The following is a 57,671-nucleotide window of genomic DNA, read 5'->3' on the forward strand; positions in this document are numbered from 1 at the left end:
CCAAACCCCCCCCCTCCCCCCCCCCCCCACCCCACCCCCCCCCCCCCCCCCCCCTCCCCCCCCCCCCCCCCCCCCCCCCCCCCCCCCCCCCCCCCCCACGGCCGTCCCCGTCCCGTCTCAGTGCCTGGCGGCCGCGGAGTGGACCGCGAGGCGGGCGCCGGCCACCGCGAGGAAGGCGGCGCAGCCCAGGACGGTCCAGGCCCAGCCGCCCGCGTTGTACAGCCGGACGCCGGCCAGTGAGCCGGCTGCTCCGCCGCTGAAGGCGAAGAGCATGTAGAGCGTGTTGAGCCGGGCCCGCACCGTCTCGTCGAGCCGGAAGATCCTCGCCTGGTTGGCGATCTGGGCACAACTCGTGCCGTAGACAAGGAGGTTGGTGCCCAGCACGAGCGCGACGAGGGAGGTCGTGCCCAGGGTCGCGAACATGGCGAGGGCGAGACCCAGACAGGCCACGGCCAGGGCGTTGACGCGCGTCGTGCCGAAGGCGTCGCTGAACTTGCCGGCCGAGTAGGACAGGATCGCCGCGGGCAGGCTCAGCAGGCCGAACAGGCCGGCCCAGCCAGCCCCCTTGTCGAACGGCGGGTGCGCGAGGTGGAAGGGGAGGGTGGCCCAGAAGGCCGCGAAGACCGCGTAGGTCGCGGCGCCGAGGAAGGCCGACAGCCGTAGCTCGCGGTGGGTCCGCAGCAGCCCGGGCATCGAGGCGATGAGCTCGCGGTAGCCGATCGTGGCCCGGCCGTCCGCCGTGGGCATGTGCCTTGGCAGTACGAGGATCAGCGCCGCGGTCAGCGCCGCGGCGAGGGCGTAGGCGCCGCGCCAGCTGCCGCTGAGGTCCGCGACGGCACCGGACAGCGTCCGGGACAAGGTGGAGCCGAGGGTCAGGCCGATGCCGACGGAGGCGACCACGCGGGCCCGCCCGGCCGGGCCCGCCATGGAGGCGGCGGCGGGCAGGATGATCTGGGGCAGCACGGTGGTCGTGGAGGCCGCCGCGGTGGCGATGGTCAGCACCACGAGGCTGGGCGCCAGGGCCCCGGCCAGCAGCGCGCCGGCGGTCAGCGCCAGGAGCACCGTGGTGAGCCGGCGCAGGTTGCGGCCGTCGGCCAGCGGCACCAGCAGGGAGATGCCCAGGGCGTAACCGACCTGCCCCGCCGTGGCGATGAGACCGGCGGTCGGCTCGGAGACGCTCATCCCGCGCGCCACGGCTTCCAGCAGGGGCTGCGGGAAGTAGATGTTGGAGACGGTGATGCTCCCGGCGACCGCCAGGACCATCACGACGCCGCGCCGGACGCCGAGGCCGGGGGCGGCGGGTATGGCCACGCTGGTCAAAGTCTCTTCTCCTTCGCGCGTCGTCCCCCGGCCGTCGGCCGGGGTTTCCGCAGCCGGTGGCTGGGGGTCCGCACCGTCCACGCGGTCCACGCGATCCATGCGGTCAAACGATGTTGCCACCGATGGCATCTTTGAGGCAAGGTATTTGCCAAGCCAGGAACACCCTCCGCAGAAGGGACTGCCCGTGCAGATGGAATCAGGCGAGGCCCCAGCGCGTCCGTCGCGCCGGCCGGCCTCGGGCATCCATGAGGTGGTGGCCGGCATCGCACGGCTGCGCCCCACGGCCGTCGCCCTCGTCCAGGGCGACCGCACCAGGACCTACCAGCAGCTGGACGCGGCGGCCGACGCGTGGGCCGCCCGGCTGGCCGGGGCCGGGGTCGCGCGGGGCCACCTGGTGCCGATCCTGATGCCGCGCGGCATCGAACTCGTCACCTCGATCCTGGCCGTGCTGAAGCTCGGCGCGGCGTACGCGCTCTGCGACCCCGCCTGGCCGGACCGGCGGCTGGAGGAGGTGGCCGGCCAGCTCGGCGCGCACGTACTGGTGACGGACCCGGACGGGGCCGGGCGGACCTCTCTCGCCACCTGGCTCACCCCGCAAGGGGACGCGAGGACCCCGGTCGGCTTCCGGGCAGCGACCGTCACCGGCACCGACCCGGCCTGCGTGTTCTTCACCTCCGGCACCACCGGCCGGCCCAAGGGCGTGCTGTCGCCGCACCGCGCCACCACGCGGCTCTTCCGCCCGGAAGGCTCTCTCCCGTTTGGCCCCGACACGGTGATGCCGCTGGCCGCCGCGCTGCCCTGGGATGCCTTCTCCCTGGAGCTGTGGGCGGCGCTGCTCAACGGCGGCACATCCGTGATCGTCGACGAGCCGTACCTGTCGGCCCAGTCCCTGCGGGACGGCATCCGCCTGCACGGGGTGCAGACGGTGTGGCTCACCAGCAGTCTCTTCAACATGATCGTCGACGAGGACCCGGGGGCCTTCGGCGGTCTGCGGACCGTGATCACCGGTGGGGAACGGCTGTCCGCCTCCCATGTGCGCGCCTTCCTGCGGCGGCACCCGGGCGTACGCCTGGTCAACGGGTACGGCCCCGTGGAGAGCACCGTCTTCGTCGCCACCCATGACCTCGCACCGGCCGACTGCGAACTGCCCGACGGCGTACCGGTCGGCCGGCCGGTGCCCGGGACCGGCATCCACGTCCTCCAGGGGGAGCGGCCCTGTGCCGTGGGCGAGACCGGCGAGATCTGCGTCACCGGCGAGGGACTGGCCCTTGGGTACCTGGAGCACGGCGAGCCGAGCGGGACCGCCTTTCCGTCCCTGACCCTCGGCGGACGGACCGAACGGGTCTACCGCACCGGCGACCTGGGGTACTGGGACGAGCGGGGCGTGCTGCACTACCGCGGCCGGGCCGACCGTCAGCTGAAGGTCAGGGGGCACCGCGTCGAGCCCGCCGAGATCGAGCGGCAGATAGAGGAGTTGCTGCCCTCCGTCCGGGCCTGCCGGGTGGTGGCACGCCGTGACGCCACGGGTGCGGCTCAGGGGCTGCTGGCGTTCTGCGTGCCGACCACCCCGGGTGATTCCCTGACGGGGGCGTCGGCCGCGCTGCGCTCCGCCCTCGTGCCCTACCAGCGGCCGGAGCTGGTGATCAGCGTCGACGCGTTTCCGCTCACGCCGACGGGCAAGCTCGACGAGCGCCGCCTGCTGGCCGGTGCTCCCCGCCCCGGTGACGCCCGGCCTGCGGCCCCGCCCCGAAGCAGGCCGGGGGAAGACGGCGGGGACGAGACGGTCCGGCTGGTCCGCGAGGCGTTCGCCGCGGTCCTGGACACCGACGACGTACCGCCGGACGTGCCGTTCGCCGAACTCGGCGGGACCTCTCTCGCCGCCGGACGGGTGTGCGCCCGGCTCGCGGCCCGTCTGGGATTCCCGCTGCCGCTGTCGCGCTTCTTCCGGGACCCGACCGTGACCGCAGTGGCCGCATGGCTCGCCGGGGAACGCCGGGCGACGGACGCCGCTCCCGCCCAGCCCGGCAAGTCGCTGTCCGGCAAGTCGCTGTCCGATACGGCGATCTCCGGTACGCCCCCGCAGGCCGCGTCCGTGGACAGCTTCCCGCAGGTGCCCCTGACGCCCATGCAGACGGTTCATCTCACCCGTCACCTGCTCGATCCCACCGACCGGACCGCGTACTGCATGGTGTTCTGGACGGTCACCGGACCGCTGGACCGTGCCGCGCTGGCCGCGGCCGTCGCGCGGGTGCACCGCCGTCATGAGCCACTGCGCAGCGCCTACGTCATCGACGCCCGGCCCACTGCCCTGGTCACGGACATCGAGGCGCCGGAGCTGGAGACGCTGCCCGCGCGGCCCTCGGTCGAGGAGGCGGTCGAGACGCTGCGGACCGAGCTGTCCGACCTGCTGGAGATCACCGAGGGGGAGATATGGCGTGCCGCTGTCGTGCCCGTCGACGCGGCGGACACGGCGGACACGGCGGTCTTCGGGTGCGTGGTGCACCACATCGCATTCGACGGCTGGTCGGAGTCGGTCCTCGCGCGGGAACTGGCGGCTGGCTACAACGCGGTGCCGGGAAGCGGTGAGCACACCGCCCCGCCTCCCCCGTCCCTCGCCGAGGCCTGGCACCGCCGGACCGCGCGGCGCGAGCGGGCCGATCTGACGGCCCAACGCGACTTTGTGGCCGAGGAGTTGGAGCACGTCCCCGAGCTGCGCTGGCCCGCCCCCGGGGAAGCCGACGGGCCCCGTACGCCGCGCAGCGCCGAAGTCCTGCTCAGCCCCGCCGAGTTGGCCGCGATCGACGCCCGGGCCGCCGACGCCGGCGTCACCCGTTTCGTGGTGCTGCTCGCCGCCTACGTGCAGACGCTCGCCGGCATCACCGGGCAGCGGGACTTCGCGGTGGGCGTCCCGGTGGCCCAGCGCGCGGACGACGGTCTCGACCGGGCCATCGGCTGCCACGTGGAGACCGTGTGCGTGAGACTGCGTGGCTCCGTTTTCACCGGCGACGACTCCCTCCCGGCTGTCCGCCGGTCCGTCGAACGGGCCTTTTGCGCCCAGGACCTGTCGCTGCCTGAGGTTCTGGAGATCGTCCGGCCGCGCAGGAGCGCCCGGCCGCCCCTCTTCCAGACGCTCTTCGTCCTCCAGGACAACGCCTCGGCCGACCTCCGGCTCGATGGCCTGCGCACCCGTTTCGTGCGGCCGCCCTACCTGGACCTGCCGCTGGAGGCGCACACGGAGGTCTGGCCCCTTCCCGACGGCGGAGCCCGTCTCGTGCTCTCGTCCCGGCCGGACGCGCTCGGCGACCGGACCGCGCACGAACTGCTCAAGCGCTTCGCCGACCGTCTGCGCACCGCGAACCGAGGAGACCACGATGACCTTGGCAGTCCCCGCTCCTGAAGTGCTGATCGACCCCGAACTGCACGCCACCGGAGACCCGCACGCCCTGTGGCGCTGGATGCGGGCCCATCAGCCGGTGTACTGGCACGACCCCGGCGCCCTGCCCGGCTTCTGGTCGCTCACCCGTTACGAGGACGTACGGGCCGTCTGCCGGGACCCCGGGACGTTCAGTTCCGAGCAGGGCATCGTGCTGCGGCCCGAGAGCCATGGAAAGGATCCCGGCGGCGGCCGGACGCTCGCGCTGACGGACCCGCCGCGCCACCGGCAACTGCGCGCCGTGGTCGCTGACTGGTTCACCACCCGGTCGGTCCGCTCCCTGGAGGACTCGATGCGCGGGGTGGTCCGTTCGGTGATCGCGAGAGCCGTCGAGGCGGGCGGCTGCGACTTCGTCACCGACGTCGCCGCCCGGCTGCCCCTCTACGTGATCTGCCACCTCATGGGAGTCCCCGAGGAGGACCGCGAGAAGCTGTTCCAGTTGGCGAGCGTGGCGTTCGGGACCGCCGACCCCGTCGCGCAGAGCGCGGCCCACCAGGAGATCATGCAGTACTTCGTCGAGCTCATGTACCAACGGATGGAGGAGCCCGCCGGCGACCTGGTGAGCGCTCTGGTGAACAGTCCGGTCGACGGTGAGCTTCTGCCCGAGGACGACATCCTCCTCAACTGCGACAACCTGCTGGTCGGCGGCACCGAGAACGTCCGGCTCGCGACCTCGGGCGGCATGCTCGCGCTGCTGGAGCGTCCCGAGCAGTGGCAGCGCCTGGCGGCCGACCCGGGGCTCCTGCCGACGGCGGTCGAGGAGATCCTGCGCTGGACGTCCAGCGCGAACGTCGTCATGCGGGTGGCCACCTCGCCCGCGGTGATCGAGGGGCAGCGGATCGAGGCGGGAGACCGGCTCATGCTGTGGATCCCCTCGGCCAACCGCGACGAGCGGGTCTTCACGGACCCCGACCGCTTCGACCCGGCCCGCCGGCCCAACCGCCACCTCGCGCTCGGCGCGGGCGAGCACTTCTGCCTCGGCTCGCTGCTGGCCCGTACCGAGATGCGGGTGGTGTTCCGCGAACTGCTCGACATGGCCGTACGGGTGGAACAGACGGGGCCCGCGGTGCCCGTGCGCTCGATCGTGGTCAACGGGCTGGAGAGCCTGCCGGTGCGGATCGTGCCGCGCTGAGTGCCGGGCGCGCACTTCTGGGCCCTGGGCCGTGTCCGCAAAGTCCCGTCGCCGCCCCGGAGGGCGGGCCCCGCGGCGTCTGGTGCGTGCTCTCGGTGCGCCGGGCGGAGTCCCTCGTACTGGATGTACTTGGGGCTTCGTCCGGTGCGGCGAGTGGGGGCACCTCCCACGCCCTTGAGGCAGTGAGGGAGGCGTGCCAGGCGTCGCGGGGCAGGCGGGACTTTGCGGACACGGCCTAGTACGACCGTCCGCGAGGCCCGGCGTACCGCCCGCCCAGCGGGGCGCCGGGCCATTCGTCGTGCCCGAGCGCCGTCGCGGCGGACCGGGAGGGCGGGAGAGGACCGGAGAGGACCGGAGAAGACCGTCGTGAGCCGACGCGCCGCCTACGGCCACCGGGGCCGGGCGGGCGGTCAGCCGGTGGCGAACTCCGGCCGGCCGGTGTTCTCCAGGGTCTCGGCCAGCACCCGCCAGATCTCGGCGGCCAGATCCAGGTATGACGTGCGACGGGCCTCCTCGCCCAACTGCTTGAGCTGGGCGAGGCCTTGGGCCTGATGCCCCTCGACGATCATGAGCAGGCTGTCGAGGGTCTGCAGCCGGATGCGGTCCCGGTAGGTCAGGACGAGTTTGTCGAGGTCCAGCCCGTCGTGGGCCGCCCTGGCGTCCTCGTACCGGCCCTCCTCGAACGCGAGGTGCGCCTGGAGCACCAGCAACTCCTGCTGCTGGACGGGCGTACCGACGAGGGAGAGCGCTGTTTCCGCCTCCGTCAGGCACGTCCGGGCCGGCTCGGTGAGGGCGGGCCTGGACTGCAGGTACAGGGAGGCCGCGGCGAGGCGCAGCCGCGCCCACAGGACGGGATCGACGCTGCTGTCCAGCGCCTGCATCGCCTGCTTCAGGTACTCGTGGGCCGACTCGTCGTCCCCATAGCGCGAGCTGACCGTGGCCGCCGACCACAGGGCCTCGACCCGCAGCGTGTCGGTCCTTCCCGCCACGAGTTCGACCAGCTCCTGCGCGTGCGCCCGGGCGTCCGGCAGCCGGCCGGCCTCCGCCTCGACCGAGACGAGCGCCAGCAGGGCGGTCCCGGTGTCGGACGTGGACAGCTCGGCCTGCCGTGCCTCACGGTAGGCCCGCACGGCGAGTTCGAGTGCCCGGGAGACCTGGCCCGTAGACCGCAGGCACCGGGCGAGCTGAGTCCTGGCCCTGCACTGCAGTGCAGGGAGTTCGAGCTCGTCCGCCACCTTGGCCAGCTCCTCGAGGCAGGCCTGTTCCTCGGTGCGCTCACCGCGCCGCTGCCAGTACCGGGCGATCAGCCACAGGGCCTGCCAGCGCAGCAGCGGATCCTCGTCCTGGGCCGTGGCGAGCACGTCGATCAGGTCCTCGACGGCCTCGTCGGTGTCCGAGGAGGCGGCGATGCTCAGTCCCTGCGCGAGGGAGCTGCTGCGAGGCAGGGTGTCGAAGGCCGAGCGGTCCACTTTCAGTCGCTTGGCAAGGTAGGTGATCACTCGGTCAGTGGGTTGCCGGGCGCCCGACTCCAGGCGTGACAAGTACCCCGTCGAGATTTCCTCGCCGGCCAGTGCGGCCTGGGAAAGTCCGCGCTGCAGCCGCAAGGCCTTGAGGCGTGCTCCGAAGGACGACTCTTCTGTCATGTGGGTCCCGCAATCAACTCTCGCGTACGGCCATGGGCGACCCCCCCAAATGCACTGTCCGCATCCTAGCCGGGCCGGGCACAAGCTGACAAACCAGTTGCCCATGTGATGACAGTCAGTGCGGAATTGTTCACTGCGCTGTTGCCTGGATCCGCGAAGAAGATTGGCAATATTAGGCAAGGAAGTCTTGCCAAGCGACCGCGGCGCGCCCTAGGTTGATCCACGTCCAGCCGCACCAAGCGCCTGCACAGCGAGTTTCATCCCGTATCCCTTGCCAGGGATCTTCTGTCTGGAGACGTTCATGCGCGTACGCATCCTCGCCACCTCTGCGGCGCTTCTGTTCTCCCTTGCCGCGGCCCTGGTCGGCGGCGGGTCCGGCATCGACTGGCCGGCGGGCGGCGACTCCACCGTCGCCCACGCCCGGGCCGAGGCCGGCGACATCGACTGGCCGTGACGTCGGCGCGGGGTTGCCAAAATTGACAAGGCGCTTTGTCAAGCGAGTCCAAGGCGGTTGGCAAATAGTGTCATGATCGCTTCAGGCCGAGTCGCTCGATCGAGCCCGACCCATCCGGGCCTTCGCCCAACCCATCCGGGCCTTCGCCCAACCCACTCCTGGCCCTCGACGCCCAGCCCATCCGGGCCCTCGCCACCTCATCGACGAAGAATGGAGCCCTTACCCGTGTCCGTGCAGACGATCTACGCCCCCACGCAAGCGCCCGAACTGGCCGAGGAACAGATCGCGCAGTTCGAGCGGTCCGGTTTCCTCGTGTTGCCGGGGTTCCTCCCCGACGACCTGGTGGCCCGGGTCAAGCCGGAAGTCGACCGCTGGGTCGACCAGGGCCTGCGCGCCCAGGCCATCGCGGCCGTGGTGGACCCCGAGAACAACGGCACCCCGGCGGTCATGGAACTCGACATGCCCGCCCACGGCGAACTCCTCACCCACGAGCCGCTGCTGCGGGTGATCGGACAGTTGCTGGGTCCGCGGTTCGTGTTCCACCACATGCACAGCGACCGCCACGCCCCCGACCTGCCCGGGAAGGCCTGGCACCACGACTACGAGCAGCGCGTCCAGTCGCACCGCACCCACACCATGGTGCACGCGCTGCACTACCTCGACGGCATAGACCCGCAGATGGCCGGCCTCGCCGTCCTGCCCGGCTCGCACCGCGAGGTGGCCGAGAAGACCGCCCGCGTCCACCTGGGCACGGAGGTGCTGCCGGGCGAGCTGTTCATCGAGGACCTGCGGCCCGGATCGACCGTGCTGCTGCACTCCGCCCTGTTCCACGCCCGCCGGGCGAAGCCGGAGTACCCGGGCCGGCCGCGCTACTTCGTCGACGCCTCCTACTGCCAGGCCGGGGCGCTGTGGCCGCCGGTGAAGCCGTACTGGCGGGAGATGCTGAGCCGGGCGCGCGAGCTCGGGCTCGCGGGCGCCGACTGGCCGGACCTGTTCGCCGAGCGCCACTTCAGCGACTACGCGAAGCCCGAGTAGGGGGCGGCCACATGCTGTACGCGGGAGTCTCATGGCACGCGGGCGGCTACCAGCTCGCGATGATCGGCCCGGACGGCCGGCCCGTCCCCGTGCCCGACGCATACCCGTCGCACCGCGCGGGTGAACTGATAACGGAACTGGGGAAGCTGGGCGACGCGCTCACCGTAGTGGTGGAGAGCACCAACGGCACCCTGGACGGCCGCATGATGGCGGCGGGTCTGCGCGTCCACCGCGCCGACCCCTGGCTGCTGCCCGACCGGCCGCTGCTCGGCTCCGTGCCGGCGGAGGAACTGGCCCGCGCGGGCCTGCGCCGGGCCGACGGCCTGGTGCCGCTGGAGGCCCACCGGGGCACCCAGACCGGCCGCGAGGGTGAACTGGCCGCCTGGATCGAATCGTCGGCGGCGGCCGAGCGCGAACTCACCGCCGCGGGCCGCTTCTTCAGCCACGGCAGCCGCGACCGCCGCCAGGTCGCGCTCACCTTCGACGACGGGCCGTTGCCGCCGTTCACTGGCCGGGTCCTCGACACCCTGGAGCGCTACGGGGTCCCGGCGACGTTCTTCTGCGTCGGGATCAACGCCGGCGGCTTCGCCGAGGACCTGACGCGCATGCGCGAGCAGGGGCATGCCATCGGCAACCACACGTGGTCGCATCCGTTCCTCCCCGAGCTGTCGCGGCCCCAGCTGGCCGAGCAGATCAACCGCACCGCCGAGGCGATCGCCGAGGCGAGCGGTGGCGCGGCACCCCGGCTGTTCCGGCCGCCGTACGGGTCGCGGACGCCTCAGGTGATGGGCTGGCTCTCGGAGTTCGACGCCACCACGGTGCTGTGGGACGTGGCGCCGGACGACTGGGCGCTGCGGCGGGCCGGGGCCATCGCGCGCGACGTGCTGGCCGACGTCAGGCCCGGCTCCGTCATCCTGCTGCACGACGGCGGCGGCGACCGCACGCCCACCGTGGAGTCCCTCCCACTGATCATCGAGGGACTGCTCGAGCGCGGGTACGAGTTCGTCCGCGTCGACGACATGCTCGCGCACACCGGGTCCGGCCTTGCGGGTGCCGCATGAGGAACTGGGCGGGCAACATCACCTTCGAAGCGGCGCGGGTGTCGCGGCCCGAGTCGGTCGACGAACTGCGCCGGATCGTCGCGGACAGCGAACGGGTCCGGGCGCTCGGCGCCGGGCACTCCTTCAGCGAAATCCTGGGGACGGCGGGCAGCTTCGTACGGCTCGACGGGCTGCCGCCGGTCGTCGACATCGACGCGGAGGCCGGTACCGCCACGGTGACCGCGGGCATGCGGTATGCCGACGTGGCCGCCGCACTGCACCGGGCGGGCTACGCGCTGGCGAACCTGGCGTCGCTGCCGGACATCACGGTGGCCGGGGCGTGCGCCACCGGCACCCACGGGTCCGGTGACACCCAGCGCGCTCTCGCGGCCGCGGTGATCGGGCTGGAGATGGTCGGCCCGGAGGGCGATCTGGTCGAGCTGCGCCGCGACGTCGACCACGACACCTTCGCCGGATCCGTGGTCTCGCTCGGGGCTCTGGGCGTCGCCACCCGGATGACCTTGGAGATCGAGCCGTCCTTCGAGGTGGCCCAGTCGGTGCGCGTGGCGGTGCCCCTCGAAGAGGTCCAGGGCCGCTTCGGCGACGTGTTCGGCGCCGCTTACAGCGTCAGCGTGTTCACCAAGTGGGCCGACGACGCGACCGTGTGGCTCAAGCGGCGCACCGACCGGCCCGTGGCGGACCTGGACCTCGGAAGGCCGGCGACGGGCCCGCTGAACCCGGTGCCCCGGGCCGACCCGGCGCCGTGCACGGCCCAGCTGGGCGTGCCCGGCCCGTGGCACGAGCGGCTGCCGCACATCCGCACCGGCACCGCCCCGCGGCTCGGCGACGAACTGCAGTCGGAGTACTTCCTGCCGCGCTCCGCCGCCCCGGCCGCGTTCGCCGCGCTGCGCGAACTCGGCGCTGTGCTGGGCCCGGTCCTGCACGTCGCCGAGGTACGGACCGTGCGCGGCGACGACCTGTGGCTGAGCCCGGCGTACGAACGGGACTCGGTGACGTTCCACTTCACCTGGATCAAGGACATCGCCCGTGTGCCGCCGGTGATCGCCGCCGTGGAGAAGCGACTGGTGCCGCTGGGGGCGCGTACGCACTGGGCGAAGCTGACGGCGATGACCGGGTCCGAGATCCGGTCCGGCTACCGCCGCGCGCCCGACTTCCGGGAGCTGACGCGGAAGTTCGACCCGGACGGCAAGTTCGGCAACGACTTCGTCGACGAGCTGTTCTCCGCCCCCATCGAAACCCCTTGCCCCCAGCCGACCCGGGAGACGCGCGCATGGAAAAGCGACCTTTGAGCAGGACCGAGCGGAAGGTCTCCGTCGTCGGTCTCGGTACCTGGCAGTTCGGCGACGGATGGAACGAGGTGGCCGAGCGTGACGTCCGCGCCATCCTCGACACGGCCGTCACCTCCGGCGTCGACTTCATCGACACCGCCGACGTCTACGGCGACGGCCGCAGCGAGCGGCTGATCGGGCGGTTCCTGAGGGAGTTCCGTACGTCGCCGGGCGAGCGGCCCACCGTGGCGACCAAGATCGGGCGCCGCGGCCCGCAGGAACTCGGGGCGTTCACCCTCGGCAACTTCCGCGAGTGGACCGACCGTTCCAGGGCCAACCTCGGTGTCGACACGCTCGATTTGGTGCAGCTGCACACCCCGCCGGACGCCGTTTTCTCCTCCGACGCGGTGTACGACGCGCTCGACGTGCTGGTCGACGAGGGCCGGATCGCGGCGTACGGCGTCAGCGTGGAGACCTGCGACCAGGCCATGTCCGCCCTCGCCCGTCCCAACGTCGCGTCGGTGCAGATCATCCTGAACGTGTTCCGGCGCAAGCCGCTGGAGCGGGTTCTGCCCGCCGCCCGGGCCGCCGGCGTGGGCGTCATCGCCCGGGTCCCGCTGGCGTCCGGCCTGCTGTCCGCGAAGTTCCGGCGGGACACGGTCTTCGCCGCGACCGACCACCGTGCCTACAACCGGCACGGTGAGCAGTTCGACGTGGGCGAGACCTTCTCCGGCGTCGACTACGAGACCGGCCTGGAAGCCGCGGCCGAGTTCGCCGGCCTGGTGCCCGACGGCCTCACGGCCGCGCAGCTCGCCCTGCGCTGGGTCACCCAGCAGGACGGCGTCACCACGGTGATCCCGGGCGCAACCTCAGTTGCCCAGGCACGGGCCAACGCGGCGGTCGGCTCCATGACGCCGCTGCCCGAGCACACCCTGGACCGGCTGCGCGAGCTGTACGACCGCCGGATCCGGGCCCAGGTGCACCACCTCTGGTAACCGCAAGCCGCGGCCGGCCACACCGTGACCGCGGGCCGACCCTCCCCACCCAGGAGCCACAGGATGAACATCGCCGGACAGACCGTTCTCCTCACCGGTGCGACCGGCGGCATCGGCCGGGTGCTCGCCGAGCGCCTGACCGAGGCAGGCGCCGACCTGATCGTGACCGGCCGTGACGCCGACGCGCTGCGCGAGCTCGCCACCGCGGTCGGTGCCCGGTGGGTGCCCGCCGACCTCGCCGACCCGCGCGAGGTGAGCGACCTCGCCGAACGCTGCGCCGGCACCAGCATCCTGGTGGCGAACGCGGCGCTGCCCGCCAGCGGTGACCTGCTCGAGTACACGCCCGAGCAGGTCGACCGGGCGCTGGCGGTGAACCTGGGCTCCGTGGCCGTACTGGCCCGGCTCCTCGCCCCGGCGATGGTCGGCGCGGGCCGGGGGCACCTCGCCTTCGTCGGGTCGATGTCGGGGAAGGCCGCCACCCCGTACTCCTCGCTGTACACCGCGTCGAAGTTCGGCCTGCGCGGCTTCGCCCACGCCCTGCGGCAGGACCTGCGCGAGGCGGGCGTCGGGGTCTCGCTGATCCAGCCGGGCTTCGTCGGTGAGGCCGGCATGTTCGCCAGGACCGGGGCGCCCCTGCCGCGCGGCGCGCGCACCGTCACCCCGGACCAGGTCGCGGCGGCGGTGATCCGGGCCGTCGAACGCGACAGAGGCGAGATCAACATCGCGCCGGTCAAGCTCCGGCTGCTGTGCGCCCTCGCGGTGCAGTTCCCCGCCGCCGCGGCCTGGATCCAGCGCCAGGGCGCCCCGGACGACACCGCCCGGCGGATCGTCGACGCGCAACGGGCCTACCGGTGAGCGCCGGTGTCCGACGGCCGAACCCCACCCCCACAAGGAGCAGGCACATGAAGGACAGCGTTCTCGTCATCGGCACGGGGTTCCAGCACTTCAGGGAGTACGCGCTGCGCGGACTGGCGCAGCGGTACCGCGTCGTCCTCGTCGCGCGATCCCCGTTGGAGTGGGAGCTGCCGTACGTGGCCGAATACCGCGAGGCGGACCTCCAGGACGAGGCCGCGGTCCTCGCCGCCGCCGAGGACCTGGCGGCGCGTAACCGGATCGTGGGCGTCGTCACCTGGGACGAGTGGCTCGTGGCGCAGGCTGCCGAGATCGGCGCGCGGCTGGGCGTGCGGTCCATGCCCACCGGGGCGGCGCGGTCGTGCCGCGACAAGGCGATGCAGCGCGCGCGGTTCCAGGAGGACGGCGTCCCGTCGGCGCGGTTCCACCTCGCGGCCTCCGTGGCCGAAGCGGTCGCCGCCGCCGACGAGATCGGCTATCCCGTGGTGGTGAAACCCCGTGGCCAGGCCGCGAGCATCGCGGTCACGATCGTCCACAGCGAGGCCGAGCTGCGCGAGACCTTCGAGGTCGTCCGCGGCGCGGAGAGCCCGTCCATCGGCGACGGACTCGTCCTCGTCGAGGAGTTCCTGTCCGGCCCGGAGATCGCGGTGGACAGCTGGGTGCTCGACGGCCGGGTCGAGCCCTTCTCGATCTCGGCGAAACGCACCGACTACCCGCCGTTCTTCGAAGAGGTGGCGCACGTCGTCGGCAAGGTCCTCGACAGCGGGACCGAGGCCGCGGTCCGCGACGTGGTGATCGCCGCGAACCGGGCCCTAGGCGTCGACCGCACGGTCACCCACACCGAACTGATGCTCACCGCCGACGGGCCCAGGGTGGTCGAGGTCAACGGCAGGCTCGGCGGCGACCTCATCCCGCGCCTGGCCGAGATCGCGATACCCGGGCTGTCCATCGGCGGTGTCCTCGGCGCGGTCGCCACGGGCCGCGAACCGGACCCGATCCCGGAGCCGGACCGCCTGGTCGGCATCCGCTTCCTGTACCCGGGCGCCGACCTGACGTTCGACGGCATCGAGATGCCGGCCGCGCTCGCCGATGAGCCCTGGGTGCACGAGGTGCGGCGGGTCAGCGAGCCGGGGACCGAACTCCGGCTGCCGCCCCGGCAGTTCCTCGGCCGGGCCGGCTACGTCATCGCCACCGGCGCCGACATCGCCGAGATCGACGCGCGGCTGCTGGCGCTGGCCGACAGCACCACCGTGGTCGGCGAACCCCTGGGCGTCTGAGCCCCGACCACCACCCTCCACCACCCCCTTGCACCACGAATGGAGAGAAAAGTGAAGAAAGCTCTTATCTTCGGCGAGTACAAGATCGCCCGCTTCCTGCCCGTCCTGCGCGACCGGGGCTACACGGACTTCGTCGTCTACTCGGCCATCGAGTTCGACCCGGCCCTCGAGTTCGACGACGAGGGCGTGCAGGTCAAGCTGCTGAGCCTGGACTGGACCGCGCATGACGTGGTCCGCGTGCTGGAGGCCGAGCGGCCCGACGTCGCCATCGCCAACCCGTACGCCCACGGCCAGGAGCAGCTCCCCATCGTCTACGGACAGGCCGCCGCCCGCTGGGACGGCCGGTTCGTCGCACACTCCGCCGCGTTCGCCGAGGTGGCGTGCGACAAGGTCAAGCTGCACGAAACCGGCGTGGAGCGCGGCTGGCCCGTCCCGGCGGGCGCGGTCTGCGCCGACGCCGGCGCGGTCACCGACGCCGCCCGGGAGCTGGGCTTCCCGCTCGTGATCAAGGAGGCCCAGGCACAGGCGGGCGACGGCCGCTTCTACGCGGCGTCGGCCGAGGAACTCGAAGCGGTGCTCGCGGCGGGCCTGGCGTTCCCCGCGATCGTGCAGACCTTCAAGCAGGGCGTCGAGACCGGCATCGAGCTGATCAGCGCGGGCGGTGAGCTCATGCGCTGGCCGGTGGTGTCCATGGGCCCCCTCGACGCGGGCCTCGACCCGTCACTGCGGGCGCGCGTCGCTCCGTACACCCTCCCGAAGGGCGCCGCCGCGCGGCTGGAGGCGTTCCTGACCGACATCCAGGAGAACTTCGCCCCTTACGGACCGTGGCAGATCGACTTCGCCGTCGTCGGGGACGACATCGTCGTCCTGGAGATCAACCCGCGTCTGGGCGGCCTGTCCGACCTGGGGCTCACCGGCACCGGCACCGACCCGCACGCGGTGTTCACCGGGACCGCGCTCGGCGACCCGCTTCCCGAGGTCCGCACGCGCGCGGTGGCGATAGAACTGCCGTCGACCGAGATCCCCGGCGTCGAGGTGCCCGCGCACCCCGAGGGCGCCGACGTCATGCGGGTGACCGCGCGCAAGCCGACCAACCGGTGCTTCATCAACACCGACCGCATGCAGCTGGTCACCACGATCGGCGACCTGGAGGCGGGCCGGCACTGGGTCAAGGAACTCGACGCCGCGGACCTGTTGCGCTGCTCGCCGGAATCGGCCTACCGGCAGCTGGAGCAGGGTTTCGAGATCTTCGGCGGAAAGGCGGGGTCGTGATGAGGGTGCTGATCGCCGGTCTGGGCGAGAACAAGGAGTTCGGACTCAAGTCGCTGCGGGACGCCGGGCACTTCGTCGGTGTCATCGACCTGCCGCACCGCATCCCGATCAACCAGTGCGACTGGTGGCGCGCGGGCGACCGGTTCTCGGTCGACTCGATGCTCGAGGCGGCGAGCTCGGCCGACTTCGAGTGGGACGCGATCCTGTGCTGGGAGGAGCTGTCCACCGACATCGCCCGGGAGGTCGCCCGCAAACTCGGCGTCGCGGCGCCCCGGATGCCGGCGGGTGTCTTCCGCGACAAGGGCCTCATGCACGGCCGCCTGCGTGAGCAGGGCGTGCCCTCGCCCCAGCTCGGTGTGGCCCGCGCCGTCGAGGAGGGCGAGCGGCTGGCCGAGGGCCGGTTCCCGGTCGTGGTCAAGCCGACGGACTACGGCGGCAGTGGCGGCGTCACGGTGGTCGACGATCCGCAGGACTTCGCCGGCGCCTTCCTGGCCGCCGCCGCGCTGTCGGCGAGCGGGCGGGTGGCGGTGGACCGCTACGTCGTCGGCACGGAGTACAGCGTCGAGGCCGTGACCTGGGCGCCCGGGGACACGCAGATCATCGCGATCACCGAGAAGCACCTGACCAGGCCGCCGTACTGCGTCGAGGTCGGCCATGTGTCGCCGGCGACGGTGGCGGAGGCGGACCGTGAGCTGCTGTCGGCCGCGACGGTCCGCGCGCTGGAGGCCCTCGGCATGGAGGCGGGCGTGTGCCATGCCGAGTTCCGCATGAGCGACACGGGCCCGATCCTCATGGAGGTCGCCGGACGCCCCGCCGGCGACCAGATCCCCCGGTTGGTGGAGCTGGCCACGGGGTGGAACCTGAACACCGCGGAACTCGCGGCGGTGGTGGGCGAGCGCACAGCGCCAGGGACGCCGGCCGCGGAGTGCTCGGCCATCCGGTTCTTCGTCGGCGACGGCGAGACACCGTTCCACCACCGGGTGACGCTGGACGGCGCGAGCAGGCCGCCGCTGCTGGGAACCCTGCGCGAACTGCGCTACTTCGCGGCTGAGGGCACGGTGCCGCGGGTGCCGCGCGGCCCGGAGGACCGGGTGGGCTACGCGCTGTTCGCGGGCACCCGCGCCGAGGTCCTCGCGGCCCTGGCCGAGCTCGACCAGGGCGCGGAGGTCTACCGCGGTGACTAGCACCCACGTCGAGCCGCGCGGTACGAGCGGACCCGAAAACCGGACGCAGCCGTCGAGCGAGCCCCCCACACCGGGCCGGAGCCTGTGGCACAACCGCGACTTCCTCAAGCTGTGGTCGGGGGAGACGGTCGCCGCGTTCGGCGCCCAGGTGACCCAGCTGGCACTCCCGCTGCTGGTGCTGGGCCTGGGCGCGAGCGCGACGCAGGTCGGTGTCGTCTCGGCGATGCAGTACCTGCCCGCGCTGTGCGTGACGCCGTTCGCCGGCCTGCTGATCGACATGTTCGACCGCCGGCTCATCCTGCTGGTGGCGAACCTCGTGCGCGCCACGGCGCTCGCCATGGTGCCGGTGCTCCACCTCGTCGAGGCCCTGTCCGTCCCGGCGCTGTGCGTGATCGCGTTCCTGGTCGGTTCGGGCACCGCGGTGTTCGACGTCGCCTACCTGGCCTATCTCCCGGCACTCGTGCCGCAGCGGCACCTCGTGGACGCCAACAGCAAGCTCCAGGGCTCCTACTCCGTGGCCCAGATCGGCGGCCCCGGCGTCGGCGGCCTGCTGATCAGGGCGCTCGGCGCGTGGTTCGCGATCCTGGCGAACGTCGTGGCCTATCTGGCGGCGTTCGTGACCATGTTCCTGATCCGCCACCGGGAGCCGCCGCGCAACCCGGCGGACGAGACCACCAGACCCCGTCTGGCCGACATCCTCACCAGCTTCGGACTGCTGTGGCGCCATCGGATCCTGCGGGTGCTGACCTTCCAGGCGGGCTGGTTCAACCTGTGCGAGCAGGCGATCCTGACGTTGTTCCTGGTCTACTCGGTCAAGGAACTGGGGATGGACGCGGGCGGGGTCGGCTTCGTCCTCGCCCTCGGCAGCGTCGCCTCGCTCGCCGGGGCGGTGGTGGCCAAGCGGGCCGGAAACCGCTTCGGGTTCCCCAGGGTCCTGATCCTGGCCATGGGCTTCGCGTCGGTGGCGCCGGCGCTGCTGCTGCCGACCGGCGGGAGCACGCCCTGGAACTTCGTGCCGACGACGCTGACCTTCGCGGTCTACGGGTTCGGTCTGACCATCTACAACGTCCACGTCGTCGCGTTCCGGCAGTCGGTGATCCCCTCCGAGGTCCTGGGCCGGGCGACCGCGGCGTACCGGATGCTCACCTACGGGCCGTTCCCGCTGGGCGCGTTCCTCGGGGGCCTGATGGGCGAGCGGTTCGGCCTGTGGAACTCCATCCTCGTCTTCGCGTTCGCCTCGGTCGCGGGCTGGTCGCTGTTCGCTTCGGCCTGCTGGAGGCTGCCCGCTGCGGCGGCCGAGAAGACACCGACGGCATAGTCCGGGAAGGAACGGAAAATGACCTGGCTGGTCACAGGCGGTGCGGGGTACATAGGGGCGCACGTGGTCGCGGCGCTGCGGGAAGCCGGTATGGGCGCGGTGGTGCTCGACGACCTGTCGTCGGGCTTCGCGGACCGGCTTCCGGCGGGCGTGCCCTGCGTGGTCGGGTCGGTGCTCGACGGCCATCTCGTGGAGGGGGTGCTGCGCGACCACCGGGTCGCCGGAGTCATCCACCTCGCCGCGAAGAAGCAGGTCGCCGAGTCGGTCGGTGATCCACTGTTCTACTACCGGCAGAACGTGGAAGGTCTGCGCGTACTCCTCGACGCCGCCAGCAGAGCGGACGTGAAGCGGTTCGTCTTCTCGTCCAGCGCCGCGGTGTACGGCAGCCCGCCCACCGAGTACATCACCGAGGAGACGCGCTGCCACCCGGTGAACCCGTACGGCGAGACGAAACTGGCGGGAGAGTGGCTGGTTCGGGCGGTCGCGCACGCGACCGGGACGGGCTACGTCAACCTGCGCTACTTCAACGTGGCCGGGGCGGGCACCCCCGAACTCGCCGACCGGCAGGCAGCCAACCTCATCCCGATGGTGTTCCAACAGCTCGCGCTCGGCAGGCGGCCGACCGTGTTCGGGGCGGACTACCCGACTCCGGACGGGACCTGCGTACGGGACTTCATCCACGTGTCCGACCTCGCTGCCGCACACGTGGCGGCAGCCAGACGGCTGACCGCGCACACCGCGCGGCTGACCCTCAACGTCGGGCGCGGCCACGGGGTGTCGGTGCGGGAGATCATCACGCTGATCGGTGAGGTGACCGGGCACGCAGTCGAGCCGACAATCCTGGCACGCCGCACCGGCGACCCGGCGCGGGTGGTGGCCTCGGTCGACTCCGTCCTGCGCGAACTGGGCTGGAACGCGCAGTTCGGAGTGCGGGAGATGATCTCGTCGGCCTGGGCGGGTTGGCAACTCCGGTACCGCAAAGAGCCGGCGCCCGCCGGACCCGAGATGCGGGTGAGCCACGCGACCAGATAGAAAAAGCCGGCGATGAGCCCGGTGGACCCGGGGGATCCTCGCCCATGCCGACGCGGGCAGGACCAACCTGACCGAGCGGTCACTCCACGCCGTCGGCACCATCGACAAGACAGCAGCCGCGGACGAAGACAGCACACAGACCGACACGCTCGCGCTGGAACCGAGGCGCGGTATCACCATCAAGGCCGCCGTCGTCTCGCTCGAGGCGGCTGGGGTGGCGGTCAACCTGATCAACATCCCGAGCCACCCGGACCTCGCCACGGAGGTCAAGCACGTGCCGAGCACGCTCGACAGCGTCGTACTGGCGGCCCCGGCCCTCGACGAGGTCCAAGCGCAAACCAGGGAGTGCGGACACACGCCCACACCCAGCCGGACGACTTCGCCGAGCGGTTCGGTGGCCACACCGACCAGCTGCGGCGCGCCGCCTTCGTCCCCATTGCACGACTTTTTCTGGATGGACCTGAAGACACACGGCATCCACGGCACCGCGGCCTTCTTCTCGACGGTACCGGGTTGGCGCCAGCAAGCGCCACTGATGCCGAGGCAGCGCCCGCGCCGCAGCCATCCGCTTGCCTCAGGCCCTCGACGGCGGCGACCACGCCCGCAGCGTGGCAGCCGCCAACTGCCGTGCCCGCAAGGACAGCCTCGCAGCCGAGCGGATTGAGGAGCTGTCAGCCATAGGCATGAGACGGATGTGGAAAAAGTCCCCGGGTTCACCTGAGAATGAAAGGTAACCGGGCCAGTATCTGTGCCGCGGTGGCTTGTTCTGGGACTCCGCCTTATGCGGTGGAGTTTTGTTGGATGAGGATGGAGTAGAGGTGTTCTCCGTGAGCCCAGCGCTTGAGCTCGTGGCGGCCGATGAGGGTGAGGTTGTGGCGCTGGGCGAAGTCGATGGCTGGCTGCGTGAAGCCGTTGAGGCCAATGATCAGAGCCAGATCGGCTCCGTGTTCTGGGCGTGCGGTCCCGTTGAACGTCTGGACCTCCTTTGACCCAACTGGGCGCGCATACTTCTTGCACTGCAGGACGAGTTTGCGATTCTCATCGTCGTAGGCCACGACATCAGCGCCGAGGTCTCCGGCGCCACCGACGCGGAGCGGGCGGTCGAACCCGTCGCGAGCCAGCATTTCGACGCATGCTTGTTCGAACTCGGTCGGAGTCATGGCCGACAGTTGCTTCATCCGGTATGTCAGCACTGCCGGCTCGGGATCTTCTGCCGGCTCATACGGTTCGGCGTAGACGACGGCGCCGTCTGCGGTGGCCCGCCGGATCAGCCTCGCCAGGGCAATCAGCACCCCCAGGCTGAGTCCCGACCACCACGGGTGTTCGGTGATCCAGTGCCATAGGTCGAAGCTGAACCACCGCGCCACGTCGTCGGTGAGCCATGCCCACAGTGTCTTGGCCACCCCCAGGAGTACGACCGTGTACAGCAGGAACTTCAAGAACGGGTCGAGCGAGCCGTCTTCGTCGAACACCAAACCCCCCTCATCCGATGTGCGTTCACGCGGCCATGCGCCGGAGTGGCATACGCCTGGCCCTGGTCGGCAGGCGCAGAAGTTCCTGTAGTGCGGTGCCGTGCTCGGCCCAGCGCAGGAGCTGGTCCCGGCCGATCCAGCGGACGTTGTGGCGGTCGCCCCATTGCTTGGCGTTGTGGGTGAAGGCTCCGTTGGTGACGACGACCGCGTGATCGGCGCCGTGGACGGGCCCGGCAGTGCCGTTGACCTCGTACATCACCGATGAGCCGATCTTGCCACCCACACGGGTGTGCTTGGCCTGCACGACGATCCGCCCGTGGTGGGGATGCTGGCCGATGACATCCGCAGCCTGGTCACCGCCCTGCCCCACTTGGCGGGCAGACCAGCCGTCACGGATCAGCAGATCCCGCAGCGCATACTCGAACTCCTCGTCGTCCATGGCGTCGAACTGCGCCAGCGTGATCCTCAGTGCGGCCACCCGCTCGGCCGCACGGCGGCGCTGGGCCGCCGTACGCAGCGCGCGCCACATCACGAGGCCGGCGGCCACTGCGGCCACGACCACCACGACCGGCCAGCCACGCAGCAGCATCTCCCCCACCGTTGTAACTATCCGGACGGCCAGGACCACCGCCGCGATGGCGACGAGGGCTGCAGCCAGCCACTCGGCCTGGCCGCGGGGGCGTCGAAACAGTGACCGCCGCTGGGCCATCAGCGGCTGGCCGATGCGGAGACGGAGGGCTGCGGGGTGGCCGGCGGCGCTGAAGCGGCCTCGTCGAACCCGAACACCTGCCCCCACAGCCAGACTCCGGCGATCAGCCCTGCAATCATCCAGGCACTCAAGCGCTTCGCGCCCTTACGCGTCGGATTACGGCGGATGTGCCCTCGTACACGGTGGTAGCCCTCCGGCACCTGTCCCATAGCGTCCCCTCACGCTCATGTGGGCCGCGGCACGACCCGTCACTGAAATGGGTGTATCAGCGGGCACTGACAGAACCTGAGGGATCATCATGTGCGGTCGCCTTGAACCGGCCACGAGAGTGCACGGCTATCGGCGAAGGCAAGCGCAGCGCTGTGACCTGCGGCGGCAGCGGGGCTGAGAGAGCCTGGGAGAGGATTCCACCAAGTTGTGCTGTCAACTTCTCAGTTATGGCACGGAGTTGCTGACCTGCAGGGCGTATACCAGGAAGGGGACTTAGAGGTGTGTCGACAATTGACTCGATCACGTCGGCTCGCTGGTTCCGTGTCCCTCTGGAGACGGGTTGCAGCGCAGCGGGTCCATGGGGAGCGTCGAAGACGGAGCGGTCAAGGCGGCCGGGAAAACATTCAGGCCGATGTTGGCCGCGCCGGGCCGATCCCGCTCGCGCAGCACGATGCGGCGCAGGTTGTCATGGCCGACCAGGGCCAGGCCGCGGCCGAACTTCTCGCGGATGCGAGCCGCGGTGGACGACTTGCCCGAGGCGCTGTTGCCGCGCAGCATGACCAGCCTGGTTTCTTCGGTGCCCACCATCCCGGCGGGCACGCTACCGGCCTGCTTGCACGGCGAGGGAGGTCCTGACCTGCCATGGACGGGGCGCGCGGCAGCGTGGTCGGGGTCATAGCCAGGGCCTGTGCGGCCATGGCCGGTGTCCTATGACACGGAAATTTGAGCGTGTGCATCGAACCCTGCGCGACCATGGGAGCCATGGGTTCACTGCGATGCGACAGGTGCGAACTGGTCATTGGGCAAGGCTGCGCCTGCCCTGCAGACGGAAGCAGTCCTCGATGGGCAGACGGGGCGACTGCCGCCCCGCGCGCCCCAAGGGGCTTCGTCCTCGACAAAATCCTGGTCTCGCCTCGGGGTTACGCACATATCCCGGGTGCGTGCGTCCACTATGTGGAGTCGCCCGAAGACGCGGCATGGGGATGGATCCCCAACCCAGCCCCAGGACGGTGGGCAAGAATCAGTGAAGGTGAGCCTGCACAGGCCACGGCAGGTAACACCGCACTGAGCGCCAGGAGGCGCTGTCCGGACTGCGAACACTTCGTTGGCCTACCCTGAGCTTGTCTTTTAGTCTCTGTGCGCTTGTGTCTGCGGGTGCCGCTCCGTAGAGCTCGGTTTCTGATCACGCAGAAGGGAAGAGCTGTTCGCGCACCCATTCGGGATCGGGGTTGGTGTGTGGCTGGCCCGCCACGACGACGGTCGGCACGGTCTCGTTGCCGTCGTTGGCTGCTCTCACCGCTACCGCTGCTGCCGGGTCGCGCCAGATGTTGACCCAATGCAACTGGCGGGCGCTGCGGCCCAGCCGGATGCGCAGTCGTATGCAGTACTTGCAGCCCGGCCGCCAGAAGACGACCGGTCGGCCGTCGACCGCGCTGCGGCGTTGTGCCTCCTGCGCACGGATCGACCTCGGGAAGATCAGGGGTGAGTTCACGCCGGCGAGCGCCAGGAATGCCAGCAGGAGTGCTGTGGCTGTGCCGGGGCTCCCCTTTGAGATCTGCCCAGTCGCGACGGCGGAGCCGCTGAGCACAAGCAGCATTGGCAGGATCCAAGCGCGCGTCATGGTGATGCAGGCTATCGATGAGTCGAAATGCTCCTCGAACTAGGCCGCTCACCTGGGTGTTCGCCGGACGTTGATGCGGCCTTCGTCTGATCATGTGCTCGGACCAAGGATGCACGTGACCACGACGAAGGCTGTGAAGGTGAGTCTCCTGCCTGATCACGTTCCGGGGGAAGCGTTCGCGAAAGGCGTCACGCTTCAGGGAGGACTTATTCGACTGTCTGACCGCTCGAGGGGACGAACTGTTCGACCTCACGGATGTGCTGCTGTGTGCGGACGGGCCGGTGAAGGCGCCGGTGGACCTGACGTCGGTGGCTGAGCACCGGCGCGGGTACGGCGCCATGTACGACGCCCTGAACAGCGGGAACATCGACGTGCCCCGGCTGCGGCAGGTGCTGGCCAGCCTGCCCATGCCGCAGGCCGGCGACGGCTGCCTGCTCCTCGCGGTCGACGTCAGCAACTGGCTCCGTCCCGACGCTCCCACCAGCGCCGATCGCCTGTTCTGCTACGTCTACGGCCGCAGCGGACGGTCCTCGGACCAGTTCGTGCCCGGCTGGCGGTACTCGTTCGTCGCCGCACTGGAATCGGGCCGCACCTCCTGGTGCCAACTGCTGGACGCCCTGCGTCTCGGCCCGGCCGACGACGTCGCCGAGGTCACCGCCGCAGGTCCGCCGGGTGGTCGTCGATCTGATCGAGGTGGGCCGCTGGCACCTCGGCGACAGCGACATCCTGATCGTGTTCGACGCCGGCTACAACGCCCCGCGCATGGCCCACCTTCTGGCCGGGCTGCCGGTGGAGGTCCTGGGCCGGGGTCAGCTGTCGGACGGCTGGGGTTTCTTGGTCCAGCGTGGTGCCGGACGCTTGCGGGTCAGGCGCCGGGTCATCATCGTGATGAGTGCCCAGTTCAGGTGGGCCTCGGAGTGCTGTGGGAGGCGTTCGTAGGCGCGTTCTTGCGGCGGGCGTTCATGCACCAGCCGATCGTCCGCTCGACTTTCCAGCGGCGGGGCAGGACGACGAAGCCCTTGGTGCCCTTGGGCCGGGAGACGATTCGCAGGGTGAGCCAGAGGCGTTCGCGGGCCCAGTCCACGAGGCCGCCGGCGTAACCACGGTCGGCCAAGATCTGGGTGATCTGCGGCTGCGCGAGGCGCAGGTGCCAGAACACGTCAGGGCGGCGTCGCGGTCCATAACGCCGTTCCGCAACGCCCGTCGCTGACGGCATGCCCCTCACCCGGCGACGGTCCGAGCAGTACACAGCCGCCCTCGACCGCTCCACCCCCTCCGTCCACGACCTGCCGCATACCGGGCACTCCGCTTGCTCACCACGCTGTATCGCGATGACTCGCTCACGGGTCTTCTGACGTCTCCGCCACCGCCTGGACCTGCACCGCCCCGGACAGAACAGTGCCTCCGCCGCCATCGTCTGCGGCAGCGGATCACCGCACTCCTGGCAGTACCGCCGAGCCGTCTTGTCAGCCCCACAACCCAGATGATCCAGCCGTGCGCACCTCACGGCCAGGGATCAAAAACACCTAGCTGATCCCCTGGACTCTGTGCTGTGTCCGTACCCGCCTCTCCCCTTGCCGCGCGGTACGAGGGTCTACCACGTCTTGCCCCGGCCTGAGCCGTCATCAGGGGACTTTGTCCAGGGGGCAGGCGAAGCGGCCGCCGGGCCCCCAGGTGGTGACGGATTGCGCGCCATCGGCGAGCACTCCGCAGGTGAGGTCTGTGACCTGCGTGCCCTCGGGGGTTATCTCGCGGATGTGGATCTCCTTGTTCGGGGGGTAGTTGTGACCGCTGTCCAGTGTGATGACCCCTGATTCCCCGACGTACTCGCGGATGCCGGGATCCTGCAGATAGGTGACCAGCGCACTGGGTGAGAAGAAGCGGTCTGTGGTGAAGATGGCGTTCATGGCCTCCGAGAGGATGTTGGCGGCGTCGTAGCCCACCGCGGCGTCGTTCTCCGCGGACAGGTGGAACGCCTCCCGGAAGGATCTGGCGAACGGTCCGCCGGGGGCCGGCCGGCTGAACTGGCTGTAGAAGAGGGTCAGCCCGCCGTACCGCTGCGGCATCAGCCTTGGATACATGGTCAGGCCCGGGGCAGGGCTTTCAGCCAGCACCGCCACGCGGCCCCGGCGGGCGCGGCATTCCCGGTCACCCTGCATGGAGTGGAACAGGTCTTCCATGACGCCGGAGCGGCCCGCGTAGAGGACGAAGCCGTTGGTGCGGTGGACCAACGTGCAGACGGTGTCGGCTACGTCGCTCGTGGGGCGCCCGTCTTCCATCTCACCGTACGGCACGAGGTGCACCGGTCCGGTCGAGCGGTAGGCGGCGTCGAAGCGGTGGGCGAGGTCGGCGCTGAAATACTCGTCCCGAGGGTCGAAGACGACGACGGCGGCCGGACCGGAGTGGCCCGAGGCCGGCTCCGCCAAGGTCCGCAGCCGCGGCGAGTGGCGAGCGAAGGCGGCCATGACCTTGGCGATGCGCGCGTTGGGCGGTGAGAGCTGGAAGTACGACACGGGTGAGTTGCCCTCGACCATGCGCTGGCCGGAGACGCCGGTTCCAAGGACGGTGATGCCCCGGGTCCCCAGTTCGATCGCGGCCTGCTGGGACTCCGGACGGCTCTGGGCGAGGCCGATGACCGCCGCGATGTGGTCCTTGTCCGCCCGGTCGATGATCATCCGCGTGACGTCCACGTCACTGCGGTTGGTGGTGTTGAGGCCGCCGCGTGAGCCGTAGCGGAAGTACTCGCCGGCGTTGGCGACGAGCAGCCGCACGGGCACCTGGGACTTCAGATGGCGGTCGTTGACCTGCTTCTGGGCGAGCAGCGCGCCGCGCAGCATCTGGAAGCCCGTGGGCACGGTGCGCTTTGATTCCGAGCCGACGCTCAGCGGCGCGAAGAAGACGAGAGTTCGGTAGGGCCGGTCCGTGTCCACCTGAGCGTTCTGGCGGCCGAGGGTCCGCACCAGCTTCCTGAGGTCCTGCGCGTACAGGCCATGGGCGAGGTCGCAGCCGTCGACGCCGTCGGTGAGGCCAACAACCTCTCCGGTCGGCACCTGCCGACAGGAGGCTGTGGGGTGCCCGACACGGGTGGGGTGCTCGTCGAAGAAGAGCCCCACCAGCTCCCTGGACAAGGCGACGCCGCCGGCGCACAGCACCGCCGCAGCGGTGGCGGCAGCCACCGGACGCGCCCAGTCAAGGCGACGGGGGTGACGGAAGTGGACGGCGCGGTGCGAGGCCAGCCAATCCGCCGCGGTGCCGTCGTCGGGCGTGCGTGGCAGGGGCAGCACGTGCGCGGCATCGGCGGCCCGGCCGGCGATCGCCGCCGAGAACAGTGCGTTCGCCGCGCGGCCGGCTCGGTGGGCGTCGGGGGCGCCGCCGTGCACGGTCTGGCGCGGCGGACCGGCGGCGTACGAAGGTAGTTCGTCCGTGGCGGCGCCCAGCACCAGCAGCGGACTGGAGCCGGTGTCGCGGGCGACGGCGGCGTACGTGTCCAGGAACTTGCGGCAGGCGGATTCCTCGCCGCCCACGGTCGGCAGGAGAAGGACGAAGGCCCATCTGCGCCGCGGGCGGAGGCGACTCCACACCCGGGGCCGTGCTGCCCTGGCCAGGTCGCGGATCAGCGCGGTGAGGAGGACCTGGCGGACCACCGCCTCGTCGCGGGCCGCCAGGGAAGCCGCCTCCGGATGCCGGCTCTCCGCCGCGCTCTGGGCCAGGGTGTGCTGGTGCGCCGCACGCAGTTCCGCCGCCGCGTTGAGGAAGCTCCGGCCGGTCTGGCCCAGCATGCGGCCCACCCACGGGTGGCGTCGGTCGAGGCGCATGCCGTACCACAGACGCCGCAGCCAGCCGGGGAGGGCGGTCAGCAGTTGCAGGACCGCGCCCCACTTTCCGCCCATGGCCTCGCCGAGCTGCGCGGTCTCGGCGGCCGGCTGGAACCGCCGGGTGTACCTGTCGCAGAGCATGGCCCGCAGGGCCTGCCGCTCCTCCTCCGCGTCCCCGGGCGGGAAGTCGGCGCGCAGCACCGCCAGGCACGTGTCGAACTCGGGTAACCGCAGGGCCCCGGCCCCCTCCGGCATGGAGGTGCGCAGTTGCCGTGCCACATCCTCCAGCAGCAGCACGTGCAGCCCGCCCACGACGTCCTCCCGCGCGCCGCCCCGGATGAGCCGCACGTCGTCGATGACGGCGTGCGACGCGCGGCTGGCCAGATGTCGCGTCGTTACGTTCCCGGCAGAGGACACAAGGCGCTGCCCGTATGCCAGTACGAGTGCGGCGAGCCCCGGATCCGGCTCGCCAGTGCCCGCGGCCGCGTCGCCGTCCGGCTCGCGGGCCAGCAGCAGGGCCGGCAGTCGGCGTCCGCGGGATCGTGACAGGCGCGGCAGACCAGCCCGCCGGTCGGCGACGTACCGGTCGATCACCCGAACGATCTCGTCGAAGCCGACGGGCAGGACGAGCTGTTGCTCGTTCTCGGGGGGCGGGTGCAGCACGCGGAACCTCCAAGTGGCATCTATCGATGGAGTGTTGCGTGAGTCTAGGAACGGAATATGCCATACGGAGGCTTTGCTGCTTTTCGACTCCTTCTGATGGAGTGTGACCACAGTTCGCCCTCATTGCTGCTGCCGGAGCCCACCCCCGTGTCCGTGCCCGATCTGCGGCTGGCTGTGCTGCGGAGCCGAAGGAAGTGGGACGGATTTCGGCTCTCGTCTCCGTCGACGCGGGCCGGGTGGTGCCGCGTTCGAGGCGCGGCACCGAGATGGTGGCCTCGTTTCCGGAGGTCGTGGCCGGGGCCGTGCAGCTGCCGGACGCGGCCGCGCTGGGCGGCGTCATGTGACCTGCACGGGTGGCTCAGACCCAAGATGTCTCAGACGGCGCACCCTCTGTGGACGAGGCGCGTTCGCCGCCGATGGTTCGGGGAGCCGAAGAAGGAAACAGGCCGCGCTGCCGTCGGCGACGCGCAGATGACCTGCGAATGAAACGGATTCAGCGCGCCGCTGGTGCGGTCGTGGCTCAGTGGAGGGTGACGCCCTGGGCGGCCCTTCGAGTTCGAGTCCCCAGGAAGCATTCCCGCGCTGTTTCCCGCGCCTGGTGCCGGTGGCGAGTGCGCAGACGTCAGCCGGCGGTTCCGGCTCGTCGTCTACTCGTGGTCTTTCCCGGACTGCACCCCACGTTTCCCGGATCCTTCTCGAATCACCGGACGCGACCACTTGCCATCGACCGACGACCCCCGTATGGTCGTACGACCGTAAGGCATACGAACGTAATTCAAAATCAAGGGAGCTCGTGATGGCGACAACTCGGCCGGTGGCACTCGTGACAGGTGCGTCCACCGGTATCGGAAAGGCGGCCGCCCTCGCGCTCGTCGCAGCGGGTTTCGAGACGGTGGGAACGAGCCGGAAGACGTCGGGAGCCGACCGTCGTGACGGCGTGACGTTCCTCGCCCTCGACGTGGGCAGCGACGATTCGGTCGCTGCCGCGGTGGAGCAGGTGATGGAGCGGTTCGGGCGGATCGACGTCCTGGTCAACAACGCGGGCATCGGCTCCTCGGGCGCCGCCGAGGAGAACTCTCTCGCCCAGGCCCAGCGCCTCTTCAACATCAACGTCTTCGGTGTGATGCGTATGACCAAGGCCGTCCTCCCGCACATGCGCGCCCGGGGAAGCGGGCGCATCATCAACATCTCGTCCGTCCTCGGGTTCCTCCCCGCGCCCTACATGGCCAACTACTCGTCGTCCAAGCACGCGCTCGAGGGGTACACCGAGTCCCTGGACCACGAGATCCGCGAACACGGAGTCCGGGCCCTCATCGTCCAGCCGGGTGGTACCAAATCCTCGTTCGAGGCGAACACCGTCGCGCCCGACATGCCCATGCAGATCTATGCGGAGCAGCGGCGTATCGCCGACCAGGTGGCGTTGGCGGTCAACGAGGACGGCGACGACCCCACCATCGTCGCGAAGGTGATCGTCGCGGCCGCCACCGACTCCAAGCCGCAGGTGCGGTACACCGCCGGCCGGAGCGCCCGGCTCCTCAGCGCGGCGCACCGCATCCTTCCCGCCGGGGTCTTCGACGGACAGGTCCGCAAGAGCAACAAGCTCCCCGGCTGAGATCTGCAGACAGTGAACCGCTCCGATATCGGTGGAGGCTCCGGACTGACCCGAGGTGAGTGGAGCCGAGTAGCCGTGGACGCCGCCAGGGACCACGGGCCCGACCAAGACCGGGCCGGTCATCGGCCACCCGGGCGGCCTATGACCTGGTTGGAGGACATGGTGGGTGACGTGGACGCCGCCGGAGCCGATGCCGGCCGGCCCCGTGCCGGATCCGGTTCTGCAGCCGGGCTGGGCGGGCGAGCCGAAGTGGGACGGGTTTCAGGACCTGCTTTCCGTGGGCGCGGGCCGGACGGTGCTGCGCTCCAGGGCGCGGCACCGGGATGCTTCCGGCGTTTCAGGAGATTGAGACCCGGGCCGCGCAGTTGCCGGAGGTGACCGCGCTGGACGGCGTTATGTGACCTGCACGGGTGGCTCAGACCCAAGATGTCTCAGGCGGCGCACCCTCTGTGGACGAGGCGCGTTCGCCGCCGATGGTTCGGGGAGCCGAAGAAGGAAATAGGCCGCGCTGCCGTCGGCGCGGCACAGACTTTCGCCAATGAAGCGACTTCAGCGGGCCGCTGGTGCGGTCGCCGACTCGGCGGCGGGTGACGCCCTGGGGATTCCGGCTTGCTTCCACCCTGACCAGAGGGAGGTGAACAGCAGCGCGCCCGCATGCGGGCCGAAGTCGGTGTCCCACTCCTCCGGCATTTCGTACCCCGCCCACTCCAGCGCAGCAAGCAACTCGTGCAGCCGCGTCACGTAGCGGTCCCAGTCGTCGTCGGAGGGAGGGGACACCACTGTGCTGCCCACCGGTGCCGTCTCCGTGGGATGGCTGCCGGCAGTAGATGCGGGTGCTGGCACCGCATCACATCGAGAGTGTGTGCCAGGCGTGCTGAGCAATTCCTCTGCCTGCTCGGCGATCCGCTTGCGTTCCGTGGAGCGGCAGCGTGCGCACAGGTAGCGGTACTCGTGGCCGAATCGGGCCGAATAGCGGGTCAAAGAGCGGGACTTGCCGCAGTCGCGGCAGGGGCCGCGCCCGCTCTTGGGCCACCACAGCCACCACTTGCCGTCGTAGTCGCCTGGCTTGGGCACCACTCCCCTGCCGACGAGTATTTCGGCTAGCCGCCGCATGCTGCTGTCGCCGGGGTGGTGTGGAATCCGCGCGTACAGCAGATCGTGTGCTGCCAGCAGCACTGCGTCTGCGACGCTCTGACCGCTGTCGATGCGGCGCAGCACGCCCAGTGCCGCGGCCAAGTCGGTCACGCCGGCGCTCTGAGCGTCTACGGGCGGCCGTCGCGTGAGGTAAGGGCTACGGCTGCGTCGACGTCGGCTCGGGACGGTGCAGGGATCGTCACATGGGGAGACTAGTCCCGCCCTCTGACAGTGCGGGATCGAAGCCTTCACGGCCCCCGGCCAATGACGCGACCCCGCATCGCCGGAACGAACCCACATCGCAGAATGAAACATTGAGAAAAAACGACCTCGACCCGGTCGCTTTGCAGCGGCACCCACACCACCCGGTCAAACCGCGTCCTTGAGCCGTGGTCCGTGCCCGTTCATGCCCTCTTGTTGAGCACGTCGTTGATACGCAGCCCCTCCGCCGGAGTGACCCGCCCCTGCGGCAGGTCGATGCCCAGCGCCTCGGCCAGCTGGCGCTGGTGGGTGTCGACGGCGGCCTCGACGAGGTCCGCCAGGGCCGCGCCCGAGGCCCGGCCCCTGTAGTAGCCGACGAGGACCAGCGCCGCGCCGCCCGCCAGCGCCGGCCACCAGAACAGGCCGAGAAGCAGGGTGAGGAGCCCCCAGGCGGTGCTCTCCGTCGAGCCCTGGTAGCGGGCGTACGCGGAGCTGATCACCGGCCGTACGGTGTCGGGCAGGAGCAGCCACAGGCGGGGCCAGACCAGCGCCGCCGACAGTCCGTACTGCGCGTCCAGGCGTTCGTCGACCAGCCGGAGGCGGTCTCCGATGTCCGTGGCCCGCGCGGGAAGGTAGCGCTCCGGCCCGCCGGCCCCCTCTCGTTCCCGAGCGGCCCTGGCCCGCTCGCGTCGCCGGTCCACCCAGCGGCGAGGCCGGCGGGCGACCCAGGCTCGTCGCACGCCGACCGCCAGGGCCTGCACGACGAACCCCGACGCGGTGGCGGCCAGCAGGGCAGCGCTGACCGCGAGCACGGTGGCCGCCGGACGGGTCGCCACCCGCTCGCCCAAGCCGCCCAGTTCCTCCGTCAGCACGGTCCGGTCGAGTGCCGCGCCGTGCCCCAGCAGAGCTCCGCAGACGGCCGTGGCGACGAACAGCAGACCGGGCAGCAGCAGGGCGCCCATCCAGCGGTCGGCAAGCTTCTTGCCCAGCTCGGCCAGGACCGTGTTCATCGTCAGGGCTTCGCACGCAGGATCATCGGGGCGTCGTCCACCTGGCAGCGCGGCTCCCGGCCGGCCGCGTCCGCCTGCGCCCGGCGCGAGCAACGCCCCGCCGGACAGGTGTAGTCGCCCCGGACCAGCACCGGGTCCAGCCCGAAGTCCCCGAGACCGGTGAGGTCGCCCGACGAGTGCTTCTCCGGTTCCGCCCGGGACGGATGGCCCAGCCGACGGCACACCGCGGCGGCGGGTTCCCCGTCCCGTACCGCGGCCAGCGCCTCGTCGATCCAGACCAGCACCTGCTCGTCCCCGAGCGCACCCGCGCGAAGCTCCGGCACGGCGGTGCACAGCCACGCGGCGGCGGCACGGTCCTCGGCGGTGGGCAAAGTCGTCCACTCCTTCCCGACGGGGCTCATGATGTCCCGGACCCTCTAGGGTAGTTGGGGATGCATCGCTACGGGGGGTTGGTGCATGAACCTCGACGACGCCGTAGCCGCCGTACGGGAGCGGTTGGAGCGGTGGGAGAAGAGCGGCGACCGGAAGGCGGTGACGGAGCCGGGGGTGCTGGCTCTGGCGGGACGGATCTGGCGGGCCGTCCGGCAGGGCACCACCGTGGAGGTCGGGCACACGCTGGCCAGGCTGCACTGGGCGCGGGAAAAGGCGCGGGGGCCGGGCGAGGACATCGACGAGATACGGGAAGCGCTCACGCTGTTCACGGCGGTCGCCGACGTGGATCCGGCCCTGGTGCCCGACGAGGTCCGGCAGCTGGCTCCCCGCTCCTACCATCCCTCGTTCGTCGGCCCTGAACACTGGAGGCGCAGGGCGATCCAGATGCTGAAGGAAGTCCAGGTCGACGAGGACCTGGACAAGCTCGACCAGGTGATCGAGCTGTTCGGCGGCACGGTGGAGGCATACGAACCGGAGCACAGGCTCTGGCCCGGCGACATGTCGAACCTCAGCCTCGCGCTGCACATGCGCTACTTCCGCCGCGGCGACCCGACCGATCTGGAGCGGGCGGAGCGGGCAGCCCGGGCCGCTGTGCACGCCACCCCGTCCTGGGCCTCCGATCTGCCCACCCATCTCGACAACCTCAGAGCCACGATGTACTACCGGGCCGAACGCACGCACGATCCCTCAGCCTGGGCCGAGGCGGTCCGGCTGGCGGCCCGCGCGGTCCGGGCGACACCAGCGGACAGCGAATTGCGGCTGCTCTTCACGACGAATCTCGCAAACACCCGCGTCGGGCGGTTCCGTCTGACCGGCGACAGGGAGGAACTCGAGCGAGCTGTCCGCGAGTTGGAATGGCTCGTGGAGCGAACGCCCGAGGTCCACCCGGACTTCGCCGAGCGGCAGGGTTTTCTCGGCGACGCGTACCACTCGATGTATCTCCTCACCCGCGATCCGCGCCTGCTGCACCAGGCCGTCGACCTCCTGCTGAAGGCACTGCAAAGGACACCCGTCGTCTCACCCAACGGGGCCGCCTTCGCAGGCCATCTGAGCCGGGCCCTGCTCAGCCGGTTCCGGGAGACCGGCGACGGCCGGAACCTGGACGGTTCCCTCCAGATGGCGGAGACAGCCGTCGACAAGAGCCCAGCCGGAGAGGGAGGGGAGCCCGGAGCCGCACGGCGTGCCGGCCACCTGCTCACCCTGGGTAACGTGCTGTTCGCCGCGTCCGAGTACGCCCAGGACCGCTCCTTCCTCGACCGGGCCGTCGAGGCGTTCCGAGAGGCGGTACGGACACACCCGGCGGACACCGGTGTGTGGAACGACCCGAGTTTGGCCGCCTGTCACGCCGCTCTCGGCGACGCGCTCATGACCCGGCATTTCGGGGCGCTCGGCCGGGTGGCGCCCTTCGGCCTCTCCGACCTCGTCTCCGAAGCGGCCCGTCTCAGCTGGGAGGCGCAGAAGCGGTCAGCGGCTCTGGCGGATCCCGCCCTGCTCGAGGAGGTCATGGAGGCCCACGAGGCACGACTGCGCGCCGTTGAGCGGACCGGCCCCCACAGCCCGGACCTTGGAGGGCACCTCTGCGGCCTGAGTTCCAGCTCGTACCACCTCTATCGCCTTCACGGCCGACGAAGCGACGCCGACCGAGCGCTGGAACTGGCCGAGCGGGCCGTCCGGGTGACCCCGCCCGAGGACCCGGACCGTCCCGACGCGGTGAAGCTGCTCGCCGAGCTGCTGACGGAGCTGGGCGGGGAGACCGGGGCCGACCGGGCTCTTTCCCTCTGGCGGGACCTGGCCACGGATCCCTCGGCGCGGCCGGCGACCCGCGCCGCGGCGGCAGCGACCGCGGCGCGGGCCCTGTGCCGACGCGGTGACTGGGCCACGGCCGTCGATCTGTATGCCCAGGCCCTGGACATCCTGCCGTCCCTGGTGACCCCCGCCCAGGAGTCGGAGGCGCAGGAGAAGCTGCTGGCGCGCTGGAGCGGACTCGCCGCGGAGGCCGCGAGCTGCGCGATCGCCGCCGGGGACGCGGACCGCGCGGTCGAGCTGCTGGAGCAGGGCCGGGGCATCCTGTGGTCCCAGCTTTTGGACTCTCGTACGGAACTGGGTGCCCTGGAAGCCGTGGACGCGGAGCTGGCCGAGCGGCTCACCGCCGTGGAGCGGGAGTTGAACGCGCCGCCGAAGGCCAGGTCCGAACCGTGGTGGGTGCGGGTCGCCGACCGGCGCCTGGCCCTGACCGCCGAACGCGACGACCTCGTCGAGTGCATCAGGGCGCTGCCCGGTTTCGGAGACTTCCGGCGCCCGCCCGGCATCGAGGAGCTGCGGCGGGCGGCCGCGGGCGGTCCGGTCGTACTGATCGTGTCGAGTCAGTGGCGCACCGACGCCCTGATCGTCACCACGACCGCCACCCGGCCGGTTCCGCTCGGTGTCGACTACGGAGAACTCCTGGACAGGACCATGCGCTACGTGTCCGGACTGCACCAGTACGAGACCGGTCCGCGGGACGCGCTCACCCGGGTCAGGCTCAACCTCCTGGTCACCAGCACGTTGGCGTGGCTGTGGCGGGACGTCGCGCAGCCGCCGCTGAGGGCGCTGGGCATGACCGGCCCGTCCCCGGCCGACGGGACCCGCCCCCGCCTGTGGTGGTGCCCCACGGGCCTGCTCACCCTCCTACCGCTGCATGCCGCCGCGCTCCCTGACTCCGGCACCCGCTCAGCGGAGTCGGCCGGTGACAGCGTCCAGGACCAGGTGACGCCCTCGTACACCCCGACCCTGCGCGCCCTGCTGAACGGCCGCGCCGCCGTCCGTGCCCCCCAGGGGACGGACCGCATGCTGGTGGTGGGCATGCCGTCGACCCCGGGCCATCGTCCCCTGCCCCAGGTCGAGGAGGAACTGGCCGTGCTGCGCTCGGCGCTTCCCCGCGCCACGGTACTGAAGGGCGAGCAGGCGACCCACCGGGCCGTCCGGGACGCGCTGCGTACGCACTGCTGGGCCCATCTGAGCTGTCACGGAGGTCAGGACCTGACGCGTCCCTCACAGGGAGGCGTGGTGCTGCACGACGCGGTGCTGACCGTCGCCGACCTGAGATCCGACCGGTACACCCAGGGCGAGTTCGTCTTCCTCTCCGCATGCCAGACCGCCCTCGGCGGTGTCGACCTGCCCGACGAGTCCATCGCCGTCACCAGCGCCCTCCAGTACACGGGATGGCGGCAGGTCATCGGCACGCTGTGGTCGGTGGGCGCGACCACGGCCGCCGAGGTCACCGCGGATTTCTACGACACACTGGTCACCGATGAGGTGCTGCGCCCCGAGGGAGCGGCCGAGGCCCTGTACCGGGCTCTCCGGAAGCTGCGAGCGGCGGGTCATCCACCGCTCGTCTGGGCGCCGTTCATGCACACGGGAATCTGAGCTTGTCTTTCCTCCTGCGTGAAGCCTTTCCGGTAGAGCTCCGGCACTGCCCTTTGGGCTGGGAGGTGCTTCGGGCATGGGGGGGGGCGCAAGCACGGTGTGGTGTTGCCTGAGCCGTATTGCACCTTCACCGCCCGCGTGCGCTGCTGACCGCCGGCTCGGGGGTGGCGGATGGCGACGCGGCCCCGGCTGCGGGTGCTTTCCCCGTCGATGTCGACGCGCTGACCGTCACCCCGCACGAGCGCAACGGGGAGCCGTCCCCAGGGGCGGGCGGCGGCGCTCGCGCTGGGCGCGGAGAGGCGGGGTACGGCGTTCAGGCGTGGAGCGGCAACTCCGGTCCGGCCGACGAGCTCGGGCAGGGCGGCTCAGATCACCCGGCGCCGCAGTGTCCACGCGCCGAGGCCGAGCAGACCCGCCGACAGGGCGAGGAAGCTGCCGCTCTCCATGGCCTGCATGCCCCAGAATTGGGACGCGGGGTGGTATTCGGCTGCCTGTGAGGCCACGCCCTGTCGTTTCAGGCAGGTCTGGATCGTCTCGGTTCCATCGCAGCCGGAGGGGTTGAAGGAGATCTCCCGGCCACTCTTGTCGTAGTACGCCGAGCCGACCCGCCACGCATCGTCGGGGATCCAGCTTCTTCCGCCCCGCTCGCTCTCCCAGGTGCTCTCCGCCACGGTCCCGGTGATGCGCTCGGCCGCGAGGTAGTGGGGGCGCGCGGCCGAGCCGAGACCGACGAGCACGGCGAGGTACACGGCGAGGGTGATCGCCATCGCCGCGAGGGTGTTGCGGAACAGCAGGCCGGCCGCGACCCCGATGGCGACGGCGAACACCGTGTAGGCGGCAGGGGTGAGCCCCTGGGTCTCGAAGCCGGGAGTCATCAGCGGCCTCCGTGTCGCATGGTTGAGCGGCTTCAGCGCCCAGACCCCACCGAGTCCCAGCACGAGCATCAGGAGCACCACCGGTCCGCCGGCGGCACGGACCCGAGCTGCAAGGGCGCCCGACACCACCGCGAGTCGGTCCAGGCCATCGACCGTCCACCGCCAGGGCCTTCCACCTGCATGTCCGAAGCTCGACCGCCGATTACCGAAGAGTCATATTCGGCGCGGTACGGCTCCGTCCTGCGAGCGGTAGAGGTCGCGCAGCAGGGAAATCTCGGCGCCGTGATGGATCAGCTCCCTGTTGACGTGCAGGACGATGCCCTCCATGGGACGCCGCTCGGGACCCACCGCGGGCGGATTCTCCAGGTCAGCGTCCGAGAGTTCGCGGACCCCCGCGTTCCATCTCCCATACACCTCATCGAGCTGTTTCAGCGCCTCGTCAGCGGTCCCCGCGTAGGCGAATGTCTCGGAGTCGACGTCCTGACCGCCGAAGTGCCATCCGACCCGATAGCCCAGGCAGGAGACGATGATGTGCGCCAGCCGCCAGGCAATCGTGGTCACCGGCGCCGGCACCGGCACCGTGTCAGCGGACGCGGAGTCCATCGTCCATTCCCCCGAACCTTCCGACATCGGTGCGGCCGACGTGCCACGTGGGCGGATACTCCAGCAGCCACGCACCGGCTCCCAGAAGTACTCCTCATCGGTAAGACCCTCCAGCCGCGGCCGCAGGTTCTTGCGCCAGTACCAGTCCAACTGCTCCGCGAGCCGCTCGCTTCTTGTCATGTCCGCACACTACAAGGGAGACCTGGCTGGAACCCTCGCGGACGCCGTCGCCGGCCCGCGACGATGCTGGGCGGCGGGTTCCTGCGGTCCAGCGCCGCCGGCGCGGTACGGACCACGTCGGCGGGTGCGGCGAGCCTGTTTCCGCCAGCGGCCCGCTCGGTGCCCACGACATCGAAGAACTCGGTGCGGGTTGCGCCGGGGGGCAACCAGCCCTGGGTAGCGGCTGGGAAGCTCGCGTACCACAGAGACGATCATGTCGCGGAATGCCTCGAATCGTTCAGGGCGTACGCGTGCCTCACTCACCCTGATGATCAAGACCATTCCTCACCTGGTTCGGGGGTGTTCGTTCACCTCGCAGGATTCGCCCCCGGGGCGTGCGGCAGTCGACGGCGACATCGCTCCCCGGGAGACCATCTTGCCGGGACGCCCGGTGCCGAGCATGGCTGTCGCCACAGCGCGTGCCTCGTGGGCGGGGGCGGTCGTCCGTACCCGCAGGGCTGTGACGATCGCCCCGTCCATCAGCAGAACGAACCGCCGTGCGAGTTCGTCGGCTTCGGGGTGGCCGCCCTCCGCGAGCAGGCCGGCGACGTAGGCCGTGACGCGCTCCTTGTGCTCGGCCGCGACCCGGTATGCAGGGCTGCCGATGTCGGCGGTCTCGGCCATGGTGTTGATGAAGGCGCAGCCGCGGAAGTCGGCGCGGGAGAATCGCTCGGCCAGCGCGCGGAACACATCCAGCGGCTCGCCGCCCAGTGCCGCCACCCGTTCGGCCAGCCATGCGCGCCAAGCCTCATCCCGCCGTTGCAGCACGGCCACGACGAGGTCGTCCTTGCTGGCGAAGTGACGGTAGAAGGACGCCCGGCCCACGCCGGACTCGGCCAGGATGCGCTCCACTCCGACCGCCCGGATGCCCTCCGCGTAGAAGAGTTCCTCGGCGGTGTCGAGGAGGCGTTCGCGTGCTCTGGTGGCCATGGATTACACGCTATCCGACCTTGACGAGAAATGGAACCGGTCGGTACCGTCTGCAAGACGGAACCGATCAGTACCATCTGGAGCCATCGTGCCACGTATCCCCCAGCTCGCCGAGGACGCCTCGGAGCTGCTCGCCGCGACCCGCCGCCAGTTGGGCCGCGTGCCCAACCTCTACGCGGCTCTCGCCAACGGCCCGGCCGCCCTCGCCGGCTACCTGGCCATGCGCGACCACCTCACCCGCGGCGCCCTGTCGGCCCGCCTCCGCGAGCAGCTTGCCCTGCTGATCGCGCAGGAGAACCACTGCACCTACTGCGTCAGCGCCCACGCCCTGCGGGGCAGCAAAATGGGCCTGACCGACGCTGAACTGGCCCGCACCCGACAGGCGGCCGACGACTCCGACCCGCACGCCGATGCGGTCCTGCGCCTGGCCCGCGACATCATCCACACCCAGGGCCGGGTCGACGACGCGGCGCTGACCGACGCCCGCAACGCCGGAGTGACCGACGCCGAACTGGCCGAAATCGTCGCCCACGTCGCGCTCAACACGCTGTCGAACTACTTCAACCACCTGGCACAGCCCGACCTCGACTTCCCGGAGGTCGCCGCATGACCCGCGACTGGCGCACCGGCTCCATCGAACTCGTCGACGGCTACACGCTCACAGGTGGGGACGGCCAACGCATGGCCCGCGCCGACGGCGTCCGCTTCGCGATCGAGGGCGGCTACGTCAACGTCCAGGTCCCCGACGTCCCGCACGTCCAGGTCGTCTCCGCACCGGCCATACGCCTGATCACCTGCACCTCGTAGCCCTCCGGCACGAGAACGTAGAGGCCGGTTCCGTAGAGCAACCGGCCTCTACGGCCCAGCCAGACAGCAGCTACGTGCGGGTCGGCCTGATGTCAGGGGGTGATGCGTCCGAGGCACAGCACCAACTGCTCGACGGTGCCGGTGGGACTACCTGGGAAAGTCGGGCAAAGCCGCACTGAGGGAGACCTGACCATGCAGCGTCTGCACCTACGCCGGGCCCGGCGCTACCCGCTCGCCTGCCAGAGCTTCAAGAAATGAGAGAGCCCGATGACCACCACCCGCGACCTGCCGCAGGGCATCGCCCCCGACGCCATCGCGGCCGCGGCACCCCCGCTCGCTGGGCGGGGCTGACGCCGTGCGTGCCGTCCACGTCAAGATGACCGTGGCGACGGTGCTTCTCGGCTCCTATCTTGTGGCGGGCAAACTGATCCTGCTCGAGGTGCCGGTCTTCACCGCCACCTTTGTCAGGCTCGTGAGCGCCTGTCTCGTCCTGGGCCTCTATGTGGCGCTGAAGCGCCCGAGCCGTGTGAGCCCTGGACGCCGAGACAGAGCGGTGCTCTTCACACAAGCCATACTCGGCGTCTTCGCCTTCAGTGTGTTCGCCATGTACGGGGTCAAGTTCACCGGCGCCATCGAAGCCGGCGTCATCCTGGGCTTGGTGCCGGTCTCCATCAGCCTGGTCGCCCTGCTGTTTCTCGGGGAATCGGTCTCCCCAGGCCGGGGAGGAGGCATTGCCCTCGCGGTGCTGGGTGCCTTGAGCATCAATGTGATGAGCGCCCGGGCCTCCGACGGTTCATCGGGCTCCCATCTCGTTCTCGGTGCCCTACTGCTGGTCTGCGCGGTCGTGTGCGAGGCCGTCTTCATGACCTTCGGCAAACTCTTGACCAGTCCTGTTCCACCGGCCGCACTGTCTCTCATCCTGTCGGTGATCGGCGCTCTCATGTTCGCGGTACCTACCGCCATCGAGTTCGACTGGGCCACCATCGCCGATATCTCCTGGCAGGCGTGGGCGCTGATGATCTATACCGGAGTGGCCGTCAACGGTGTGGCTGTTGTTCTCATGTACGACAGCATGGACACAGTCGACACCACAGTCGCTGCCGCCTTTACCGCACTCACGCCGGTGAGCGGCGCAGTTCTCTCCGTGGTGTTCCTTCCCGAGAGCCTCCATCCTTATCACTTCGCGGGGATGATGCTCGTAGTCGTTGGTGTCTTCATCGTCGCCAAGGAACCGGCTCGTCCCGTGGGCGGCGAAGAGGGCGCTCGCGGTCGCCAAAGAGACAGCCACCAAGTGTTGGCCGCGGAACGCGAATGACCTCCGCTATCAGGACCGCATCAGTCCCTCGGGCCCGCCGGGTGCACGGCACTGATCCGTCGCCGGCTCAGCCGTAGTCCGACCCGCCGCCGGTGCGCCGAGACCGACCCAACTCCGGCGCACTGTGCTGCTGGCCACCGGGGTTTGGGGACTCTCAGGACCGCCCTACGCGTCCGCGTGCCAGACTGCCCGCCCCCGGACCGGTGTCATCTCACGGAAAGCTCCCCTTCCGCCCCAAGCTGTTCGCCTTCCTGCTCCGCGCACACCGGGAGCAGGAGCATGCCAGCAACCCCCTCACCGGCCCGCTCAGCGGCACCTACGACCCCAACGGCATGGGCGCAATGTTCTTCGCCGTCCTGGCCGACGCCGCCCAGATCGAGCGCAGCTACATCCGGGAGAAGACCCTGGAAGGCCGGGTGACCGCAGCGGCGAAGGGCAACCGCGGCGGACTGCCGAAGGTCATCGACGACGACATGCTCACCTTCGCCCGCGCGCTGAAGGCCAAGGGCGTCCCCGTCCCGGAGATCGCGAAGGAGCTGACCATCAAGACCGGCAAGAACGCCGGACAGCACCGGCCAAGAGGGGCCTGGGGATGAGGGGGTGCGCAGCGTTCATCTGCGGCACCAGCGAGCGTCGCGCCGAGCTCACCACTACGACGTGTCCGCTCACTGGGTGCTGGGGTCCCCGGCGCACAGTGCGTGGTCGATCAGGGCGCTGGCCGCGCTCTCCTGCTCCATTATGTGCTCCAGGGTGTCGCCGCGTGCCTCGGACATGGAGACCACCGCGCTTCGCCTGCCGTCGTCGGTGACTCCGTTGAGGGTGATGTAGCCGCCGTCCCCGCCCTCATGGCTCCAGTAGATTCCTCCGCAGCTCAGGGGGCGTTCGACCAGCCCGAGCCCGTATCGGCCGCCGGGCCACAGCTTTTGGACCTCCGCGCTCACGGGGACGGTCCGCCGCCGCCTTTGCCCGAGGCGGCGCGCACCGCCACCGCCGGCAGCGCCCGCGACTGCGTATCTGCCCGTGCGGGCACCGCGGCGGCCAGGTCAGGGGCCCCGGGGTGCTGCGTGCCGCGCGGTGGCGAGGCACTCCTCGGCGAACGCCAGGGCTTTGAGGTGGTAGGCGCGGGCGGTCCAACCGAGGCTGACGTTGTGCCCGGCCTGCGGCAGACGGTCGATGACGATCCGTGGTGCGGCGGACAGCCGCGTGGTCAGGTCGGTGATGTCTTCATCGCCGTGGTGCCACCAGGCCTCGTGCTCGGCGAAGGTGAGCCGGACGGGGACGCGGATGCGCGGCAGGATGGCCGCCGACAGGCGTATCCAGCCGGCGACGGTGTTCACCTCGCGTGCGGGCATAGGCGCGACGACCTGCTGGATCGCCCAGAACGTCTGCGGCGGATACAGGCCCAGCGGCCCCCAGTTCAGCCGCCGCAGGCTGCCCCCGCGGTCGCACCCGGCGAAACTGGTGTTGACGGCCAGTCGGCGCCCGCACCCGGAGACGTCCATGCCCAGCAAGTCCGGCGTGTCCCAGTCAGCCGCGGCCGCAAAGGCCACCTTGGCCCCGAAGGAATGCGCCAAGAGGAACGTGCCGGCACCGGGTGCGCGGCGTGCCGTGAATGCCTGGACGGCACAGCGCACGGTGGCCGCTTGGGCGGTCAGGCGTTGTCCTGCGGGCAGGCGGGCGGCCGAGGCCCCGTAGCCGGGCCGGTCCAGCGCCAGCACTGTGAACCCCAGGCGCGCGCCAAGAGTCAGCAACGACACGTCCGGGTGCGCTTGTCCGTCGAAATAGCCCGCGTTCATACCGCCACCGTGCAGGGCAATGATCACCGCGCGTGGAGCCGTCTGTGAGGGCTCGCTCAGCAGGCCGGACAGGATGATGCCGCCCGCATCGACGGTGACCGGCCGGACGCCGGGTGAGCTCCGCCGGTCACAGGCCTCCAGTGCATTCGCCGGGCCGACGGGAGCGAGCTGCGCGGCGGGGACATCAACCATGGCAGGCAGTCCTCAAACTCGGGGCCGGCGCGCAAGCTGCACTGCTGAACCGGCACGCGCAGCACGCCGACCGGGAAGGTCTGTCCAGGCGCGGGCCAGGCTACGTCCCAGGCCCCGCTGTTCATCCTGCGTGTCGCGACCACCGCCGGCCACCCCAGCCACCCATCAGGGTTACGTTCGGTTGCGATCTTTCCCGGCCCGGCTTTCGCTGGAGTGCACAGTCAGCTTCTGTGGGCCATCCGACCCCGGCCCGGCCAGGTCCAACGGTTGTGTCCGCGGAGGAGTCATGCAGGAGGCGCAGAGCAAGCAACTGCGCAGGCACGCCTGGTGGTGGTTTCTGGCGGCCGGCGCTGTAGTGATCACCGTCTACTTGCTCGTCACCGCGCCCGTGCGTCACCTGTTCTCCCCCGTGCTGGCGGCCTGCGCCACAGTGGCGATCCTGGTCGGCATCCGGTGGCACCGGCCGCGCCCGAGCCGGTCCTGGTATCTGTTCGCCGCAGGCATGGGGCTGTTCACGGTGGCGGACGCCATCTTCGGCGCCTTCCAGGCCTCAGGCACACTCGTGCCGTTTCCCTCAGTGGCCGACGTGCTGTATCTGGCGGCCTATCCGTGCTTCGCCGCCGGGCTGGTCAGCCTGATGGCGGCATGGGGCAGCGGCGTGCGATGGGGAGCCGTGCTCGATGCGGGGATCATCACCCTGGGGATGTCCACTCTGGCATGGGCGTTCATCTTCATGCCCTACCTGCACAGCCATCTGCCGGCGCTGCCGCTGACGGTGTCCCTGGCCTATCCGCTGGCAGATCTCCTGCTGCTGGGTATCGCCGCCCAGCTGGTGCTCGTCTCGGGAGTCCGTCTGCCGACCCTCGCACTGTTCACTCTGTGGGTCGGTACCACACTGGCCGCCGACGCCCTGTACTACTCCACCCTCGCCGCGACCGGCGCCCCGATCGCCGCCGACGTCTCCTACACCCTGTGGATGGCTTCCTATCCGCTGCTCGGCGCGGGCGCCCTGCACCCCTCCATGGCCGGCACAACCCAGTTGGTGCCGCGCAGCCAGGAGCGGCTGTCACCCACCCGCATGACCGTCCTCACCCTGCCCGCCCTCCTCGGTCCCGCCCTGCTGATCGCCGACGTCGGGGGCATGCGCGGGCAGCCCATGGACGCCACGGCCATCGCGAGTATCGTGGCCGCTTTGACCGTGTTGCTGGTCGTGCGCATCATGCTCCTGGCACGGTTCGCCGTATCCCAGGCGGACCAGGCCAAAGCCCGTGCACGCACGGCCGAGGACGCCTTGCGCCAGCAAACCTCGCTGCAGCAGCAGCTCACCCACCAGGCCTTCCACGACGCACTGACCGGCCTGGCCAACCGAGCCCTGTTCTTCGAGCGCCTCGAACACGCCCTGGGCCGCCCCGCGGCGACCCAGAACACCGTCCTGCTGCTGATCGACCTCGACCACTTCAAAGACATCAACGACAGCCTCGGCCATCCCATCGGCGACGAACTCCTCATCACTGTCGGCCACCGCCTCCTGGGCGCGGCCCGCCGCAACGACACCATCGCCCGCATGGGCGGGGACGAGTTCGCCATCCTCGCCGAAGACCTACGTGAGATCCCCGCCGAGGCCTACGCCCGGCGCTTCCTGGAGCGATTCCAGGAGCCCTTCGCCCTCTCCGGCCATCGCAGCGTCTTCATCACCGCCAGCATCGGCGTCGTCCTCATCACCGAACCGGCCACGCTCCACGACGCCCTGCGCGACGCCGACATCGCCCTGTACGCGGCCAAAGAACGCGGACGCAACCGTGCGGAACTCTTCGAGCCGGCCATGAGCCAGGCGCAGCAGGATCACGCCCGTATCGCCCAAGACCTACGCCACGCCCTGCCCCGCGATGAACTTTCCGTGCACTACCAGCCGGTCATCCACCTGCCCACCGGACAGATCACCGGCGTTGAAGCCCTGCTGCGCTGGCAACGCGGCGGCCGCTCCCCCACCCCGCCCGAGGTGTTCGTGCCCGTCGCGGAAGAGACAGGCCTGATTCGTCCCATCGGCGCGTGGGTGCTGCGCGAAGCCTGCCGCCACGGCCAGCGGTGGCACGACAGCATCCCGCAAGCCGCAGCCCTGAGCGTGGCGGTCAACGTATCCGGCCAGCAACTCAAGGACCACCGCTTCCCCGACACTGTGCGGCAGGTCCTGCACGAGACCGGCTTCCCCCCGGCCTCCCTGGTGTTGGAGATCACCGAGAGCACCCTCGTCACCGACGCCGACATCACATCCACCCACATCAGCGCACTACGCGACCTCGGCGTACGCATCTCCATCGACGACTTCGGCACCGGATACTCCTCCCTGGCCTACCTGCGCGACCTCCCGGCCGACATCGTCAAGATCGACCAGAGCTTCGTCCTCCGCGGCGGCGGCAATGTCGACAACAGCCTCATCCAGGCCATCCTCCACATCGGAGACGCCCTCGACCTGGACGTGATCGCAGAAGGCATCGAAACCCCTCACCAAGCCCAGCGGCTCCACGCACTAGGCTGCCCCCACGGCCAGGGTTTCTACTACTGTCCACCCATGGCCCCTAAAGCACTCGAGGCCTACCTCACCACCCACGCGATCACACAGGTAACTCATATCCGAGCTGACTCAGAAGTCGGCTGAGCCCGGATAGTGCACCCCCGGAACACCGCCTCTTCACCAATTGGACGGCGGTGTTGAGGCCGCGCCGCAGCAGTCGGTCTTCCATGAGGTGCTCGGGGAGCGCCGGCCCTCGCCGATGAGCCCGCCGTGCAGAGCCCCGTGCCCACGGCGGTGTTCAGCAGCGAGCGCGAGATCAACCAGCGTCCACACCGGCCCCTCAGTGCACAGCAGCGCGTCGGGTAACTCGAACAACGCGTCGCCCCCGCGCGGTCAGACATGCGTACAGCTCCGACCGGAAGTGTGACACTTCCGCGAACTCATCCCGCAGGACTCCCTGACGCACCGAACTCACGACCACGGCCTGCGTAGGCCGCCGAGCGTCGATTTCGTGTCCGCGCGGAGGGGTCCTGTCTTCGTGCACCCACCCCACTCTGAGGCCTATCGGGGGGTCAGCACACAGAACTCGTGACCGTCGGGGTCGGCCATCACCACCCAGTCGACGTCCCCTTGGCCGATGTCGATGCGCGTTGCCCCGAGGGAGACGAGCCGATCGACCTCCGCCTGCTGGTCACTGCCTGCCGGTGGAGCGAGGTCGAAGTGCAGCCGTTCCTTACCCGTCTTCGTCATCAGGGGTGGACCACCCCACGTGACCTTCGGACCTCCGTGCGGTGAGCGGATCGCGGTCTCCTGGTCCTGGTCCCAGACCAGTGGCCAGCCCAGCGCTCGGCTCCAGAAGTACCCGGTCTCCTGCGAACCATCGCCCGCCAGCGCTCCGATGAATCCGCACTCGGCGAGGAAGCTGTTGCCTGGCTCGATGACACAGAACTCATTGCCCTCGGGGTCGGCGAGCACCACGTGCCCCTCCTCCGGGCGTTGACCGATGTCGATGTGCCGGGCACCGAGTTGGAGCGCCCTTTCCACCACCTGCTTCTGGTCGTCGAGGGACGTGCTCGTCAGATCGAAGTGCATGTGGTTCTGGCCTGTCTTCCGCTCCTGGGTCGGGAGGAAGCGGAGCAGGAACCCGGTGTCATCGCTGGGAAGCAGTGTGATGCCGTCGGAGGAGTCCTCGGCTGTCTCCCAGCAGAGAAAGTCCGCCCAGAAGCGCGCGAGACGGAGCGGGTCGTGCGCATCGAAACAGAGCGCGTGTAAGCGAGAAGTCATCTGTAGGTCTCCCGGGAGGGGCAGGCGGCTCGTGCTGGAGCCTGCCCAGCCGTTGCCACCCGGTCAACTGATTTAACGCCCCGCGCTCGCGCGCGGTCGAGCACGCTCGAAACGGCAGTCCGTTCACGGCCTCACAGGTTCGCGAGGAGCCCGTCGAGCGGGGGCGGTGTCCGGTCCGATGCGAGAGCCTCGACAGGGAGACGGCCGTAGCGGATCTTGCGGCCCTTCTTCGTGCCGAGGAAGCCCCGCACCTGCTGATGCCGAGGCCGGCCCTGTTGCGGGCTGACGCTGGAAGGACCGCCAGGCACGGAAGTCGCCCTCAGCGCGGAGGATCTCCTCGACTCCTGCCGTGCCGAGCGCGCGGATGAGTTCGTCCTCGAGGTCTGCATCACTGTGCCGCCGTCCTCCACCCCGAAGATGCTCATCAGCAAGTTCGCCCGCTTCCTGGGCCTGCCGACGCTGGAGCGGATGAACCAGATCCATCACCAACGCCCAGCACCAGCTGGGTGCCCATCTCGCACAGCAGCCCGCACACAGCCGCTGCGCTTCTGCAGCCGCACGGAACAAACAGATCCAGCACGACCTGGTACTCGGCGTGGACAGCGCTCTGCGGCTGCGTCGGCACCGGCCGGGCACGTGGTCACGCACGCCGCCTACCTGCACGCCCGCACCGGCGGCCGCATGTGCAGCCTCTCCCACCTCATCCGCGAAGCCGCCCTGGTGTCCCTGCTGGACGGCACCGGGAAGGTCGCCAAGAAGCTGCTCGAACAGATCGAACTCGACACCGCCGCCGAACAACGGGCCCGGGCAGCACACCGCCACCGTATGCCCTCGCAGCGCCAGCTCTGACCGCGGCTCTGCCTCAACCGTCCGTCCGGATCCCCCGCTTGGCCACTGCTCGGATGCCGGTACATCCGAGCTCGCCAGGAACGCCCCCTGCTGCCTGATGCACGACTTTCTTCCACCACAGCCGCAGCCGCCGCGTAGGGCTGCCACACGACCGGGGCCTGCGAGGTGTACCTCAACGCCGAAGCCCGCGCCCGCATCTCGGCGTTCTGCCGCGTCCCCGAGGACGTCCTGGGACAAGTCCTGCCCGCCTGGGCCGCCCATGAGCCGGTCGTGCCAGAGGGGGCGGGTGCGGCCGGGCGGTTCCGCTTCGGGGCCGTGGTGCCTACCAAGCCCGTGACCACACGCGCGCCCGCGGAGCCCTGCGCCCCGACCGCGGCTTCCCCACCCCCAGCTTCGGCCTGGGCGAATGGCTGTACAACCAGTGCGCCGGCTACGACGACCTGCACCCCGCACAACAGCGCCTCCTGGCCGACATCGTCCTCACTCCTGAGGCGGTAGCGCGGCCACGCCGCGCTACCGGTGGCTGCAGATCTGTTGGCCTGGTCAGGGTCGGTGCGGGGTGGCGATCGAGACGGCGACGTAGTCGACGAGCATGGGGTGGCCGGGGCGGGTCTGCGGCGTGGGAGTGGGGTGCCCGGCCAGAGCGTTGGGGAAGCCGCCGCCGATGGCGAGGTTCAGCAGGAGGAAGTGACCCTGAGCGGTGGCCGCCTGCCAGGTCGCTGGGTCGATCTGTGTGGAGCTGACGGTGTGGTAGCGCCGTCCGTCCACGTACCAGTGCAGCCGCTCGGTGGAGGTGCGGCGGTCCCACTCGAGGGTGTAGGTGTGGAAGACGCCGGTGCAGCGGGCCCGGGGGCAGGTGGTGCTGGCGGCCAGGCCGGTGCTTTCGTTGCACGGCCCTGCGCTGGGTGTGCCGCAGTGCATCACGCCCCAGACGCGGTTCAGGCCGTTGGCGTTCTCCATGATGTCGAACTCGCCGGACGTCGGGGAGGGCACTCCCGCCCGGTACGAGGCGCCCAGAGTCCAGAAGGCCGGCCAGTACCCTTCGGCTGCCGCGCCGGTGACGGCGGGCAGCTGGATGCGGGCCTGGATTCGCATGCGCCCGCCCGCCGGAGGCCTGAAGTCGCTGCGGCGTGTCTCGATGCGCCCGGAAGACCACCGCCCGGCATTGTCGCGTAGCGGGGTGATACGCAGGTTGCCCCGGCCGTCGTGGCTGATGTTGGCCGGGTCGGCGGTGTAGGTCTGCACCTCCCCGGTACCCCAGTTGGGCGGACCGCCGGGGTACCCGGTGCCGACATCAATGATCCATTTATCGGCATCGGGCAGGCTCCCCGCGCGCCCGTTGAAGCCGTCAGCCCACTGAAGCCTCCACCCGTGGGTGGCCGACGCGGGAGTGCCACCGGCTGCCAGCGGGGCCAGGGCCGCGCACAGGGCGGTCAACGCCGCCGTCAGTGTCAGCCGCGCACGGCGGTTACGCAAAGGCCTTCTCATCCGGCTGCACCTCGCTGGGCTGTTGGTCAACGAACTCAAAGCACTCGCAGTTTGCACCATATGTCCATCATTACCCTTCGTGCTCGATGACAGGGTCCCCCCGTGCGGCGCATGGCGCACCACCCGCACCCACCAGGCGCGCGTCACCGTCGAGAGCCTGCTCATCGTGATCGCGGATGCGACCCAGTTGCGCGTACTGCTCCAAAACCTCGTCAGGAGTGCCGTGGGTTCGGAACTGACGCCCCCTCGGCCCAGCCGGCCTCCAGCCGTGCCCTCAGGGGTCCTCGGACGGCGGGCACGTTGTACCAGGCGATTGCCCGTGCTGCGGCTCGGCCAGGGGCAGTGTGGCGGTGATGGTGGTGCCTTTGCCTTCGACGGAGTGGACTTGGGTGGTGCCGCCGTGGTTGGTGATGATGGTGTGGACGATCGTCAGTCCGAGGCCAGTTCCTGGGATGGCCTGGGTGGTGGCGTTTGAGGCGCGGAAGAAGCGGGTGAACAGCTGGCGCTGTTCTGCTTCGGGAATGCCAATGCCGGTGTCGCTGACGGTGAGGGCGGCGTGGCCGTCCTGTGCGGCGGCCTGGACGCGGACCTGGCCGCCGGCGGGGGTGAATTTGATGGCGTTGGACAGCAGGTTCATCAGCACCCGGTCGACCTGGTCGCTGTCGGCTTCGCAGATGAGGGGCTGGGTGGGGCAGTCGGTGTCCAGGTGGACGGAGGCCGCTTCCGCCGCGGGGCGCATGGCGTCGAGCGCTGAGCTGATGAGGTGGCGCAGGTCGACCGGTGCCTTGTGGGAGGTGTATTTGCCGGATTCGATGCGGGAGAGGGTCAGCAGGTCCTCGATCAGGGCGCGCAGGCGGTGGGCGTTGCGGTTGACGACTTCGATCATTTGCTGCTGGGGTTCTGTCAGGGGGCCGGTGTCTTCGTCTTTGAGGAGTTCGAGGTAGCCGGTGATGCTGGTCAGGGGGGTGCGCAGTTCGTGGGAGACGGTGGAGATGAAGTCGCTCTTGGTCCGGTCCAGGGCGCGCAGTTCCTGCACCAGGCGGGTCTCCTTCTCATACAGTTTCGAGGCGTGCAGGGCGCGGGCCACGCTCGAGGCCATGGCCTCCGCCATTTCGATCTCCACCCTCTGCCAGGGGTGGTCGGGGCGGGTGCGGGCCAGGCAGACCGCTCCGATGGGCTCCTCCCCCACACCCATCGGGATGACCACGATGGAGTGCAGGCCCAGTTGGGTGGCTGCGGCGCGGTTGGCCGCCGGCAGACCGGTCCGGGCGAATTCGCCCGGTGCCCCCGGCACCGGCGTGGTGTCGGTGAGGTAGCGGGGCAGGTCGGGCACCGTCCAGGTGGTTCCCTGACGGTAGTGCTCGCGCACCACGTCCGCGGGAATGGGGGGCAGTGCCCGCTGACGCTCGCCGGGCAGCATGCCCTCCCGTGCCGACCAGGCCCGGGCGACGGGAACGACGTCAGGGTCGTCGTCTTGCATGAGGAGGGTGAAGACGTAGTCGGCGTCCAGGCCCTGGCCCATCCCGGTGCAGGCGGCGTCGAGGACGTCGTCGACGTCGAGGCGCTCACGGATGCGCACGCCGAGCTGCCGGACGGTCTCCGACAGCCGGTAACGTTCCGCCTCGATGCCGCGCAGCCGGTCGGACTCGTCGGCCAGCTGGTTCACCGAGCGGGCCACCGCCCGGATCTCCGCGGGCCCCCTCTCAGCGGCCCGCGCGGCGTGCTGGCCGCCGGTGAGCCGGCCCAGGGTGACAACAACCGATCTCAGCGGCCCGACCACGGTGCGGGTAGTGCGCCGCGCGGTGTAGAGGGCGATGGCCACAGCTGCGATGAGCAGGGCACCGAGCGCCGCAGCGCCGGCGGTGACGATGGTGTCGGCACGCCGCTGCAGCCGCTTGGCCTCGCTGACCAGCTGCTGCTCCAGGCGGTGGTTGGTCGCCTCGAACCTTTCGAAGCGCCGGTTGGCCTCACGGGTGAGGTGGGCCGCCTGGTCGCTGCGCGGGGAGGCCTGCGCCTGCTGGTCGGTCACGCGCAGGTAGGTCTGGAGCTGCTGGTCCTGCCGGTTGAGGTTCTGCTCGGGTTCGCCGGATGTGTGGCGTCGGGCATCGGAGAGGATCGCTGGATAGCCTGCGCGTGCCCGGCGGTAGTCGGCCAGCAGCTCCTTGTCGCCGGTGAGCAGGTAGCCGCGCATGGAACGCTGCATGTGGGCGGCCTGGTTGTGCAGGTGCGTGTTGTCGAGCAGAGCCGGCTGGACCCGGTCGATGATCTGATCCTGGGTGGCCTTCTCCAGGAAGGCCCCCGTGAGGGCACCGGCCCCGACCAGGAGGATCAGACCGGTCGAGACACCGAACGCGAGCGCAAGCCGCCGCTCGACACCCTTGCTTTTCCAGCGGCCCTTGCTGGTCACGAGCGGTCTCCTCCAGTCGCGCGGCATGGTGCGGGCTGCATCCCCGCGTTGATCAGCTATCGGTCGGGGCCAGGACGGCCCGCACCCGCTCGGTCAGCTCCCGCAGCGTGAACGGCTTGGTGAGGTAGTCATCGGCCCCTGCCGAAAACCCGGCCGCCACATCCCCCTCCTGCGTGCGGGCAGTGAGCAAAACCACCCGAAGCTTCGCGGTCGCCGGATGGGCCCGCAGCTCGCGCAGGACCTCCAGGCCGCTCATCTGTGGCATCACGACATCCAGCAGCACCACATCCACCTGCGCCTCGCGCACCGCCCGCAACGCCGCCGGACCGTCCGCCACGGCCGTCACCTGGTGACCGTTCTTGGCCAGCTTGATAGCCACAAGCTCGCGGACGTCGGGATCGTCGTCCACGACCAGCACGCAGGCCACTACTCCCCCTGCCGCTGCTCGGAGGCCTCATAGGAGTCGACCATCCGCCTCACCGACGCCGCCCCGAACGGCTTGGCCAGCAGCTCCGTCGCCAGATCCACCAGATCTTCAGGGTCGAGTACGGAGGAGATGACCAGATGACACCTACGGGTCCGCTCATCCATGCGCAGCCGCCGCACCACCTCCCGGCCATCAATACCCGGCAGCAGAATGTCGATGATCATGATTTGCGGCGGATCCGCGAACGCCAGCTCCAGCCCCCGCTCACCCGTCTCCGCCACACTCACCCGGCAGCCCAGAGCGGACAGATGCCGCTGCAGCAAAGCACCGACATCCCGATCGTCCTCGATCACCAGGACATGCGGAGAGGTCATCACATTCCCATCACCCGAGATCACCACTCGGATATTAGCGGCAATGCACCTGATTCCCACTGAAGAACGCAAATGGCGTATATATGTCCAAATATTCGGCGACCGCGTTCCGGATCGGCGCCTCTGTCCGGAATCACATGTGCGCCTGACGGAGCGCCGGGTCGGCCGGCCGCGCCGCACTGACGGTGCCGTCGCGGTCACGTCGCGGCTCGGTTGAGCAGCGCGGTGAACCCGGCTGGACAGCTCGCGTGGGCTGAACGGGAAAGGGCGCCCAGCCAAGGGCGCCCTCTGGGCGTCGCTGCGCGATGGGGCGGCGCCCCACTCTGGCAGCCCGCCCTGTCCCGATGATGACTGGCTGGCTGCCGGACGGCCCCAGTCCTGTGGCGACCGCGCAGCTGGCCGCTGTGGCGTGGACCTGACTGAGGAGAGAACCCCAGCACCTGGCCCGTTTCGGGTTCGCCGGGCAGGGCGCAACCGATGACAGCCCGTGTCCGCGACACCCGGGTGCGGCCTATGCGCCAGGGCGGCGTTGTGGCGCATGGACAGACGACGCGTCACGCATTCGGGTGATCGGGTCACCAGGCCCTGTCGGGCTTGGGTTTTCCTGTGTCAGTCTCCTGACAGCGATTTGGTTGTCATGTGCAACGCTCAACGCCGCGCACCGGCGTCATCTGGGGCGCGTGCCGTTTGCGCATGCGGACTGCGGCCCGCCACATGCATTCCCCCCCCAACGAAAGGCAAGTCCACCTATGATCAGATTAGCCCTGCCTTTGCGTAGTGTGACCGCTCTTGCGCTTGCCGCTGTCGGACTGGTCTGCGCAGGTGTCGCCGCCTTTCCCGGGAGGGCCGACGCCGCCCAAAGCGCGGCGGTCACCCAACCCGTCGTCGGCCAGGCGCTGTTCGACGACTTCAACTACACCGGCTACACCGATCCGCGGATCACCCAGCGGGGCTGGACCTTGAAGTCCGGTCAGGGCGGGCCCGGTGTTCCGGGTGCCACCTGGCGCCCGCAGGACATCACCTTCGCCACTGAGTCCGGCAACTCGATCATGAGTCTGCGCTCCGGCAGCAACGGCACGGCCTCCGGCACGACGCAGACGGAGATTTACCAGCAGCGCAAGTTCCACCGCGGAACCTATGCCGCGCGCGTCCAGTTCAGCGATGCGCCGGCGTTCGGACCGGACGGTGACCGCATGGTGCAGACGTTTTTCACCATCACGCCGCTGAACTACCCCATGGACCCGGACTACGGCGAGCTGGACTTCGAGTATCTGCCCAACGGCGGGTGGGGTATCCCGGGCAGCGCTCTGCTTGCCACCTCGTGGGAGACGTACCAGGAGGACCCGTGGCAGTCCGTCGCCATCACCACCCAGGAGCGTGCCAGCTTCGCCGGCTGGCACGACCTGGTCATCACGGTCGACACTGAGCGCATCAACTACTACATCGACGGCAGGCAATTCGCCTCGCACACGGAGCCGTACCTGCCCGAGACGTCGATGGGTATCCGCTTCAACCACTGGCTGATCGACCTACTGGGCACGAACAGCAAGAGGTCGCGCGCCTACGACCAGAGCGTCGACTACGTGTACCACCTCAAGGACCAGGTGCTGACTCCCGCCCAGGTACAGGGCGTCGTCAACGACTATCGGGCGCGGGGGGTGTCATTCGAGGACACCGTCTGAACCGGCGGTCGCGGCAACGTCGTTCAGGCGACGTGTGCCGCGCCGTCCGTGCCGGCGATCGGCAGCCGGGCAGTGATCGTGGTCCCCCGCGGCGACGGACCCTACGACCCGGGAGCCCGGCGTAACGGCTGCGCTGCTTCCTGAACCTGCGCGAGCTGCCCGACTCATAGCGCTGCGAGCTCCCGTTGACCAGCTGTGGTCGGGGTCATGGTCAGGTTGGGGTTGGGTTCCCTCCAGTTGGTGACGCTCAGGAGAGCTGTCCACGCCGGGGCCGGGGCGCGAACCGTCACCCTGGCCCCGGCGTCCCGCCCGGGTGGCGCGGTGGCTGCGAGACCCGTTCCGCTGTGGGACCTGGTGACTCCCAGCCATTCGTCGGGCTTGCCCCGTCAGGTCCGGCGACGGAACAGGCCGCGCCGGAGCTTGCCCGGCTCCTGGTCGTGGTCGTCCCCCGGCTCCGGTGGTGCGGTGGCCTGGACGCGGACGGCTTGGGCAGCGGCTTCCCTACAGGTGAGGTAGGCGGCGTAGCAGGGGCGGCGGCACATGGACGGGTTGCCGGCCTCCCAGGCGTACCCGGGTGTGGTGATCTCCTCCCAGCGCTGGTCGGTGAACTTCTGCCCGCAGCGCGTGCACACCGGCCGCCGCGCCTCCCGTTCGGCAGCCATCCCCGCTTCGCCTCCGCGTCGGCCCGGTCGGCATGGCGGCGAAAGAGGGCGTCGCCGTAGAGGTTATGGAGTGCGGCCGTCAGCGTCCGCTCACCTGTCCGGCCCGGCCGCCGCCACACCGCCGCGTCCACGCCGTGTTCCCGCAGCGCTTCCAGGGTGGTGACGACGACGGGCACGGCCTGGCCGTAGTCAGGGCGGTGATGCTCCAGTCGTAGCTGCCGTACCGTCGCGGCGCCCAGTAACGGCGGCCCGCGCGGCGTAGTAGCCACCGGACGAGACCTCGCCGATCAGTCCGGAGTCCGCGCCCCGTACGCTCGTCGGTCAGCAGGCCGACGTCGACGGAGAGAGCGCATGGCAGCGGACAGGGACGTACGCGGGCTCGCGGCAGAAGCCGACCGAGCGGACCAGCCGGCCGAGAACGCTCCTCCTCGACGCCGTACGGGCCCGATTCACTGGTTTCTGTTCAACAGCGCGTGCGTAGCGGCCTCGGTGGCCCTGATGTGGTTCGCACCGGTGGTGCCCCTGCCGGCCTTCCTACGCGGCCCGGCCTTCATCACCTCAGCGCTGGCGATACCCCTGGCGCTCATCCTGGTGCCCGGCGTCTTGCTCCGCCACGTCACTCACAAGAGGACGCCGAAACTGGCCATCGGGGCGCTCACCGTTGCCCTCCCTGCCGCGATCGTGCTGGCGGTCATCACCCGAGAGGCCGGCGAAGAGCGGGGGCTGGAGAAGCGGGGCCGGTGGACCGAGGCCGTCGTAGTCGACGTCGACAACGGCAAGACCGACGAGTGCACGCTCCGCACCAGCGACGGCCGCGAGATCTCACCTGCGATGACGGACGGCTGCGCCCCGGAAAGGGTTGAGCCGGGCGACACACTTCGCGTGCTGTACGACCCCAAGGGCGCAGTTGGTCCGTTGGAGGACGAGGACACGGAAGCGGACCTGGACCCCGGCGCGTACAAAGGGGTAATCGGCGGCCTGGCAGCGCTGATCGTCGTGACAGGCACGTGGGGCTGCGTACGGGTGAGTCGGGGGGAGAAGTAGACGGAGACATCCCTGGGACACGGCGGTGGGCGGCAAAGGCAGAAGGTACGCGGCTGCATCCGGATGCGTAGCGGCTGGGTGTGTGGGCTGGCTCGTCCGCATCAACGGGGTGCGTTCGAGCGGGGAGATCGCCCCGCCTGGCTGAGGCAGTCGCTTGGGGCATAGCACTCGAACGGCGGCCGACCAGCGTGGAGGGCATGGTGCGTGACGTGGACGCTGCCGGAGCCGATGCTGGGCCGGCCCGTGCCCGATCCCGAACTACGGCCCGGCTGGGCCGCAGAGCCGTGCCCTCCTTCGGCCTCCACACCCTGGTACGCGGCGCGCTCCTCGGACAGGCGCCGGGTCAGCTCGCGGTACTCCTTCAGCGATGTTCCCGCCAGGCGCCGGGATCCGGCCCTTGCCCTGGCTCTCCGCGAGCTTGGCCAGTTGCAGCCCTGCTGATCTGCTGCGCGAACCCGTCACCAGGCAGGGGCGGTTCCACTGGAGTGAACCCGCGGGCAATCCTGCTCGGAGGGCGCCCGGCGGCCAGTTACTCCGACCGCACCACCCGTGTGTACGAGAAGCCCAACCACAGTGGCCGACACGTGTGCGTCACCCGCAGCAGCGGCTCCCTCCAACCACGACCTGCGCGGCTGCAACCTCAACGACAGACCCGCTCCCTGAAGATCAACCGCAACGACTGCGGCTGCCCCTCCCCCACTCCCGCATCCAGGCGCCTGATTCCGCCGCAGCAGTCAGCTCCCGCCCGGCGAGCATCACCGGGAGGGGCTGATCAGCATGCGCGGTCGCGAAGGGCGGCCGCCTACGCGGCGAAACGCTCTGCAGGGCTTCAGCCGAACGATCTTCCGGCTGGGGTCGAACACAGCCACATGGGGAGGTCCAGTTGGCCCTCCGGTCAGGTGTGGATGGCGAGCTTGAATTCGGCGAGCACGAGATTGCGGGCGGCGCTGTCGTTGTGAGAGACGAGCAGCGCGAGGGGCGTGCCGACGGCGGTGAACAGGCCGTGGGCCTTGGTGAAGCACTGCATGCCGGGCGACGGCGGACGGTGGTCGGTGGCCGTCGAGTCAGAACCGGTAGACAGGTTCAGCGGATCGCGGACGAAGCGGTCCCGAAGCTCGGTGTAGGAGCCGTCCCCCCACTGGATCATCGCGTACAGCTGGCCCCAGCCCGCGGTGGAGGGCCAGATCAGGCCGGCGCGGTCGTCCGTGGCCCAGTTGGTGACGGTGTAGCCGTCCGGCTGGGCGGCCTGGTGCATGTTGTGCGCGTCGTACGACTCGCCGGAGCCGAACGGGAAGCGGACGATGTGGTAGGCGCCGTCGGCGGGGATCGACTGCGGAGTGTCGGTTTTCAACGAGCATACGTAGACGGGCACTTGGGCCTCCTATGCCGTGGGCTGTATGACGCGGGTTTGGGCTTCTGTTTAGCATGGGCCATCAACCCTGCAGCCCCTTTCTGCATCCGCATCGAGGGCAACGGCGACACCCCGTTCTGACAGGACGAAGCGGCCCCGCTCCCCTGCCGAGACGCCGCGAGCACCGAGTGCGCACGCCGCGCGAGCGGCGCCTACGAGGCGTTGCGCACGGACGCCGTCGCTGCGACGAACTGGTCCGTAGTTTTGAGGGCTTCGTGGGGGGCTCTTGTCGTCCAGGTCTATGGTCACCGAGCCGCCGGCGATCGCGCCTGGCACCCGGTTGGCCTTGTATCTCAGTGCGGGATCTGGTCCACCGCGCTCCTGGCCGCCGGGCACAGTAAGCGGTCCGTCGCAGGAAGTCTGCCAGGGCCTGGGTTCCCACCAGGTTGACGCCGCGCAGGTCTGGGCCGCAGAGGGCCGTGCCGCACAAATCCATGCCGTACAGCTCGGCCTGCCTGCCAATTCGCGCCCTCAGCTGACGCCCTCAAGTCGTTTCACCGCTTCCAGACGTTGACCTCAGCCGGTCATTTCCGCACGCCGTTCCCGGCCGCCGGGCCGGAGGCACCGGTCGGTTCCCTCACCGCTTCGGGCCATCGGCTGTGTCCGGATGCAGCCGATCAGGGCTTGTGCGACACGACCGACTCCAGCAGCGTGACGGCCTCGGCCAGCCCGGCCCGGCGCGGCAGGCCGGCCGACGTCCGGCCGGCCCAGCCGGGACCGATCGTCAGGACGACTGGTTTGCGGCGCGCCCCGCGCACCCCCCACTCCATCGCGGCGACGTGCTGAGCCAGCGGCCGGCTGGCGGTGGTGCGGGCCTGTGCCCACAGCCCGACCGCGGCCGGTCCGGTCCGGCGTACGGCCGTGACGAGCGACTCCACGGGCAGGGCACCGCCGAACATCCGTACCGGCAGGCCGCGTTCGGCCAGCTCGGCGGCCAGCGCCTCCAGCGGCAGCGTGTGGTTCTCTCCCGGCACGCAGGCGAGCACTGTGGTGGCGCCCGGGCGGTCGGCGACCGCGGAGGGGGTGCTGCGTCGCAGCGCGCCGGAGACGTGCCAGGACAGGAAGTGCTCGACCTCGACGTACTTCTCGCCCGAGCTCTCCCACTTGCGGCCGACCGCCTGGAGGGTCGGCGTGATCACCTCGGTCCAGGCGGTGACCAGCCCGTGCTCGTCGATCGCGGCTTCGAGCAGCTCGTCCAGTGCGGCGGCGTCGAGGCGCAGGGCAGCACGGGCGA

The 57,671-nt window shown here is 70.2% G+C and carries 48 protein-coding genes and 4 pseudogenes (1 of these 52 running past the window's edge); 26 read left to right on the top strand and 26 right to left on the bottom strand.

Annotated features, from left to right (window positions below; all coding sequences use genetic code 11):
* Positions 1-117: 117 nt before the first annotated feature.
* Positions 118-1,311: an MFS transporter gene (locus AC07F0_RS27845; RefSeq protein WP_478982981.1), complete on the bottom strand. Its 1,194-nt coding sequence runs from the start codon at positions 1,309-1,311 to the stop codon at positions 118-120.
* A 262-nt stretch (positions 1,312-1,573) separates the two neighbouring features.
* On the opposite strand from AC07F0_RS27845, the gene AC07F0_RS27850 reads away from it, so the two are divergent.
* Positions 1,574-4,717 (top strand): amino acid adenylation domain-containing protein, encoded by a 3,144-nt coding sequence (locus tag AC07F0_RS27850; protein WP_478982840.1) that lies wholly within the window; start codon positions 1,574-1,576, stop codon positions 4,715-4,717.
* Positions 4,692-5,885, top strand: coding sequence for a cytochrome P450 (locus tag AC07F0_RS27855; RefSeq protein ID WP_478982841.1), 1,194 nt, complete (start codon positions 4,692-4,694; stop codon positions 5,883-5,885). The genes AC07F0_RS27850 and AC07F0_RS27855 overlap by 26 nt, the downstream gene beginning before the upstream one ends.
* A gap of 410 nt (positions 5,886-6,295) precedes the next feature.
* On the opposite strand, the gene AC07F0_RS27860 is transcribed toward AC07F0_RS27855, so the two are convergent.
* The gene (locus AC07F0_RS27860; RefSeq protein ID WP_478982842.1) at positions 6,296-7,528 is read right to left on the bottom strand and encodes a helix-turn-helix domain-containing protein; all 1,233 of its coding nucleotides are present in this window, start codon (positions 7,526-7,528) and stop codon (positions 6,296-6,298) included.
* A 301-nt stretch (positions 7,529-7,829) separates the two neighbouring features.
* Between AC07F0_RS27860 and AC07F0_RS27865 the strand changes: the two genes are divergently transcribed.
* From AC07F0_RS27865 to AC07F0_RS27920, 12 genes are all read left to right on the top strand, one after another.
* Entirely contained in the window at positions 7,830-7,982 is a 153-nt protein-coding gene (locus AC07F0_RS27865; RefSeq protein ID WP_478982843.1) for a hypothetical protein, read from the top strand.
* A 225-nt stretch (positions 7,983-8,207) separates the two neighbouring features.
* The gene (locus AC07F0_RS27870; RefSeq protein WP_478982844.1) at positions 8,208-9,017 is read left to right on the top strand and encodes a phytanoyl-CoA dioxygenase family protein; all 810 of its coding nucleotides are present in this window, start codon (positions 8,208-8,210) and stop codon (positions 9,015-9,017) included.
* 11 nt (positions 9,018-9,028) lie between these two features.
* Positions 9,029-10,078, top strand: coding sequence for a polysaccharide deacetylase family protein (locus AC07F0_RS27875; protein ID WP_478982845.1), 1,050 nt, complete (start codon positions 9,029-9,031; stop codon positions 10,076-10,078).
* Entirely contained in the window at positions 10,075-11,367 is a 1,293-nt protein-coding gene (locus AC07F0_RS27880) for an FAD-binding protein (RefSeq protein ID WP_478982846.1), read from the top strand. Before AC07F0_RS27875 ends, AC07F0_RS27880 begins: the two co-directional genes overlap by 4 nt.
* Positions 11,349-12,341, top strand: a complete 993-nt coding sequence (locus AC07F0_RS27885; protein WP_478982847.1) for an aldo/keto reductase — start codon at positions 11,349-11,351, stop codon at positions 12,339-12,341. The genes AC07F0_RS27880 and AC07F0_RS27885 overlap by 19 nt, the downstream gene beginning before the upstream one ends.
* Positions 12,342-12,404: 63 nt before the next feature.
* On the top strand, positions 12,405-13,196 hold the full coding sequence (locus AC07F0_RS27890; RefSeq protein WP_478982848.1) for an SDR family NAD(P)-dependent oxidoreductase: 792 nt from the start codon (positions 12,405-12,407) through the stop codon (positions 13,194-13,196).
* A gap of 47 nt (positions 13,197-13,243) precedes the next feature.
* Positions 13,244-14,470, top strand: coding sequence for an ATP-grasp domain-containing protein (locus tag AC07F0_RS27895; RefSeq protein WP_478982849.1), 1,227 nt, complete (start codon positions 13,244-13,246; stop codon positions 14,468-14,470).
* Between the two features lie 51 nt (positions 14,471-14,521).
* Complete coding sequence (locus AC07F0_RS27900; protein WP_478982850.1) at positions 14,522-15,742, top strand: ATP-grasp domain-containing protein; 1,221 nt, start codon at positions 14,522-14,524, stop codon at positions 15,740-15,742.
* Positions 15,742-16,926, top strand: coding sequence for an ATP-grasp domain-containing protein (locus AC07F0_RS27905; protein ID WP_478982851.1), 1,185 nt, complete (start codon positions 15,742-15,744; stop codon positions 16,924-16,926). The genes AC07F0_RS27900 and AC07F0_RS27905 overlap by 1 nt, the downstream gene beginning before the upstream one ends.
* Positions 16,919-18,244 (top strand): MFS transporter, encoded by a 1,326-nt coding sequence (locus AC07F0_RS27910; protein WP_478982852.1) that lies wholly within the window; start codon positions 16,919-16,921, stop codon positions 18,242-18,244. Before AC07F0_RS27905 ends, AC07F0_RS27910 begins: the two co-directional genes overlap by 8 nt.
* Before the next feature lie 18 nt (positions 18,245-18,262).
* On the top strand, positions 18,263-19,276 hold the full coding sequence (gene galE, locus AC07F0_RS27915; protein WP_478982853.1) for a UDP-glucose 4-epimerase GalE: 1,014 nt from the start codon (positions 18,263-18,265) through the stop codon (positions 19,274-19,276).
* Positions 19,277-19,343: 67 nt separating this feature from the next.
* Positions 19,344-19,940, top strand: a complete 597-nt coding sequence (locus AC07F0_RS27920; RefSeq protein ID WP_478982982.1) for a GTP-binding protein — start codon at positions 19,344-19,346, stop codon at positions 19,938-19,940.
* A 115-nt stretch (positions 19,941-20,055) separates the two neighbouring features.
* On the opposite strand, the gene AC07F0_RS27925 is transcribed toward AC07F0_RS27920, so the two are convergent.
* From AC07F0_RS27925 to AC07F0_RS27940, 4 genes and pseudogenes are all read right to left on the bottom strand, one after another.
* On the bottom strand, positions 20,056-20,748 hold the full coding sequence (locus AC07F0_RS27925; protein ID WP_478982854.1) for a restriction endonuclease: 693 nt from the start codon (positions 20,746-20,748) through the stop codon (positions 20,056-20,058).
* Between the two features lie 25 nt (positions 20,749-20,773).
* A complete protein-coding gene (locus AC07F0_RS27930) occupies positions 20,774-21,457 on the bottom strand; it encodes a restriction endonuclease (protein ID WP_478982855.1) in 684 nt (227 codons plus the stop codon).
* Between the two features lie 615 nt (positions 21,458-22,072).
* Positions 22,073-22,255: pseudogene (locus AC07F0_RS27935) on the bottom strand (kinase); the annotation flags it as partial.
* Positions 22,256-22,850: 595 nt separating this feature from the next.
* A complete protein-coding gene (locus tag AC07F0_RS27940; protein WP_478982856.1) occupies positions 22,851-23,288 on the bottom strand; it encodes a glutaredoxin domain-containing protein in 438 nt (145 codons plus the stop codon).
* 109 nt (positions 23,289-23,397) lie between these two features.
* On the opposite strand from AC07F0_RS27940, the pseudogene AC07F0_RS27945 reads away from it, so the two are divergent.
* A pseudogene (locus AC07F0_RS27945) lies at positions 23,398-24,095 on the top strand (transposase); the annotation flags it as partial.
* Between the two features lie 94 nt (positions 24,096-24,189).
* Here the strand turns inward: AC07F0_RS27945 and AC07F0_RS27950 are convergent.
* Both AC07F0_RS27950 and AC07F0_RS27955 read right to left on the bottom strand, forming a co-directional pair.
* Complete coding sequence (locus tag AC07F0_RS27950) at positions 24,190-24,447, bottom strand: transposase (protein ID WP_478982857.1); 258 nt, start codon at positions 24,445-24,447, stop codon at positions 24,190-24,192.
* 466 nt (positions 24,448-24,913) lie between these two features.
* Complete coding sequence (locus tag AC07F0_RS27955) at positions 24,914-27,766, bottom strand: hypothetical protein (RefSeq protein WP_478982858.1); 2,853 nt, start codon at positions 27,764-27,766, stop codon at positions 24,914-24,916.
* A gap of 194 nt (positions 27,767-27,960) precedes the next feature.
* Here AC07F0_RS27955 and AC07F0_RS27960 point away from each other — a divergent pair, with 194 nt between their 5' ends.
* Both AC07F0_RS27960 and AC07F0_RS27965 read left to right on the top strand, forming a co-directional pair.
* Positions 27,961-28,110, top strand: coding sequence for a hypothetical protein (locus AC07F0_RS27960; protein ID WP_478982859.1), 150 nt, complete (start codon positions 27,961-27,963; stop codon positions 28,108-28,110).
* A gap of 452 nt (positions 28,111-28,562) precedes the next feature.
* Positions 28,563-29,378, top strand: coding sequence for an oxidoreductase (locus tag AC07F0_RS27965; protein ID WP_478982860.1), 816 nt, complete (start codon positions 28,563-28,565; stop codon positions 29,376-29,378).
* A gap of 549 nt (positions 29,379-29,927) precedes the next feature.
* Here the strand turns inward: AC07F0_RS27965 and AC07F0_RS27970 are convergent.
* The 3 genes from AC07F0_RS27970 to AC07F0_RS27980 all read right to left on the bottom strand — a co-directional run bounded on the left by AC07F0_RS27970 (position 29,928) and on the right by AC07F0_RS27980 (position 32,124).
* Entirely contained in the window at positions 29,928-30,623 is a 696-nt protein-coding gene (locus AC07F0_RS27970) for a hypothetical protein (RefSeq protein ID WP_478982861.1), read from the bottom strand.
* Between the two features lie 293 nt (positions 30,624-30,916).
* Complete coding sequence (locus tag AC07F0_RS27975) at positions 30,917-31,723, bottom strand: hypothetical protein (RefSeq protein ID WP_478982862.1); 807 nt, start codon at positions 31,721-31,723, stop codon at positions 30,917-30,919.
* A gap of 2 nt (positions 31,724-31,725) precedes the next feature.
* Positions 31,726-32,124: a hypothetical protein gene (locus AC07F0_RS27980; protein WP_436726141.1), complete on the bottom strand. Its 399-nt coding sequence runs from the start codon at positions 32,122-32,124 to the stop codon at positions 31,726-31,728.
* A gap of 55 nt (positions 32,125-32,179) precedes the next feature.
* On the opposite strand from AC07F0_RS27980, the gene AC07F0_RS27985 reads away from it, so the two are divergent.
* Positions 32,180-35,560 (top strand): CHAT domain-containing protein, encoded by a 3,381-nt coding sequence (locus AC07F0_RS27985; protein ID WP_478982864.1) that lies wholly within the window; start codon positions 32,180-32,182, stop codon positions 35,558-35,560.
* A gap of 365 nt (positions 35,561-35,925) precedes the next feature.
* Here AC07F0_RS27985 and AC07F0_RS27990 read toward each other — a convergent pair whose 3' ends face one another.
* From AC07F0_RS27990 to AC07F0_RS28000, 3 genes are all read right to left on the bottom strand, one after another.
* On the bottom strand, positions 35,926-36,435 hold the full coding sequence (locus AC07F0_RS27990; protein ID WP_478982865.1) for a hypothetical protein: 510 nt from the start codon (positions 36,433-36,435) through the stop codon (positions 35,926-35,928).
* A gap of 213 nt (positions 36,436-36,648) precedes the next feature.
* Entirely contained in the window at positions 36,649-37,218 is a 570-nt protein-coding gene (locus AC07F0_RS27995; protein ID WP_478982866.1) for a DinB family protein, read from the bottom strand.
* A 324-nt stretch (positions 37,219-37,542) separates the two neighbouring features.
* The gene (locus AC07F0_RS28000) at positions 37,543-38,187 is read right to left on the bottom strand and encodes a TetR/AcrR family transcriptional regulator (protein WP_478982867.1); all 645 of its coding nucleotides are present in this window, start codon (positions 38,185-38,187) and stop codon (positions 37,543-37,545) included.
* Positions 38,188-38,275: 88 nt separating this feature from the next.
* Here AC07F0_RS28000 and AC07F0_RS28005 point away from each other — a divergent pair, with 88 nt between their 5' ends.
* The 4 genes from AC07F0_RS28005 to AC07F0_RS28020 all read left to right on the top strand — a co-directional run bounded on the left by AC07F0_RS28005 (position 38,276) and on the right by AC07F0_RS28020 (position 40,905).
* Positions 38,276-38,797, top strand: a complete 522-nt coding sequence (locus tag AC07F0_RS28005) for a carboxymuconolactone decarboxylase family protein (RefSeq protein ID WP_478982868.1) — start codon at positions 38,276-38,278, stop codon at positions 38,795-38,797.
* On the top strand, positions 38,794-38,994 hold the full coding sequence (locus AC07F0_RS28010; protein ID WP_478982869.1) for a hypothetical protein: 201 nt from the start codon (positions 38,794-38,796) through the stop codon (positions 38,992-38,994). The genes AC07F0_RS28005 and AC07F0_RS28010 overlap by 4 nt, the downstream gene beginning before the upstream one ends.
* 355 nt (positions 38,995-39,349) lie before the next feature.
* Complete coding sequence (locus AC07F0_RS28015; protein ID WP_478982870.1) at positions 39,350-40,309, top strand: DMT family transporter; 960 nt, start codon at positions 39,350-39,352, stop codon at positions 40,307-40,309.
* A 203-nt stretch (positions 40,310-40,512) separates the two neighbouring features.
* The gene (locus AC07F0_RS28020; RefSeq protein WP_478982871.1) at positions 40,513-40,905 is read left to right on the top strand and encodes a hypothetical protein; all 393 of its coding nucleotides are present in this window, start codon (positions 40,513-40,515) and stop codon (positions 40,903-40,905) included.
* A gap of 69 nt (positions 40,906-40,974) precedes the next feature.
* On the opposite strand, the gene AC07F0_RS28025 is transcribed toward AC07F0_RS28020, so the two are convergent.
* Both AC07F0_RS28025 and AC07F0_RS28030 read right to left on the bottom strand, forming a co-directional pair.
* On the bottom strand, positions 40,975-41,250 hold the full coding sequence (locus AC07F0_RS28025; protein ID WP_478982872.1) for a hypothetical protein: 276 nt from the start codon (positions 41,248-41,250) through the stop codon (positions 40,975-40,977).
* Between the two features lie 102 nt (positions 41,251-41,352).
* Positions 41,353-42,297: an alpha/beta hydrolase gene (locus AC07F0_RS28030; RefSeq protein ID WP_478982873.1), complete on the bottom strand. Its 945-nt coding sequence runs from the start codon at positions 42,295-42,297 to the stop codon at positions 41,353-41,355.
* Between the two features lie 286 nt (positions 42,298-42,583).
* Between AC07F0_RS28030 and AC07F0_RS28035 the strand changes: the two genes are divergently transcribed.
* On the top strand, positions 42,584-44,953 hold the full coding sequence (locus AC07F0_RS28035) for an EAL domain-containing protein (protein WP_478982874.1): 2,370 nt from the start codon (positions 42,584-42,586) through the stop codon (positions 44,951-44,953).
* 117 nt (positions 44,954-45,070) lie between these two features.
* Here AC07F0_RS28035 and AC07F0_RS28040 read toward each other — a convergent pair.
* From AC07F0_RS28040 to AC07F0_RS28050, 3 genes and pseudogenes are all read right to left on the bottom strand, one after another.
* Positions 45,071-45,275 (bottom strand): annotated as a pseudogene (locus tag AC07F0_RS28040) (transposase); the annotation flags it as partial.
* A 95-nt stretch (positions 45,276-45,370) separates the two neighbouring features.
* Positions 45,371-46,093, bottom strand: a complete 723-nt coding sequence (locus AC07F0_RS28045; protein WP_478982875.1) for a VOC family protein — start codon at positions 46,091-46,093, stop codon at positions 45,371-45,373.
* Positions 46,094-46,224: 131 nt separating this feature from the next.
* A pseudogene (locus AC07F0_RS28050) lies at positions 46,225-46,480 on the bottom strand (ATP-dependent endonuclease); the annotation flags it as partial.
* A gap of 249 nt (positions 46,481-46,729) precedes the next feature.
* Here AC07F0_RS28050 and AC07F0_RS28055 point away from each other — a divergent pair.
* A complete protein-coding gene (locus tag AC07F0_RS28055; RefSeq protein WP_478982876.1) occupies positions 46,730-46,942 on the top strand; it encodes a hypothetical protein in 213 nt (70 codons plus the stop codon).
* Positions 46,943-47,485: 543 nt separating this feature from the next.
* On the opposite strand, the gene AC07F0_RS28060 is transcribed toward AC07F0_RS28055, so the two are convergent.
* The 4 genes from AC07F0_RS28060 to AC07F0_RS28075 all read right to left on the bottom strand — a co-directional run bounded on the left by AC07F0_RS28060 (position 47,486) and on the right by AC07F0_RS28075 (position 51,662).
* A complete protein-coding gene (locus tag AC07F0_RS28060) occupies positions 47,486-48,418 on the bottom strand; it encodes a glycoside hydrolase family 16 protein (protein ID WP_478982877.1) in 933 nt (310 codons plus the stop codon).
* Between the two features lie 286 nt (positions 48,419-48,704).
* A complete protein-coding gene (locus tag AC07F0_RS28065; protein ID WP_478982878.1) occupies positions 48,705-50,837 on the bottom strand; it encodes an ATP-binding protein in 2,133 nt (710 codons plus the stop codon).
* A 52-nt stretch (positions 50,838-50,889) separates the two neighbouring features.
* Complete coding sequence (locus tag AC07F0_RS28070) at positions 50,890-51,255, bottom strand: response regulator transcription factor (RefSeq protein WP_478982879.1); 366 nt, start codon at positions 51,253-51,255, stop codon at positions 50,890-50,892.
* A gap of 8 nt (positions 51,256-51,263) precedes the next feature.
* Positions 51,264-51,662, bottom strand: a complete 399-nt coding sequence (locus AC07F0_RS28075) for a response regulator (protein ID WP_478982880.1) — start codon at positions 51,660-51,662, stop codon at positions 51,264-51,266.
* A 725-nt stretch (positions 51,663-52,387) separates the two neighbouring features.
* On the opposite strand from AC07F0_RS28075, the gene AC07F0_RS28080 reads away from it, so the two are divergent.
* The gene (locus AC07F0_RS28080) at positions 52,388-53,320 is read left to right on the top strand and encodes a glycoside hydrolase family 16 protein (protein WP_478982881.1); all 933 of its coding nucleotides are present in this window, start codon (positions 52,388-52,390) and stop codon (positions 53,318-53,320) included.
* A gap of 386 nt (positions 53,321-53,706) precedes the next feature.
* On the opposite strand, the gene AC07F0_RS28085 is transcribed toward AC07F0_RS28080, so the two are convergent.
* The gene (locus tag AC07F0_RS28085) at positions 53,707-53,982 is read right to left on the bottom strand and encodes a hypothetical protein (protein WP_478982882.1); all 276 of its coding nucleotides are present in this window, start codon (positions 53,980-53,982) and stop codon (positions 53,707-53,709) included.
* Between the two features lie 351 nt (positions 53,983-54,333).
* Between AC07F0_RS28085 and AC07F0_RS28090 the strand changes: the two genes are divergently transcribed.
* Complete coding sequence (locus tag AC07F0_RS28090; RefSeq protein ID WP_478982883.1) at positions 54,334-55,026, top strand: hypothetical protein; 693 nt, start codon at positions 54,334-54,336, stop codon at positions 55,024-55,026.
* A gap of 895 nt (positions 55,027-55,921) precedes the next feature.
* On the opposite strand, the gene AC07F0_RS28095 is transcribed toward AC07F0_RS28090, so the two are convergent.
* Positions 55,922-56,398: a hypothetical protein gene (locus AC07F0_RS28095; RefSeq protein WP_478982884.1), complete on the bottom strand. Its 477-nt coding sequence runs from the start codon at positions 56,396-56,398 to the stop codon at positions 55,922-55,924.
* A 656-nt stretch (positions 56,399-57,054) separates the two neighbouring features.
* A protein-coding gene (locus AC07F0_RS28100; protein WP_478982885.1) for a B12-binding domain-containing protein crosses the window boundary here: on the bottom strand, positions 57,055-57,671 show its 3' portion. The gene runs 22 nt beyond the window's last position; only the last 617 of its 639 coding nucleotides appear in the window; its start codon lies off the right edge, out of view; its stop codon occupies positions 57,055-57,057.

The sequence above is a fragment of the Streptomyces sp. NPDC045955 genome (assembly GCF_056430805.1).

What these genes read in the sequence shown, in the direction of transcription:
- AC07F0_RS28030 (WP_478982873.1), bottom strand. Translation starts at nt 42,297, where the DNA reads ATGGTTGATGTCCCCGCCGCGCAGCTCGCTCCCGTCGGCCCGGCGAAT.
- AC07F0_RS27875 (WP_478982845.1), top strand. Translation starts at nt 9,029, where the DNA reads ATGCTGTACGCGGGAGTCTCATGGCACGCGGGCGGCTACCAGCTCGCG.
- AC07F0_RS27865 (WP_478982843.1), top strand. Translation starts at nt 7,830, where the DNA reads ATGCGCGTACGCATCCTCGCCACCTCTGCGGCGCTTCTGTTCTCCCTT.
- AC07F0_RS27975 (WP_478982862.1), bottom strand. Translation starts at nt 31,723, where the DNA reads ATGAACACGGTCCTGGCCGAGCTGGGCAAGAAGCTTGCCGACCGCTGG.
- AC07F0_RS28035 (WP_478982874.1), top strand. Translation starts at nt 42,584, where the DNA reads ATGCAGGAGGCGCAGAGCAAGCAACTGCGCAGGCACGCCTGGTGGTGG.
- AC07F0_RS27890 (WP_478982848.1), top strand. Translation starts at nt 12,405, where the DNA reads ATGAACATCGCCGGACAGACCGTTCTCCTCACCGGTGCGACCGGCGGC.
- AC07F0_RS28090 (WP_478982883.1), top strand. Translation starts at nt 54,334, where the DNA reads ATGGCAGCGGACAGGGACGTACGCGGGCTCGCGGCAGAAGCCGACCGA.
- AC07F0_RS28045 (WP_478982875.1), bottom strand. Translation starts at nt 46,093, where the DNA reads ATGACTTCTCGCTTACACGCGCTCTGTTTCGATGCGCACGACCCGCTC.
- AC07F0_RS27995 (WP_478982866.1), bottom strand. Translation starts at nt 37,218, where the DNA reads ATGACAAGAAGCGAGCGGCTCGCGGAGCAGTTGGACTGGTACTGGCGC.
- AC07F0_RS27855 (WP_478982841.1), top strand. Translation starts at nt 4,692, where the DNA reads ATGACCTTGGCAGTCCCCGCTCCTGAAGTGCTGATCGACCCCGAACTG.
- galE (WP_478982853.1), top strand. Translation starts at nt 18,263, where the DNA reads ATGACCTGGCTGGTCACAGGCGGTGCGGGGTACATAGGGGCGCACGTG.
- AC07F0_RS27940 (WP_478982856.1), bottom strand. Translation starts at nt 23,288, where the DNA reads ATGACGCGCGCTTGGATCCTGCCAATGCTGCTTGTGCTCAGCGGCTCC.
- AC07F0_RS28000 (WP_478982867.1), bottom strand. Translation starts at nt 38,187, where the DNA reads ATGGCCACCAGAGCACGCGAACGCCTCCTCGACACCGCCGAGGAACTC.
- AC07F0_RS27885 (WP_478982847.1), top strand. Translation starts at nt 11,349, where the DNA reads ATGGAAAAGCGACCTTTGAGCAGGACCGAGCGGAAGGTCTCCGTCGTC.
- AC07F0_RS28085 (WP_478982882.1), bottom strand. Translation starts at nt 53,982, where the DNA reads ATGGCTGCCGAACGGGAGGCGCGGCGGCCGGTGTGCACGCGCTGCGGG.
- AC07F0_RS28080 (WP_478982881.1), top strand. Translation starts at nt 52,388, where the DNA reads ATGATCAGATTAGCCCTGCCTTTGCGTAGTGTGACCGCTCTTGCGCTT.
- AC07F0_RS27860 (WP_478982842.1), bottom strand. Translation starts at nt 7,528, where the DNA reads ATGACAGAAGAGTCGTCCTTCGGAGCACGCCTCAAGGCCTTGCGGCTG.
- AC07F0_RS27880 (WP_478982846.1), top strand. Translation starts at nt 10,075, where the DNA reads ATGAGGAACTGGGCGGGCAACATCACCTTCGAAGCGGCGCGGGTGTCG.
- AC07F0_RS27965 (WP_478982860.1), top strand. Translation starts at nt 28,563, where the DNA reads ATGGCGACAACTCGGCCGGTGGCACTCGTGACAGGTGCGTCCACCGGT.
- AC07F0_RS27930 (WP_478982855.1), bottom strand. Translation starts at nt 21,457, where the DNA reads ATGGCCCAGCGGCGGTCACTGTTTCGACGCCCCCGCGGCCAGGCCGAG.
- AC07F0_RS28010 (WP_478982869.1), top strand. Translation starts at nt 38,794, where the DNA reads ATGACCCGCGACTGGCGCACCGGCTCCATCGAACTCGTCGACGGCTAC.
- AC07F0_RS27895 (WP_478982849.1), top strand. Translation starts at nt 13,244, where the DNA reads ATGAAGGACAGCGTTCTCGTCATCGGCACGGGGTTCCAGCACTTCAGG.
- AC07F0_RS27980 (WP_436726141.1), bottom strand. Translation starts at nt 32,124, where the DNA reads ATGAGCCCCGTCGGGAAGGAGTGGACGACTTTGCCCACCGCCGAGGAC.
- AC07F0_RS27985 (WP_478982864.1), top strand. Translation starts at nt 32,180, where the DNA reads ATGAACCTCGACGACGCCGTAGCCGCCGTACGGGAGCGGTTGGAGCGG.
- AC07F0_RS27990 (WP_478982865.1), bottom strand. Translation starts at nt 36,435, where the DNA reads ATGACTCCCGGCTTCGAGACCCAGGGGCTCACCCCTGCCGCCTACACG.
- AC07F0_RS27905 (WP_478982851.1), top strand. Translation starts at nt 15,742, where the DNA reads ATGAGGGTGCTGATCGCCGGTCTGGGCGAGAACAAGGAGTTCGGACTC.